At 58.3% G+C, this 48,809-nt stretch carries 48 protein-coding genes, 2 pseudogenes and 1 riboswitch; of the genes and pseudogenes, 24 read left to right on the top strand and 26 right to left on the bottom strand.

Going from position 1 to position 48,809, the window contains the following annotated elements:
* Both IQ254_RS10175 and IQ254_RS10170 read right to left on the bottom strand, forming a co-directional pair.
* The coding region (locus IQ254_RS10175; protein ID WP_193966064.1) for a GumC family protein at positions 1 to 1,447 on the bottom strand (1,447 nt) is incomplete at its 3' end.
* 2 nt (positions 1,448 to 1,449) lie between these two features.
* The gene (locus IQ254_RS10170) at positions 1,450 to 2,583 is read right to left on the bottom strand and encodes a glycosyltransferase (protein ID WP_193966063.1); all 1,134 of its coding nucleotides are present in this window, start codon (positions 2,581 to 2,583) and stop codon (positions 1,450 to 1,452) included.
* A gap of 905 nt (positions 2,584 to 3,488) precedes the next feature.
* Here IQ254_RS10170 and IQ254_RS10165 point away from each other — a divergent pair.
* A complete protein-coding gene (locus tag IQ254_RS10165) occupies positions 3,489 to 4,625 on the top strand; it encodes an SLBB domain-containing protein (RefSeq protein ID WP_193966062.1) in 1,137 nt (378 codons plus the stop codon).
* A gap of 55 nt (positions 4,626 to 4,680) precedes the next feature.
* Here IQ254_RS10165 and IQ254_RS10160 read toward each other — a convergent pair whose 3' ends face one another.
* Positions 4,681 to 6,591, bottom strand: a complete 1,911-nt coding sequence (locus tag IQ254_RS10160) for a GTPase family protein (RefSeq protein ID WP_193966061.1) — start codon at positions 6,589 to 6,591, stop codon at positions 4,681 to 4,683.
* A gap of 49 nt (positions 6,592 to 6,640) precedes the next feature.
* On the bottom strand, positions 6,641 to 7,513 hold the full coding sequence (locus IQ254_RS10155; RefSeq protein WP_193966060.1) for a class I SAM-dependent methyltransferase: 873 nt from the start codon (positions 7,511 to 7,513) through the stop codon (positions 6,641 to 6,643).
* 172 nt (positions 7,514 to 7,685) lie between these two features.
* Between IQ254_RS10155 and IQ254_RS10150 the strand changes: the two genes are divergently transcribed.
* The 5 genes from IQ254_RS10150 to IQ254_RS10130 all read left to right on the top strand — a co-directional run bounded on the left by IQ254_RS10150 (position 7,686) and on the right by IQ254_RS10130 (position 11,666).
* On the top strand, positions 7,686 to 8,279 hold the full coding sequence (locus IQ254_RS10150; protein WP_193966059.1) for a Uma2 family endonuclease: 594 nt from the start codon (positions 7,686 to 7,688) through the stop codon (positions 8,277 to 8,279).
* A 22-nt stretch (positions 8,280 to 8,301) separates the two neighbouring features.
* On the top strand, positions 8,302 to 8,775 hold the full coding sequence (locus tag IQ254_RS10145) for a GNAT family N-acetyltransferase (RefSeq protein WP_193966058.1): 474 nt from the start codon (positions 8,302 to 8,304) through the stop codon (positions 8,773 to 8,775).
* Between the two features lie 237 nt (positions 8,776 to 9,012).
* Positions 9,013 to 9,669: a Uma2 family endonuclease gene (locus tag IQ254_RS10140; protein WP_193966057.1), complete on the top strand. Its 657-nt coding sequence runs from the start codon at positions 9,013 to 9,015 to the stop codon at positions 9,667 to 9,669.
* Between the two features lie 356 nt (positions 9,670 to 10,025).
* Positions 10,026 to 10,739 (top strand): PspA/IM30 family protein, encoded by a 714-nt coding sequence (locus tag IQ254_RS10135; protein ID WP_193966056.1) that lies wholly within the window; start codon positions 10,026 to 10,028, stop codon positions 10,737 to 10,739.
* 3 nt (positions 10,740 to 10,742) lie between these two features.
* Positions 10,743 to 11,666 (top strand): phosphate ABC transporter substrate-binding protein, encoded by a 924-nt coding sequence (locus IQ254_RS10130; RefSeq protein WP_193966055.1) that lies wholly within the window; start codon positions 10,743 to 10,745, stop codon positions 11,664 to 11,666.
* Positions 11,667 to 11,696: 30 nt separating this feature from the next.
* On the opposite strand, the gene ruvC is transcribed toward IQ254_RS10130, so the two are convergent.
* The 4 genes from ruvC to IQ254_RS10110 all read right to left on the bottom strand — a co-directional run bounded on the left by ruvC (position 11,697) and on the right by IQ254_RS10110 (position 14,899).
* Complete coding sequence (ruvC, locus tag IQ254_RS10125; protein WP_193966054.1) at positions 11,697 to 12,197, bottom strand: crossover junction endodeoxyribonuclease RuvC; 501 nt, start codon at positions 12,195 to 12,197, stop codon at positions 11,697 to 11,699.
* Between the two features lie 8 nt (positions 12,198 to 12,205).
* On the bottom strand, positions 12,206 to 13,312 hold the full coding sequence (gene bchI / locus IQ254_RS10120; protein WP_193966053.1) for a magnesium chelatase ATPase subunit I: 1,107 nt from the start codon (positions 13,310 to 13,312) through the stop codon (positions 12,206 to 12,208).
* A 247-nt stretch (positions 13,313 to 13,559) separates the two neighbouring features.
* Positions 13,560 to 13,865 (bottom strand): hypothetical protein, encoded by a 306-nt coding sequence (locus IQ254_RS10115; RefSeq protein WP_193966068.1) that lies wholly within the window; start codon positions 13,863 to 13,865, stop codon positions 13,560 to 13,562.
* Positions 13,847 to 14,899, bottom strand: a complete 1,053-nt coding sequence (locus IQ254_RS10110) for a ParM/StbA family protein (protein ID WP_193966052.1) — start codon at positions 14,897 to 14,899, stop codon at positions 13,847 to 13,849. Before IQ254_RS10110 ends, IQ254_RS10115 begins: the two co-directional genes overlap by 19 nt.
* A gap of 489 nt (positions 14,900 to 15,388) precedes the next feature.
* On the opposite strand from IQ254_RS10110, the gene IQ254_RS10105 reads away from it, so the two are divergent.
* Both IQ254_RS10105 and IQ254_RS10100 read left to right on the top strand, forming a co-directional pair.
* Positions 15,389 to 16,678 (top strand): glucose-1-phosphate adenylyltransferase, encoded by a 1,290-nt coding sequence (locus IQ254_RS10105; protein WP_193966051.1) that lies wholly within the window; start codon positions 15,389 to 15,391, stop codon positions 16,676 to 16,678.
* Between the two features lie 22 nt (positions 16,679 to 16,700).
* Positions 16,701 to 17,207, top strand: a complete 507-nt coding sequence (locus IQ254_RS10100; RefSeq protein WP_193966050.1) for an AAA family ATPase — start codon at positions 16,701 to 16,703, stop codon at positions 17,205 to 17,207.
* Positions 17,208 to 17,226: 19 nt separating this feature from the next.
* Here the strand turns inward: IQ254_RS10100 and IQ254_RS10095 are convergent, their stop codons facing one another.
* Positions 17,227 to 18,048: a mannosyl-3-phosphoglycerate phosphatase gene (locus tag IQ254_RS10095; RefSeq protein ID WP_193966049.1), complete on the bottom strand. Its 822-nt coding sequence runs from the start codon at positions 18,046 to 18,048 to the stop codon at positions 17,227 to 17,229.
* A 196-nt stretch (positions 18,049 to 18,244) separates the two neighbouring features.
* On the opposite strand from IQ254_RS10095, the gene IQ254_RS10090 reads away from it, so the two are divergent.
* Together IQ254_RS10090 and IQ254_RS10085 are read left to right on the top strand one after the other, a co-directional pair.
* Entirely contained in the window at positions 18,245 to 18,691 is a 447-nt protein-coding gene (locus IQ254_RS10090) for a YbjN domain-containing protein (protein ID WP_193966067.1), read from the top strand.
* 83 nt (positions 18,692 to 18,774) lie between these two features.
* On the top strand, positions 18,775 to 19,590 hold the full coding sequence (locus IQ254_RS10085; protein WP_228040457.1) for a peptidoglycan recognition family protein: 816 nt from the start codon (positions 18,775 to 18,777) through the stop codon (positions 19,588 to 19,590).
* Here the strand turns inward: IQ254_RS10085 and IQ254_RS10080 are convergent.
* The 4 genes from IQ254_RS10080 to IQ254_RS10065 all read right to left on the bottom strand — a co-directional run bounded on the left by IQ254_RS10080 (position 19,587) and on the right by IQ254_RS10065 (position 23,517).
* A complete protein-coding gene (locus IQ254_RS10080) occupies positions 19,587 to 20,258 on the bottom strand; it encodes a hypothetical protein (protein WP_193966048.1) in 672 nt (223 codons plus the stop codon). The genes IQ254_RS10085 and IQ254_RS10080 overlap by 4 nt on opposite strands.
* Positions 20,259 to 20,380: 122 nt before the next feature.
* Positions 20,381 to 21,079, bottom strand: a complete 699-nt coding sequence (locus tag IQ254_RS10075; RefSeq protein WP_193966047.1) for a response regulator transcription factor — start codon at positions 21,077 to 21,079, stop codon at positions 20,381 to 20,383.
* Between the two features lie 218 nt (positions 21,080 to 21,297).
* Positions 21,298 to 22,059: a response regulator transcription factor gene (locus IQ254_RS10070; protein WP_193966046.1), complete on the bottom strand. Its 762-nt coding sequence runs from the start codon at positions 22,057 to 22,059 to the stop codon at positions 21,298 to 21,300.
* A gap of 117 nt (positions 22,060 to 22,176) precedes the next feature.
* The gene (locus tag IQ254_RS10065) at positions 22,177 to 23,517 is read right to left on the bottom strand and encodes an aminopeptidase P N-terminal domain-containing protein (protein WP_193966045.1); all 1,341 of its coding nucleotides are present in this window, start codon (positions 23,515 to 23,517) and stop codon (positions 22,177 to 22,179) included.
* Between the two features lie 243 nt (positions 23,518 to 23,760).
* Here IQ254_RS10065 and IQ254_RS10060 point away from each other — a divergent pair, with 243 nt between their 5' ends.
* The 3 genes from IQ254_RS10060 to IQ254_RS10050 all read left to right on the top strand — a co-directional run bounded on the left by IQ254_RS10060 (position 23,761) and on the right by IQ254_RS10050 (position 25,376).
* The gene (locus IQ254_RS10060) at positions 23,761 to 24,078 is read left to right on the top strand and encodes a hypothetical protein (RefSeq protein ID WP_193966044.1); all 318 of its coding nucleotides are present in this window, start codon (positions 23,761 to 23,763) and stop codon (positions 24,076 to 24,078) included.
* 75 nt (positions 24,079 to 24,153) lie between these two features.
* Positions 24,154 to 24,351, top strand: a riboswitch (cobalamin riboswitch).
* A gap of 115 nt (positions 24,352 to 24,466) precedes the next feature.
* Entirely contained in the window at positions 24,467 to 24,904 is a 438-nt protein-coding gene (locus tag IQ254_RS10055; protein ID WP_193966043.1) for a hypothetical protein, read from the top strand.
* Positions 24,905 to 24,977: 73 nt separating this feature from the next.
* Entirely contained in the window at positions 24,978 to 25,376 is a 399-nt protein-coding gene (locus IQ254_RS10050; RefSeq protein ID WP_193966042.1) for a DUF1636 domain-containing protein, read from the top strand.
* 62 nt (positions 25,377 to 25,438) lie between these two features.
* On the opposite strand, the gene IQ254_RS10045 is transcribed toward IQ254_RS10050, so the two are convergent.
* A complete protein-coding gene (locus IQ254_RS10045; protein ID WP_193966041.1) occupies positions 25,439 to 25,939 on the bottom strand; it encodes an ureidoglycolate lyase in 501 nt (166 codons plus the stop codon).
* A 572-nt stretch (positions 25,940 to 26,511) separates the two neighbouring features.
* Here IQ254_RS10045 and IQ254_RS10040 point away from each other — a divergent pair.
* A complete protein-coding gene (locus tag IQ254_RS10040; RefSeq protein ID WP_193966040.1) occupies positions 26,512 to 27,012 on the top strand; it encodes an NADPH-dependent FMN reductase in 501 nt (166 codons plus the stop codon).
* A gap of 59 nt (positions 27,013 to 27,071) precedes the next feature.
* Here IQ254_RS10040 and IQ254_RS10035 read toward each other — a convergent pair whose 3' ends face one another.
* From IQ254_RS10035 to IQ254_RS10025, 3 genes are all read right to left on the bottom strand, one after another.
* A complete protein-coding gene (locus tag IQ254_RS10035) occupies positions 27,072 to 28,316 on the bottom strand; it encodes a DUF445 domain-containing protein (protein WP_193966039.1) in 1,245 nt (414 codons plus the stop codon).
* Positions 28,313 to 29,035 (bottom strand): bifunctional demethylmenaquinone methyltransferase/2-methoxy-6-polyprenyl-1,4-benzoquinol methylase UbiE, encoded by a 723-nt coding sequence (gene ubiE / locus IQ254_RS10030; RefSeq protein WP_193966038.1) that lies wholly within the window; start codon positions 29,033 to 29,035, stop codon positions 28,313 to 28,315. The genes IQ254_RS10035 and ubiE overlap by 4 nt, the downstream gene beginning before the upstream one ends.
* 94 nt (positions 29,036 to 29,129) lie before the next feature.
* A complete protein-coding gene (locus tag IQ254_RS10025) occupies positions 29,130 to 29,660 on the bottom strand; it encodes a type IV pilin protein (protein WP_193966037.1) in 531 nt (176 codons plus the stop codon).
* Positions 29,661 to 29,957: 297 nt separating this feature from the next.
* Here IQ254_RS10025 and IQ254_RS10020 point away from each other — a divergent pair, with 297 nt between their 5' ends.
* Positions 29,958 to 30,893, top strand: coding sequence for an NAD(P)-dependent oxidoreductase (locus tag IQ254_RS10020; protein WP_193966036.1), 936 nt, complete (start codon positions 29,958 to 29,960; stop codon positions 30,891 to 30,893).
* 22 nt (positions 30,894 to 30,915) lie between these two features.
* Here the strand turns inward: IQ254_RS10020 and sppA are convergent, their stop codons facing one another.
* The 5 genes from sppA to IQ254_RS09995 all read right to left on the bottom strand — a co-directional run bounded on the left by sppA (position 30,916) and on the right by IQ254_RS09995 (position 35,972).
* Entirely contained in the window at positions 30,916 to 32,751 is a 1,836-nt protein-coding gene (gene sppA, locus IQ254_RS10015) for a signal peptide peptidase SppA (protein ID WP_193966035.1), read from the bottom strand.
* 33 nt (positions 32,752 to 32,784) lie between these two features.
* On the bottom strand, positions 32,785 to 32,982 hold the full coding sequence (locus tag IQ254_RS10010) for a twin-arginine translocase TatA/TatE family subunit (protein ID WP_193966034.1): 198 nt from the start codon (positions 32,980 to 32,982) through the stop codon (positions 32,785 to 32,787).
* Positions 32,983 to 33,036: 54 nt separating this feature from the next.
* Complete coding sequence (locus tag IQ254_RS10005; RefSeq protein WP_193966033.1) at positions 33,037 to 34,239, bottom strand: aspartate aminotransferase; 1,203 nt, start codon at positions 34,237 to 34,239, stop codon at positions 33,037 to 33,039.
* Positions 34,236 to 35,399 (bottom strand): iron-containing alcohol dehydrogenase family protein, encoded by a 1,164-nt coding sequence (locus IQ254_RS10000; protein WP_193966032.1) that lies wholly within the window; start codon positions 35,397 to 35,399, stop codon positions 34,236 to 34,238. Before IQ254_RS10000 ends, IQ254_RS10005 begins: the two co-directional genes overlap by 4 nt.
* Positions 35,400 to 35,462: 63 nt before the next feature.
* The gene (locus IQ254_RS09995; RefSeq protein WP_193966031.1) at positions 35,463 to 35,972 is read right to left on the bottom strand and encodes a Ycf51 family protein; all 510 of its coding nucleotides are present in this window, start codon (positions 35,970 to 35,972) and stop codon (positions 35,463 to 35,465) included.
* 395 nt (positions 35,973 to 36,367) lie between these two features.
* Here IQ254_RS09995 and IQ254_RS09990 point away from each other — a divergent pair, with 395 nt between their 5' ends.
* From IQ254_RS09990 to IQ254_RS09970, 5 genes are all read left to right on the top strand, one after another.
* Positions 36,368 to 36,931, top strand: coding sequence for a hypothetical protein (locus tag IQ254_RS09990; protein WP_193966030.1), 564 nt, complete (start codon positions 36,368 to 36,370; stop codon positions 36,929 to 36,931).
* Positions 36,932 to 37,337: 406 nt separating this feature from the next.
* On the top strand, positions 37,338 to 38,267 hold the full coding sequence (gene hetR, locus IQ254_RS09985) for a heterocyst differentiation control protein (protein ID WP_193966029.1): 930 nt from the start codon (positions 37,338 to 37,340) through the stop codon (positions 38,265 to 38,267).
* A 135-nt stretch (positions 38,268 to 38,402) separates the two neighbouring features.
* Positions 38,403 to 39,920, top strand: a complete 1,518-nt coding sequence (gene crtD / locus IQ254_RS09980; RefSeq protein WP_193966028.1) for a C-3',4' desaturase CrtD — start codon at positions 38,403 to 38,405, stop codon at positions 39,918 to 39,920.
* Between the two features lie 240 nt (positions 39,921 to 40,160).
* The gene (locus tag IQ254_RS09975) at positions 40,161 to 41,423 is read left to right on the top strand and encodes a hypothetical protein (protein WP_228040456.1); all 1,263 of its coding nucleotides are present in this window, start codon (positions 40,161 to 40,163) and stop codon (positions 41,421 to 41,423) included.
* 79 nt (positions 41,424 to 41,502) lie between these two features.
* On the top strand, positions 41,503 to 43,029 hold the full coding sequence (locus IQ254_RS09970; RefSeq protein ID WP_313887413.1) for a glycosyltransferase family 39 protein: 1,527 nt from the start codon (positions 41,503 to 41,505) through the stop codon (positions 43,027 to 43,029).
* Between the two features lie 8 nt (positions 43,030 to 43,037).
* Here IQ254_RS09970 and IQ254_RS09965 read toward each other — a convergent pair whose 3' ends face one another.
* Entirely contained in the window at positions 43,038 to 44,045 is a 1,008-nt protein-coding gene (locus IQ254_RS09965; protein ID WP_278000312.1) for an LD-carboxypeptidase, read from the bottom strand.
* Here IQ254_RS09965 and IQ254_RS09960 point away from each other — a divergent pair.
* Both IQ254_RS09960 and IQ254_RS09955 read left to right on the top strand, forming a co-directional pair.
* Positions 44,044 to 44,739: a methyltransferase domain-containing protein gene (locus IQ254_RS09960; RefSeq protein WP_193966025.1), complete on the top strand. Its 696-nt coding sequence runs from the start codon at positions 44,044 to 44,046 to the stop codon at positions 44,737 to 44,739. The two genes, IQ254_RS09965 and IQ254_RS09960, sit on opposite strands and share 2 nt — an antisense overlap.
* Positions 44,740 to 44,870: 131 nt before the next feature.
* Positions 44,871 to 45,545 (top strand): HEAT repeat domain-containing protein, encoded by a 675-nt coding sequence (locus tag IQ254_RS09955; protein ID WP_193966024.1) that lies wholly within the window; start codon positions 44,871 to 44,873, stop codon positions 45,543 to 45,545.
* 143 nt (positions 45,546 to 45,688) lie between these two features.
* Here the strand turns inward: IQ254_RS09955 and IQ254_RS09950 are convergent, their stop codons facing one another.
* Together IQ254_RS09950 and IQ254_RS09945 are read right to left on the bottom strand one after the other, a co-directional pair.
* Positions 45,689 to 46,531, bottom strand: coding sequence for a Uma2 family endonuclease (locus tag IQ254_RS09950; protein ID WP_193966023.1), 843 nt, complete (start codon positions 46,529 to 46,531; stop codon positions 45,689 to 45,691).
* Positions 46,532 to 46,561: 30 nt separating this feature from the next.
* Positions 46,562 to 47,596 carry a Rieske 2Fe-2S domain-containing protein gene (locus IQ254_RS09945; RefSeq protein WP_193966022.1) on the bottom strand — a complete coding sequence of 345 codons (1,035 nt, stop codon included), beginning with the start codon at positions 47,594 to 47,596 and terminating at the stop codon, positions 46,562 to 46,564.
* Here IQ254_RS09945 and IQ254_RS09940 point away from each other — a divergent pair.
* Positions 47,538 to 48,251 (top strand): annotated as a pseudogene (locus IQ254_RS09940) (TetR/AcrR family transcriptional regulator); the annotation flags it as partial. The gene IQ254_RS09945 and the pseudogene IQ254_RS09940 sit on opposite strands and share 59 nt — an antisense overlap.
* Before the next feature lie 57 nt (positions 48,252 to 48,308).
* Positions 48,309 to 48,413 (top strand): annotated as a pseudogene (locus IQ254_RS31405) (TetR/AcrR family transcriptional regulator); the annotation flags it as partial.
* Positions 48,414 to 48,424: 11 nt separating this feature from the next.
* On the opposite strand, the gene IQ254_RS09935 reads toward IQ254_RS31405, so the two are convergent.
* Positions 48,425 to 48,709, bottom strand: a complete 285-nt coding sequence (locus IQ254_RS09935; protein ID WP_193966020.1) for a hypothetical protein — start codon at positions 48,707 to 48,709, stop codon at positions 48,425 to 48,427.
* Positions 48,710 to 48,809 lie beyond the last annotated feature (100 nt).

Genomic DNA, 48,809 nt, shown 5'->3' with positions numbered 1-48,809 from the left:
GCAGCATGCCCAGCAGGGGGAGGGGCACCTGCTTGGTGAGTTCATCGGAGGTGCGCACTCGTTTGTCGATGCTTTCGGCCAAAAAGGCCAGCCCGCCGCCAGCAAACAGGCCCACCGCCAGCGCCAGCGCCAGGGGGCGGATCGGGTCTGGGCCAATGCGCTGCCCCGGCAGGGGCGGTTCTACCACCTCCCAGGAAAAGCCACCTCGGGCTAGCTCAGCGCTCAGCTGCTCACGCTGAATCAGCAGCTCTTGTAGGGTGCTGCGCTCGGTTTCTACGGCGGGTTGCAGGCGATCGTATTCCGCCATCAGGCTGGGGTAGCGGTTGATTTCTTCCCGCAGTACGCTTTCTAACTCATTCAGGGTTTGAGTGCGGGCCCCCAGACTCTGGAGCGCTACATCGGCCTCTAAAATCTGATTTACCAGGCTAAAGTCAATGGAACCCAGCTGGAGATAGGACAGTACTGTCGGGTCGAGCTCGGTCACGTTTTGACGGCTCACGCTGCTGACTTGAGTTTGCAGCTCCGCCAGCTGATTTTGGCGCTGCTGCATCAGAGCCTGCACTTCAGGATCCTGGTCGGTAAATACAATTTGGCGATTGGCCAGGGCCAGATCGGTTTCTTGCAGAGCGGTTAGTAGCGCTTGAATGCGCGGCGACTGGCTCAGGCGAGAGGCCATTAACCCCGTTTGGGGCGAGAGGGCAATTTGCTGCTCCAGGGTGGCGTACTGCTGCTCTAGGCCGCTCAGTTCAACCAAGAGTTGCTGCTGCTGGGTTTGCACCTGGGCCAACGATTCGACGACCGATAGCGCCTGGGAGTTGGGGTCAATCAGGTTTTGGCGAATGCGAAATTGCTCGAGGGCGGCCTGGGAGTCTTGGAGATTTTGCCGCGTGTTGGCCAGGCGATTATTGACGTTATCGAGGCCACGGCTGAGCCGCTCAGATTGTTGTTCCTGGTTGTAGTCCAGGTAAATCTTTTGTAGAGCCGTCAGCACCTTTTGTGGCTTGACCGGGTCGTCAGAAGTATAGCTGGCTTGGAAAATACGCGTGCCGGTTTTACCTTCTGATAGCCGACCCAGGGTAAACTCCGACCTCAGGTCATCGACCGTTAGCTCAGGGTAGTCGGCCTGGAGCGCATCGACAGCGGCTTGCAAAAACTGCCCGCTGCGCATCAGGGCCAGTTGGGTGGCATAGTCGGCATCTCTGGGGTCTTGGTCATCAAAGCTGGAGAGATCTGAGGATTCCAGTTCTTGCTGGTAGTTGGGTTCGATCAGCAGCTGCATATTGCTGCGGTAAATAGGCTCTTGCCGCAGTGAAAACAAGACCGCCCCGGCGGTCGCCAGGCCCAGGGTGGCCACAATCCAGGGCCAGCGGCGCAGCAAAATCTGCATGAGCTGGCCGTAGCCAAACTCTTGGTCAGTAGAGGGTTGGAGGGTAGACGTAGAGACCATGATTATCTGTGGGGTAGAGCTTCTAGATTCAAACCGAGGACTTCGGCCATAGGGGCCGAGACAGTGTCTTTCAGGAAGTTATCTAGCTTTTGGAAAAAAGCCGCTTCAGTAAAGTTGGCGATCGCATGGCGATGAATGCGGGGGTAGTCCCACTGCTGGGCCTGGGCCTCTAGCATGGCGGCCTGCACCGCATCGGGGGTCTGGCGGTTAAAAAATACGCCGGTGACGCCGGGCACCTGGGTGTCGAGTACACCCCCGGCTCCGTAGGCCACCACCGGAGTGCCGCTAAAGTTGGCCTCAATGGGCACCAAACCGTAGTCTTCGAGGGCAGCCACAATCACCATCTGAGCTTTGGCAAATAGGCGAGTGCGCTCTTCGTCGCTGACGTGGCCAATGAAGGTGATGTTATCCAGCGCCAGTTCCTCCAGGCGTTCGCGTTCGGGGCCGTCGCCCATGATCACCAGGGGCCAGCCCAGCCAGTTAAAGGCTTCGACGATTATGTCTACGCGCTTGTAGCTAAGTAACCGGCAAGAAACGAGGTAGAAGTCGTCTTTTTTGTCAGAGAATTTAAATTGACTGCCGTCGATGGGGTAGTTGATAAATGAGGCTGGACGGCTGTAGATGTGCTCAATGCGCTTGGCAACCGTGCTGGAATTGGCTACATAGATATTGGGTTCGCTGGCGTAGTGCAGGTCGAGCCGCCGCATTTGGTGAAAAATCGGCTCGAGCAGGGGCGAGAGCATCTGGTACTCTTTGAAGCCCCGCAGGTAGGTTTTGGTATCCCACAAAAAGCGGGTGATGTTGTGGCAAAAGCAGATGTGCAGGGCGTCATCGCGGGTGCGCACGGCCTTGGCAAAGCTGGTGGTGCTGCTCAACACCAGGTCATAGTCGTCGAGTTCTAGCAGCCTAAAGGCCGGGAAGTAGAGCGGCGCAAACATACGGAAGTGCTGCGCGGCACCGGGAATAGACTGTAAGGCAGTGGTCTTAACAATGCGATCGCGCAGGTCGATCGTATGCTCGGGGTCGTAGAGCGACGTAAAAATATCGGCATCGGGAAACCGTTTGCATAACAACTCAAACACTCGTTCGGCCCCACCCCGTTGGGTGAGGTAGTCGTGGACTAGCGCAATTTTCATTGCAGCGCTTTCTCCTTTGCAGGCGTTGGGGCTTAAGACGCGAGTAGGTAGAGCACCAATTTGCCTGGAGGGGCACCGCAGTACGAAAGCCAGGGGCGATCGCAACGGTTTGCTAGTTTATTCGTGGGGTAAAAACACTAGGGTCTAACGCGGATCTATGAGATGGATTTGTAATAGGCGTGTGACCTGAACCCCTAAGACCAGGGCAGCCAGAGAAAGGTTCCCAGTGGCTGCAGTGGCTGCTGGTTGATATAGACGGTAGACAACCTAAATACAAACTAGCCTGAAGCGTCAAACGACCTTTCGTACCTTAGGTAGAGCAGTCGATGCACGGTAACTAGAGATTGGCAGATGCGATCGGTAGATGCTCGTACATGTACCCATAAGCAAACTTAGGGCATGTTCATAATCTCTTAGAAAGAGATACTAGGGTTAGTCCCCTCGTCAGGACAATCTGTGCGAGAAAATAAGGACAAAATTCATAAATAGTTAATCTTTTGATGCTCAATCCCTCAATCACCCTGGGGAACTTACTGAGATTTGATCGATTCTTGAGGATAGAACACCTCCCCTGACCTGTCTGAGAGTGTTCCAACTAAATGCCTATCCGGTGTCTCTCCGCGACCGGCCCATTGGGCGAGTTCGCGTTCCTGATCGGGATGTTCTTTTAGGTGGAATACTCTTATACGAAATCCGATTTGAGAAACCTCGATTCAAACCGGGAATCTCGTAGGGGCATTGCACTGCAATGCCCCTGCAAACCGGGTGTATCTAAATAGGATTTGGTCTTATACGCTGTCTCAGCTGACTAAAAACCTTCCGGGCGCTGCGCCTCAGTAGGTGTTAATAGCTGATGAAGCCCAGGGAGAGTCAACCATCAATCGCGCTTAGTTATGGTTTGTGCTATGGCCTTAAAGAATTATGGTTTAGGGAAAATTAGTCTGGGTTTGGCCGTAGGTCTGGGGATAATGGCGGCGGCACCGCCCGTCCTGGGTCAGTCGATGCGCCAGGTCACCGAGCCTTCATCTCCGGCACCGCCCCCTTCCTTGGATGGCAGTGGGTCAATGCCCCTACAGTCGGATCTCACCGCCGAACTAGATGCCGCCTACCGCCTGGGCATTGGCGACGTGGTTGCCGTCAGCCTGTTTGGCATTGAGGGCTATGGCGGGCAGATCATTGTGCTGCAAGATGGCACCATTAACCTACCTCAAATTGGCCAAGTTTTTGTGGCTGGGTTGACCTTTGCCGAGGCCGAGGCCGCCCTGACCACCTACTACAGCCGCTATGTTCAGCAGCCTCGGGTAACCGTCAGCCCCGTTACCCTTCGCCCGGTGCGGGTGGCCATTTCTGGAGAAGTTCGCCGCCCCGGCTCTTATACTGTGCAACGCCCCCAGGAAGACGTGCGCAGCAACAATTCTTTTGATGCTCGATTTCCCACCCTAACCGAGGCCATTGCCCAGGCGGGGGGCATTACCGCCGATGCCAACATCAGCGAGGTGGTACTGCGACGCACCACCGGCTACAACCAAAAACAGACCAGCACCTACGATCTGTGGGAGCTGATTCAGTCGGGGGACTTGAGCAAAGACGTGGTGCTCCAGGGGGGCGACGAAATTTTTATCCCCACGGCGGTGGCCACGACGCCCCAGCAAGCCAGCGACTTGGCTGACGCCAACTTTGCCCCCGATACCATTAATGTCTATGTGGCGGGTGAGGTTGATAACCCTGGGCAGATTCAGGTACCGCTGAACACATCGCTGAATGAAGTACTGCTCAATGCGGGCGGCTTTAACAACCGGGCCAATAACCAAACGGTGGATCTGATTCGTCTCGACGCCAACGGTACGGCCCAGAAGATTCAGATTGCCGTAGATTTCACCCGAAATGTGAACGATGCCAATAACCCGATTCTGCGCGATCGCGATGTGATCGTGGTCGATCGCTCGGGTCTGACGGTCTTTGGCGACACCACCAATACGTTGCTGAGCCCGTTTACCAACATTATCAACAGCATCTTTGGCTTCCGGCGGCTATTTAACTAGTCAAAAATCCTGGTGGTTGGCCCTCGGTTGGTAGGGGCACTTAGTAGGAACGCCCCTAGACGTTAATGGAATGGCCATCGGGGAGATTCAACCCAGAATCCTCCAGATAATCTTCTACCCGCTGGCGGGTAGCCGCTATCGATAGCCCCTGGCTCCAGTATTCCACCAGGGCGTGGCCCAGGGCCCAGGCGGCGCGCTCGGGCTGGTTGTTGTGCTCCAAGAGCAGGGGCCAGAGAGCTAGCAGATCGAGGCGGGCGGTGTCGGTGCCCACCACCTTAAACAGGTCGTAGGCGAGCTGGAGTTTGCCAATCACCACGGGCAGCTGCTCCACCGGAATTTGCTCAGCCAGCAGGTAGGCCAGGCTGGGGCTGCCGGTGGTGAGGGTGGCCAAAAATTGCAGCACCGGGCTCTTGAGAAAGGCGGCGATGCCCTGGGTGGTGCTCATCTGCAAGCGATAGCGGTCGATCAGGCGGGCGGCGGCGGTGACTTTGCTGTCGCGATCGCGCAAAAACCGCGCCAATCGCAGCTCCTTGGCGGGGTCAATCAGCTCCACCAGGGCCGTTCCCAGAGCCTCGGCATTCCACCCAGGGCGCTGGGCATCGCGGGTGACTAGCGGCAGGATGCGGCTACACCATGCCCCCAGCTGCTCCTGGCGGTAGCGGGTGGCCTCTCGAATGGCAATTTCTTTGGGGCGATCGCCCCACTGCCAGTCGTAGGGAGGCTGCCACTCCCGCAGGGGCCGCAGCCGATCGACCTGGGTGAGGGCGGTAATGGTAGGCAGATTCGGTACCTCCTTGTGCATATCCCGCAAAAAATCGGCATCCATTTGCAGGGCCGGGTCGAGGGCCGGGGTCACCAGCAACAGCAGATCGGCCTGGTGGGCGCAGGCCAAAAGCTGGTCGCGATAGTCGCTGCGGTCCACCTGTTCGTAACCGGGTGAATCCCACAGGGTGAGGGTTTCGCCGCCGTCGCCCTGCCAGCGGTAGGTGCTGAGGGTATCGGTGCTGGGCAGCACATCCACCGCCGCCCGCTCCGCGTCGAACAGGGTGTTGATTACGCTGCTTTTGCCTGCCCCGGTGCGCCCCACCAGCAAAATATTGACCGGCTGAGTCGCCACCTCATCCACCGGCTCCGCCTGATCCAGAATGTCTCGCAGGGTCTGGGTTTGGGCGGTGGGCAGGGGTTGAGCGGGGCGGGGCATACCGGGCAGTTCGCCACTGTACAGCGCCACCGCCTGGCGGTACAAGTTTCTCAGGGTGGCCTCCCGCAGCAGGGCATTTAAGTTGCCCAACAGCTGCTGGTTGGCCTGGGTACTGGTGGGCTGGCTCAGGGTGCGGGCCGCCGCCGCCGCCGGGTTGAGCAACCACTGGGCCCAGGTCCAGGCCTGCCAGAGCTTGCGGGCCGAGGGCTCGACCTGGCGGTAGACCTCGTAGCCCTGCACCGCCTGGCCCACAGTCACCTGGCCCAGCACCGGCGACAGGGTGTCTATCCAGCGATCGACATCATCGACGGTGCCCCGCAGCAAACCGTAGGCGTCGGGCAGGTAGATATTGAGCAGCGGGTACTTGACATCGGGGTGGTAGGCCTGAGCAACGACAGCAATCACTTCGCGGCAGCGGCCCAGCAGCGGGTTCCAGTCTTCCCACAGGGGTGGGTCTTGCTGGGCGGCGGTGAGAATCTCTTCGAGGGCCACAGCGGCTGAACTGGGCCCAGCCCCCTCCCCATCTACGGCCACATCTAGCTCCTGCTGGGCCTGATCCAGAGCGGCTTCCATTTGTTTTAGAGCAGGGCGAGTCCAGTAAACCAGCAGCCAACGCCACAGCACCAGCATCAGCACAATTACAGCCCACACCCAGCTCAAACCCCAGGCGTGAATTTGAACCCCCGCCGCCGCCATCAAAAATCCAACTATGGACACCAGCGGCAGCGCCAGCACCACCCACTGCCAGGGTTTAAGTCGCACCATGTCCACTCATCCACTCATCCACCCATCTACCCACCAACTCATCCACCCCTCAAGCAGGCTGCGCCAATGGCAGCGTCTCAGCACCGCGATCGCCCTCCCCCTGCGCTGCTTCCCGATCTACCACTGGCAGCGGCTTGCGGGCATAGCTCAGCTGATTCAGCCAAAACACCTCGTCGGTGCGCACCGCCTCAAACCCGGCATAGCCCAGCCAGGCATCCACATTGCCCTGGCTGTAGTCGCGAATGAAGGGTTCTTCAAAGATGTTGCTGAGCCAGTCGGTGGCCCGCAGGGTGCGCTGGTTGCCGTCGAGCACCAGCACTTGCCCCCCGGGGGTCAGCAGTCGCAGCGCCTCAGCGAGAATGGTTTTGGCCACCGCCGGAGGCGTTTCGTGGAACAGTAGCGTGGCGCACACCACATCAAACGAGGCTGCCGGTAGCCCCGTGGCCATGGCATTGCCGTGGCGAAAGGTGACAGCTACATCGGCTGCTCGGGCTTTGTAGTCGGCCATGGCCAACATTTGGGGCGACAGGTCAAGGCCGATTACCTCGGCGTTGGCAAACCGGCGCTTTAGCATCCGCGTGGTAGTGCCAGTGCCGCAGCCTAGGTCTAAAATTCGCCGGGGCTCTCCTTTGATCGCTTTCACTAGACTCTCGCGCACCCAGGTTTCACCCGGCGGCAGCACGTACTGGGTGATAGGGTCGTAGGTAAGGGCAGCATCTACGCTGAGATAGCCATTCTCAACGCCGTGGAAGTTGCTGGTTTTGTAGTAGTTGGGGTAGACCACCTGGGGATTGGTGAACTCGGCCACCGCCGATTCCCAGTCGATCTGGTCACGCAGCCGCACCAGGGCGTCGCGATCGATCAGGTGCGAAAATAGCGGGGCCAAAAATTGCTCAAACAGGGTTTTAGACTGGGATGCCATAGAGTAGATAGGCGATGGCGATGCCAACGCTGAGCAAACTCACCTCAGCCTAGCAATTTCGTTTCTCTCTGGCCAGGAAAAAACCAGTCGCCGATCCTCTCCCACAACCGCGTCAGATGCTGCCAGCCTATTGGGGATGTCATAATTGGAGCACCAGCGGTACACCTATGCCATGGCCATTACTACCCAGCGCCTGACCCTAGACGAATATTTAGCCTACTCCGACGGTAGCGATCATCCCTGTGAGCTAGTTAATGGAGAACTGCTACCGATCAGCCTGGGTACGGGCAAGCATGGCGCTATCATCAAGCGCCTAGAACAACTCTTTGACGCAGAGGCCGAGCGCAGTCAGCAACCCTGGATTGCCCTCAGCGGCACAGTGGGGTTACAAAGCCCCCGTAGTGACCGCTGGGACACCGTCAGAATTCCTGATGTATCGGTACTGACTCTAGAGCAATGGGAAACACTCCAAGAGCGTGAAGCCGTCATTCGACTCAATGAGTCACCACCCCTGTTGGTCGTAGAAGTGGTCAGCGAATCTACCAAAAGCACCGACTATCGGGCAAAGCGGGCAGAATCTAGTGTTCTAGATATTCCCGAGTATTGGCCCGAGTATTGGATTGTAGACCCGCTAGTAGGCAAAGTAACGATCGGCATACTGCTGGAGGGATGGTACGAGGCCACTGAATACCAGGGCCAGAGTTTAGTGCAGTCGTCTATTTTTCCAGACTTGTCTGTGGCGGCTGAGACCATCCTGCAGGGCTAGATCATCATCCGGTTGGAGGGGCATGGAACCTGAGCAATCTTTTGCGGTACCGGGCTACAATCTGCGGTCTGGGTCAACCCGCGATCGCGCCACCATAGTCAAGTTTATGGAGCGCACCTACGCCGAGCTGGATCCTCACCAGCCCATGGGCCACCTGGCCGCTACGGTCGATCGCTACCTCAGTCGCGATACACCCCTCTGGTGGGTCACCCCAACCCATGATGCCGCCCCCATCGCGGGCCTCTGGCTGGGGCAGGCCACCGACCAGCGCAGCGGGGTTTTGCACCCCTACGTGCTGCTGCTGTATGTCACCCCCAACCACCGCCGGTGCGGTATCGCCACCGCTCTGCTGACAGTGGCCGAAGCCTGGGCCCAGCACCAGGGGCACGGTCAGATTAGCCTTCAGGTCTTTAGCCACAACCCGGCGGCCCAGGCCCTTTATGCCCACTTGGGCTACCAACCCGAGGCCATCCTGATGAAAAAAGAACTGGCCTAGCGCGACGGTAGCAAGCCAGTGGATGAGCCTGAGATATTTTGTGTGCGGCTGCAAGGCTAAGGCATACAGCCGCATTCCTAGACGCTGATCTGGGAATGCCACCCCAAGGCTCTTGACAGCCCCATGGGGCTGAAATACCCAGCCTGAGCCGGCACCAACTGGGCACCAGCAAGAGGCTTACAAGCTAGAATCTGAGAAAATCTCGGGCAAACAGGCCCTTTCCCCTGGGGAACCGTCATGACTGCAACCCTGATCCAGAGCCCAGATCGGGTCATTCTCAGAAACATTAGCTGGCAAAGCTATCAATCTCTTGTTTCAGACTTTGAATCTGAACCCGCGATGCGGTTGACCTACGATCGCGGCACCCTAGAAATCCGCATGCCCCTCGACCCCCATGAAACCTATAAAAAACTTCTGGGTCGCCTGATTGAGGCCGCTACCGAAGAACTCGGTTTAGAAATTCGCAGTTTGGGGTCACGCACCTGCGATCGCGAGGACTTGCAGCGCGGGTTGGAGCCTGACCAGTGCTACTACATTCAAAATGAAGCCATGGTGCGCGACGTTGAGCAAAGCGACCTGGCTCAGTTTCCACCCCCAGACTTGGCCGTCGAGGTCGATATCACCAGCAGTTCGCTGGATCGATTTTCAATCTATGCCGATCTCAGAGTCCCCGAAGTCTGGCATTACAACGGGCAGACCCTAACCCTCTACCAGCTAGCCGAAGGGGCCTACAGAGTCTGCGATCGCAGCCTTGCCCTGCCCAGGCTCAAGGCCAGCGATATGGTTCAGTTGCTTGAGCTGCGCTTTCCCAAACAGCCGTCACTCCCGGCGGCGGGCGAAAACAGCGTCGTCAGACAGTTTCGGCAATGGCTCAGAAGCCAACTAGAGCATTAGTTAGCACGGCCCTATGGTAGCGAACCCCGATTTCAAGACAGCAAACCGCCCTGCTATGCCGCTTTCTTGAGTCACCGCAGCAGCAGCTACCTGAGCCTGGGACTGGCATGACTCATTCTCGGAGCAGATTGACTGAGGCAAACAAACGCCGCCCAGGGCGTGTAACGGTCAGTTAAGCCATGGGTACGATGTTAATCTTTCAGAGCCACCATGGACATAGTGCCATGCTCCCTGCGAACACCCACCGGATGACCCGCTTCCATCGCCTTGACCATGTAAAGGTTCCGGAAAATGGGGGGCACAATGGGTAGGGTAGAACTAGAACTGCACCATCTCTCGATAGGTTGGAGAGCCTTATGAAGAACGTCGTCTACTGGTTGATGGGTGAAAAGGCCGGACGCACCATTGTCGGCACCTGGAACTGGCTCTGGGGCATCCCCGTCGAGTCGGGTGGTAAGGTGGCCGTATCGGTAGCCGAAGAATCGCTCCAGTCGATGCAGGAGTCAGTGCAAAAGCTGGCCCAGGCCGTCGCTATGCAGGTGGGGGCCTACGAGCGGGCCAAGAAAAAGTACGAAGAAAAAGCCCAAGAGCTGAGAAAGTACGAACAGCAGGCCGCCCTGGCTCAAAAATCGGGCAATGAAGATGCTGCCCGTCTGGCCATGACCCGAGCGATTCAGGTCGAGCAGCTCTTGCCCCAGCTCGAAGGCCAGGTGCAGCAGGCCGAAAAGTTTGTCACCGCGTCTAAAGACAAGCTCAACCGCGAGCGGCTCAAACTCGAGCAGTACAAGACCGACATGCAAAACATGAAGGATCTAGCTGAGATCAACAGCGCGTTAGAGTCGATCGCCAAGGTCAACAACGAGTTTGACATCGGCTCGGCCCGATCCTCCTTTGAGTCGGCCAAGAGCGCGGTAGAGGGCCGCCACCTGCGCAGCAACGCCATGGCCGAGCTGTCAGAAAACCCCAACGAAAAACTGGCTGCCGACCTAGAGCAGATGACCATCGACGACGAAGTCTCTCGCCGCCTGCAAATGCTAGAAGGCACCACCCCCAAGGAGCTGGCTGAGTAGCGTATGGCAAACGACAATTCTTCGGTAAAACGCAGCGGCCCACCGCCCATTGTGTTTATTCTGCTGCTGTTGGGTCTGCTGGGCGGAGCCTACTGGTTCTTCTTGCGCAAGCCCAAGCCCGCTTCGGTCGCCACCCCACCTGCGATAGAGGCTCCCCAGGCCGATACGACAGCGCCTGCTAGCTTTGCCCTCCAGCCCAGCGTGGTCGCCGGTACTGCGGTCAACATCGACGGCTCCACCAGCATGGTGCAGATCAATGCCGCTCTTGAGGCCGCGTTTGAGCAGCAGTACCCCGGCACGGTGGTCAATATCGCCGCTGCGGGTTCCTCCAACGGCATCAATGCGCTACTCGAAGGGGCAATCGATGTAGCCGCTTCATCGCGCCCACTCACCGCCGACGAACAGGCTAAGGGACTGGTGGCGGTGCCGGTTACTAGCGATCGCATGGCCCTGGTCGTCGGCAACGACAACCCCTACAAACGCGGGCTATCTAAGGACCAGGCGGCCCAAATCTTTCAGGGCCAACTCGACAACTGGGCCACCCTGGGCGGGCCAAATGCCACCATTCGCGTGATCAACCGCCCTTCAGTCAGTGGCACCCACGTCGCCTTCAAAGAATTGGTACTCAATGGCGGTGAGTTTGGCACCACCCCCAACATCACCACCCTGGCCCGCGATGCCACCACGCCCATGCTGAGAGAGCTGGGTGCCGATGGCATTGGCTATGCCACCTACAGCCAGGTGGCCGATCAGCAGACCGTGCGGGTACTGGCGATCGACGGGGTGACGCCAGAGTCGTCTGGCTATCCCTTTCAGCGAGAGCTGTACTATGTGTACAGAGATGCCAATAGCCCAGCGGTGCAGGCATTTTTGGGCTATGCTCTGTCTTCCCAGGGGCAGCAGGCGATCGCCACCGCTGGCAACTGATGGTCAATTAATTTTAGAATCGCCCTGGCCCTAGCGCTGGTACCAGGCCGCTAGGGCCAGGGCCAGGGCATCGGCGGCATCGTTCGGGCGGGGTATGCGCTCTAGGCCCAGTTCGCGGGCCACCGCCTCCTGCACCTCGACCTTTTCAGCGTTGCCGTAGCCAGTCAGGGCCTGTTTCACCTGGGCCGGGGTAAACTCGACGTAGGGCAGGCGGTGCTGGGCCAGCACTAGCATCACGACTCCCCGCGCCTGGGCCACCAAAATGGTATTGGCCATGCGGTAGAAGAAAAATTTTTCGATGGCTACTAGGTCGGGCTTGTACTGCTCTAGTAGGCTGTTCAGATCGGTGTAGATGGTGCAGAGGCGATCGCCCACGGGGGTCTTGGCCGGGGTTTCAATCACGCCAAAATCGACCACTGATATACCTTCCTGACTGCCCAGGGCGGGCGCTGCATCGGGCGATAACCCTTCGATGATGCCGAATCCCAGAATGGCTAACCCTGGGTCGAGGCCAAAAATGCGGTGGCCCATAGGTGGCGTCAGCGCGCCCCCACGGGCTGGCGACCGTTGACGGCCGCCTCATCGGGATCGGCCAGGCCAAACACTTTGCAAAACACTTTCTCGACCTTGTAGCCTGAGTCGATGGTTTCCAAAGGGTCTTTGCGCAGACGGTGTCGCAGGCAGAGCACAATCACCCGCTTGATGTCATTGAGGGTGACTTCGGTGCGGCCCTCGTAAGCTGCGATCGCTTTAGCTGCCCGGTTGGTCACAATGTCGCCCCGCAGACCGTCCACATCCAGCTCAGAGCAGACCTCAGAAATACGCACCCGGTCGTCATAGTCGAGGGTGACGGCAGGCAGTCGTTTTTGGGCATCAACCAGGCGGGCCTGCAAAGCCACCTGGTCTTCTTCATGCTTGGTCAGGTAGGCCTCCGGGTCTTGGTCAAACTCAGAGCGCTGCTCCACAATTTGCACCCGCAACTCGGGGTCACGCACGGTGCGAATCTCGGCGTGCATACCAAAGCGATCGAGCAGCTGGGGTCGCAGTTCCCCTTCTTCGGGGTTGCCGGAGCCCACCAGCACAAACTGGGCCGGGTGGCGGATGGAGATGCCCTCGCGCTCTACGGTATTCCAGCCGGAGGCAGCCGAGTCGAGCAGCACATCTACCAGGTGGTCGTCGAGCAGGTTGACCTCGTCAACGTAGAGAATGCCGCGATTGGCCTTGGCCAATAGCCCTGGCTCAAAAGCCTTAACCCCTTCGGCGAGAGCTTTTTCAATATCGATGGTGCCGCACACCCGATCTTCGGTGGCCCCCAGGGGGAGGTCAACCATCGGTACTTTCTTTAACGCTATGGGCAAGTCGTCGGTGCCCCGCTCCGCCTGGACGTCTTGATCCTGAGGCGCACGGCTAAAGGGGTCGTCGGCCACCACCTCGATCTCGGGTAGCAGATCGGCCAGGGCACGAATGGTAGTGGATTTGCCGGTGCCGCGATCGCCCATGATCATCACCCCGCCAATCTTAGGGTCAATGACGTTTAGCAGCAGCGCCAGCTTCATATCGTCTTGGCCAATCACGGCGGTGAAGGGAAATACCGCGCGCCGGGCGGGGGCGAAGGGGACAGGCGAAGTCGCAACAGTAGAATTCACAGGCGTTTCAAAGATGACGTCAAAATTTTAGAATGACTTCCATTGTGCCACAGTACCTGCGCCCCTTCGGCTGGGACTGGGACAAAACGGTGATTTTCAAACGGGCCTGAGCCAGCTGCGATCGCTCACGTCCCCCTCGGGGTGCCTAGCCACTCCCATCCAACCCATCTCAGTCAATCATCACCCCGCAGCTAGGATGCGCCATCACCAACCATGATGCCCCCTAACCGGGGGTGGTCGGATGGGCTCAAAGAGCCAGCAGCTGGTCGAGGGCATCCAGCGCTTCGCACTGGGAAGCAGGCCTAGATACGCTGCCTTCTCGCACTGTCTGGGGCCTACCGTAGCCGCCAGCAGACTGCTCCGACGCCAATACCCCAGGGCCGACCGCAGGCGGGCAACCACAGAGGTACTCATCGCAGTAGCGGCGAAAAACGGCTTCTACGGCGGCGCGGGCGTTTTTGAGCCCCCACTCGGCAGCAATGCGATCGGCCTTGTCGAGCACATCTGGGCTGAGGCGCACTTTATTGTCTTGTCTCACTTTGTGGTCATGCATAACTGAGTATCACCCGTCATCAAAAATAAGCCGCGAACGTTGGCAAACTGAGGATCGCCCATGACGGCAAACAAGCCATGCCCCTGGAGGCGATCGGCAATCAGGTGAGAGCCGCCGCCGGTGACCAAAAAGCGAGTCACCCGAGGCATGTAGGGCGTGTACTGGGCTTTGACGGTTTGAAAAATGCCCTTAAACCAGGGGTCGAGGTACTCGTCCAGCCAGTCGGCCCAGGCTAAACCGGTGTCGGCATAGACATGATCGATGCGAAAGCCATCCATGACGATGCAGGGGTCGGCGCTGCTGCCCAGGTGGTCGGTAAGGCGGTGGTCGAAGCTGATAGCGGTAGCCAATTCGTAGGTGCCGCCCCGATCCATGATGTTTTCGTCGATCACTTCACCATCGGCATCTACCAGGCGGGTAAGCCAGGTGCCGCCGCCAATGTCAATGACGATGGTATAGCCCTGGGCCGGCACCGTGCCCTGGGCCTTGGCGTAGTGATAGGCACCCATGCCTTCGCGATCGACCGTTACAGATTCAACATTGACGCAAAAGGCCACCTCGTTGCGGGTGAACTCGTGGGCGCCGAGCAGCTGGGCGCGAATGTCTTCACCATTGCGAGCCGGGTCTGGGGTAGAGACATGGAGGTTAAGGCGATAGTCTGCTACGTCGCCCGCTAGGGGTTCTAGACAGGCGTAGAGGTGCAGTTTGGCTAGCTCTACCTTATTTTCGATGACGGTTTGCTGCTGCCGACGGTATTTATAGGCTTGGGCACCGAAGTGGTAACGACGCCCATCGGGCAGTTCAATCAGAGGCGATGCCTCTGAGAAACTGACGGCATCACGCCCTTGGGGAAGTTGGTAACGCACTGAGCGGATGGCCTTGGGATGGCCACTGCCGGTAAAAAACTTGAGGTCGTAGTTGCCAGCATCTAGGGCCAGCACAGGGATTGTTGCGCTGGTAGCCTGAGTGCCGCGAGCCTTGGCCGAAGACCGAGACGCGCCAGAGCGGCTGCGGGAGGCGGTAGTCGTGGTCATAGGAAATTCTTGTGGGGATGACAGATCAGCGATGCCAGGGCGGCTGTCCCAAGATAGCTGGGAACGCTTGTACCCATAAGTACGCCTGAACCAATAGTAATGCATCTGTACTGTTCTGGCAAGGGGAACCCTAGGGCTGGTGTAACCTGCTCCTGATCGCTAGGGATGCTCTAGTGCGTTGTCAAACCTAAGGATTGGGGGTATCTGTCGGTTGGGTAAAATGAAGTGCAACCCAACAGTGACGGGCTAGGTTGGGCTCTGCTAGCGCTCCACCCACCCGACAACTTTGATTGCCCGATTACAGATAACTGATCCCAGGGTTACGTTAAGGGCTACGGGGATCATTAAAAACTGCTACCGTGTCGCAGGTCACATTCTGTCAGGAACTTCAGCAAGACCCCTTGTCAAGCGGTACCCACAGCCCCACACTGTAAAGGTGAAACAGAATGATACATAAGTGCAGTTTGTGGGGCTTAACGAGGGAATCTTGTGAAATCAGTCTTGGCCATTATCCTGGGCGGCGGTGCTGGCACTCGTCTCTATCCTTTAACTAAGTTTCGGGCTAAGCCAGCGGTTCCTTTAGCTGGTAAGTATCGCCTGATCGATATTCCTGTCAGTAATTGCATCAATTCTGATATCAACAAAATTTATGTGCTGACCCAGTTCAACTCCGCATCGTTGAATCGGCACATTAGTCGCGCCTATCAGTTTTCGCAGTTCACCGAGGGATTTGTAGAGGTGCTGGCTGCTCAGCAGACCCCCGATAGCCCGAGTTGGTTTCAGGGTACTGCCGATGCGGTTCGCAAGTACCTGTGGATGTTTGATGCCTGGGATGTGGAGGACTTTGTAATTCTCTCCGGGGATCACCTCTACCGGATGGATTACAGTCTGTTTGTAGAGCGTCACCGGGCGACTAACGCCGACATTACCTTGTCGGTAGTGCCGATTGGCTATAAGCAGGCTTCGGACTTTGGTCTGATGAAGGTTGACGGCAGTGGCCGCGTCGTAGACTTTAGCGAAAAGCCCAAGGGCGACGCCCTTGAGCAAATGAAAGTCGATACTACCACTCTGGGGCTGACGCCAGAGCAGGCTAAAGATCAGCCGTTTATTGCCTCCATGGGCATTTACGTATTTAAGAAGCAGGTGTTGATTGACCTGCTACGTAAGAATCGTGACCAGACCGATTTCGGTAAAGAGATTATTCCGTCGTCGGCCCTGGATTACAATGTGCAGGCCTATCTCTTTGACGGCTATTGGGAAGATATTGGCACCATCGAAGCGTTTTACGATGCCAACCTGGCACTGACCCAGCAGCCCCACCCCGATTTCAGCTTTTACCAGGAAGACGCGCCCATCTATACCCGGGCACGCTACCTGCCGCCCAACAAGCTGCAAAATTGTCAGGTGACTGAGTCGAGTATTACCGAGGGCTGCCTTCTCAAAAACTGCCGCATTCACCATTCGGTGATTGGCCTGCGCCAACGCATCAATGCCGACTGCGTGATTGAAGACTCGTTGCTGATGGGGGCCGACTATTACGAACCTCTATCGGAGAGCAGTCAGCACCTGACCCAAGGCAAGATTCCCCTGGGCATTGGGCAAGGTTCGGTGATTCGCCGTGCCATTATCGACAAAAATGCCCGCGTTGGCCGCAACGTACAGATCGTCAATAAGGAGAATGTACAGGAGGCTGAGCGTGAAGACTTGGGCTTTTATATCCGCAGCGGTATTGTCGTTGTGCTCAAGAATGCGGTGATTCCCGACGACATGATCATCTAGCGGCTGATGGCAGGTTCACGATATGGCTGTACCCCTGCTGCTGCTGGTGGGTATACCCGGCAGCGGTAAGTCAACGTGGGCCCGGGCAGTGGCGGTCTCTGGTCGCCATCAGATCGTTTCTACCGATGCGATTCGCGCCGACCTTTACGGTAGCGAAGCCTGCCAGGGCGAATGGCGGCAGATCTGGCAGCGGGTACTTGATCAGTGGCATCAGGGGGTGGCGGCGATTCATCGGGGTGGTCTAGAGGCTGTCATTTATGACGCGACTAATGCCCGGCGGTGCCATCGCCAAGAGGCGATCGCCGCCGCCCGGACGACAGGCTTTGACGCGATTACGCTGGTTTGGTTTGATGTCTCCCTGAGCCTGGCGCTAGCCCGCAATCGATCGCGATCGCGACCGGTACCCGAGGCCATTATTGCTACCATGCACCGCCAACTCCAGGGCGCACCCCCCAGTCTGCTAGAGGGGGTGGAAGACGTGATTCGCCTCAGACCTGGACAGGGCGAATCTACTAGCCCGGGCATCTAGCCAGGTTTATGATCAGGCCTTAGAGATTGACCTGGGCTAGGGCCGCTTGCAGGGCGATCGCCCAGCCTTCCGGCGCTGGCACAGGGGCGATGGTCCAGCCGCGATCGGCCAGGCGAGGATGGGGGCCGTGGGCCCCGGGCAGCACAATGGGGTAGTCGACGTTTTCCAGCATGTCGAGGTCGTTGGGGCTATTGCCCAACCCAATGGTCGTGATCGGCTCAGCGGCGGGATTATTCATCCGGTAGAGGCTTACCAGCTGGTGTACGGCATGGCCCTTACCGGCCTCTGCCCCAATCAAGTGGGAAAACCGATCGCCCACCACCACCCGAAACCCCATGGTCTCCACCGCCGCCTTGAGCTGGTCGGTAGGGATATTCTTGGGAGTCATAAAGGGCTCAGAAAATTCTCTTGCCTTGGCCTGTTTAGCCTCACTGGGCGAGAGCCCGGTGAGCTGCACCACCTGGTCGATGCTCCAGTCGCCAAACCCCTTTAAGGGACGTCCTAGTTCCTGGGCGATCGCCTTCAGCCCGGCTCGGGCGGTGACGTAGTTGCAGCCTAGCTGTAGCACCCGATAGCCCTCTACATCGTCGCTAGGGGGGAGGGCAAAGCGAGTCTGTTCGGTCGGGATGTAGACAGCGCTGCCGTTTTCGACCACAAAGGGATCGTGCAACCCCACGTCTTGGCGCAGTTGGGCCACTTCCTGGCGAGTCTTGCTGGTGACCGGCACCACAGGAATGCCTCGGTGGGTGAGGTCAGCCAGCATCGGTAGAGCCGCCTGGTAGGCGTAGGTCTCGCCATTGAGCAGGGTGCCGTCGAGATCGGTAAATACTAGGCAGGGCATGGGCTCACAGCAGCGCAAAAGAGAGTTAACCCCTTTAGACTACTCCTAAATTTGCATCGACCACGGCTCGACCAGCAGGAAGGGTCGGTAAGAATGAGACAATAATCGGATAAGGCTTTTGCCTGCGGTCAGGGCTTATCTATCGATAGGCTGAGCTGGGGGAAAGGCTGGTTAGAGGATCCATTCTATGAGTGCTATGGAGTTTAAGACCCCCGGCCAGAAGGCTGTCTACCACCGTATTTTGCCCTGGATGCATGAGTTGTTTGGCGAATCCCTGGTGGTGTTTGAGGATGAGCCATTATTCATTGTCAACCTGGGGTCGGCCGTGGCCTCTACCCGAGTGCTGCCCTGGCACAAAGATGAAACCCTGATTACCAGCCGATCCTACGTGGTCACCGATATTGACCTCACCCCCGAGCTCAGCTACTACCTGCTGAGAGAAAATAATGGTATCTACTTTGGCCGTTTTGCCTACGACGCCGAAGACGACATTGTGTTTGAGCACAGCCTCGTGGGTGAAACCTGCGATCGCCTGGAGTTAAACCATTCAGTCAATACCGTGATTCGCATCGCCGACAGCTACGACGACGAAATTGTGGCTCGCTGGGGCGGCAAACGTGCCGTCGATCGATGGGCGTCTTAGAAATTGATAGATTTTCCCGAGTTTGATCTACCATTCTATCCATTTCGCGCTACAAAATAGGCTAACAATGCATCGAGGAAGATATGGTCGGAGCACGTCGCTGGATCTGGATGGGATTGGGTGGGTTGCTAGTCGTGCTGTTAGGGCTGGGTCTGGGGTCAGCTGAGGCATCTGGGCCGCTGCAGCCAATGGTGACGGTGACTGGTCTACCGCCGATGCACGATACCGCAACGACAGCTCTGCAACCGCTCAAAGCGATGCCGCCTGGGCCGACCGATTTTGCTGCGCCTGCGCTCACCCTAGCCCAGGCGGCCCCTCCCCGCCAGGTGACGGCCTTAGCCGACCCTAGCAATTACGGCGATCGCTACCTGACCGATATCAATGGCCGACCCCTGCAAAACGACTTCATCGCCGTACTGCACGAAACCGTGGGCTCGGCCCAAAGCGCCCTCAACCTGTTTCGGACCCATCACCCCCGCGACCAAGACCAGGTTAGCTACCACTCGCTGATTGGCCGCGACGGCACCATCTACTATATTGTCCCCCCCGAAAAGCGGGCCTTTGGGGCCGGCAACTCGGTGTTTAATGGCACCAATGGCCTCGAAACCGCCCGTACAAACCCGGCTTTTCCGCCTTCGGTCAATAATTTTGCCTACCATGTGTCACTGGAGACCCCGGGCGACGGCTTTAACAACCGCCGCAGCCACAGCGGCTATACCCAGGCTCAGTACAACTCTTTGGCTTGGCTGCTGGCGCAGACCACGATTCCCGACAACCGCATTACCACCCATCAGTCGGTCGATCGCTCTGGTAGCCGCATGGATCCGCGCAGCTTTAACTCCCAAACCTTCTTTACTCAGCTGCGTCGCTACCCCACTCGTAGCGGTCTGTCGGGCTAGGGTACTGCGTCCAAAGAGACCACCATATCGATCACCTCCAGGTTGAGCAGTTCTAGGTTGGGGTTGCCGCTGGCAAAGACCTGATCGCCAAGTAGCGCCTCGTAGGCCGCCGAATGTTCAGCTATGGCGGCTTCTGCAGGGGCCATACGCAACCACAGTAAATCTTGATATTGGGCGAGCTGGCTGTCTGCCAGCACCACGGTACCGCCGTAGTCCCATTCAAAGCCGTAGATGCCAAAATTTCCCAGGGCCGCCTTGAGCGTTGAGTAGGGCACCCCCACGCCCAGGCCCTCTGGGGTTTGCCAGGCCGGGCCAAAGTCTCTGACCAACTGAGGCCGGGTTTGAGCAGTGTCGGCCCACACCACCGTAAACCGATGGCTGGGGTCGGGGCTAACCACCGTGCCAGGTTCGGTAAAGCCTTCACCAACAGGGATGGGGCCGTCAGTCAGGGCGGCTTCACCATAGATGGCTGCCAAGTCGGCGCGGGTAGTTTGAGCGGTAATGGGGCCGACCCGCTGCCCCGGCACGACCAGCCAATCCGTTGCTTCAGCAGGTAAATCGGGTGACGAGGTGCCAACGGCAGAAAAATCTAGGGGCGATCGCAGGTCACAGTTGCTTACCCCCGCAAGGACTAATCCCAGCAACACTAGGGTAAAAAAACGCATCATGGCAAGTCATCTCAATTGCAAATTTAGCCCTCGACCCACCTACCGTAGGCCTTAGCTGTATAAGCACCCCAGCCCCTCAGCTCCCTGGCGCGCATACCCCAAACCTACGCCCAAGCGATTGCCTAAGGCACCAGATGATGACTGATGGCAAACCGCAGCAGTTCTGACCGATTGCTGGTCTCAGTTTTGCGCAGCAGACTGCTGACGTACTTTTCGACGGTGCGAGGGCTCAAATACAGGCGATCGCCAATCTGAGCATTAGACAACCCGTCCGACAGCAGGGCCAGCACATCCTGCTCTCGTGAGGTAAAATCGGCCACCAGATCGGCGGGGTCGGGAGTCCACGGCGTGATCTCGATTGCCTCGTGGGCGGTATCGCTACTGGTCTGCATAGCCCGCTGCTGAGCGGTAGAGAGGGCTACCTGCTGAATCCACGCCGACTGGATGAGCTGCGATCGCTCCAGCAAATTTCGCACAATTGCGCCCAGTTCAGTGAGCTCAAAGGGCTTAGCCAGGTATAGATCGCAACCCAGTTGATAGCCCCTGATGCGATCTTGGGTTTGGTTGTGGGCGGTCAGAAAGATCACCGGCAGCAGCCGAAAGGCGGGCAACTGACGCACCTTTTGCACCAGGGAATAGCCGTCTAGCCCGGGCATGCCCACATCGGTAATGATCAGCTGAGGCTGATGGCTAAACACCTGTTGTAAAGCCACTTCACCGTGACTGGCTGTTAAAACAGAGTAGCCCTCTAGCTCCAGGTAGTCACACAGAGATAGACGAGTGCCCTCATCGTCTTCGGCTATTAGAATGGTGAGCGGCATAGCGTTCGACCAGATTTAGGGCTGTTGACAGATCAAGCCAAGGGTGGCGCACCTTGACTAACTAAAGAGATTACACATCCTTACTCCACTAGCCTAAACGAGAAATCAAGGGTCAGGTTTTATTTGTTGCCGAAATTAAACCTATGTGGGGTGTTTACTCCACATAGGTTAATAAATATATTGTTTTGCCTATCGTTAGCGGGCGATCGCAGTCTGCGCTAACCCAGTCGATAGCCAAAGCCCCGCACAGTTTTGAGGTAGTGGGGATGGCTGGGGTCAACTTCCAACTTTTCGCGAATCCAGCGAATGTGCACATCGACGGTTTTGTTGTCGCCCATGAAGTCGTGCCCCCATACCTGATCAATGATCTGATCGCGCGACCACACCCGCCGGGGCTGGCTCAAAAACATTTCTAAAATGCGAAATTCTTTCGGCGATAGGTTGATCTCGTCGCCCTTGAGAAAGACTCGGCACTCTTGCGGGTGCAGGGCAATGTCTTCAAACTGCAGCACGTCGCTCTTGTCGGGCTTAGCTTTGCCGCGCTGACGACGCAGCAAAGCTCGACAGCGAGCGATCAGCTCCCGCATGCCAAAGGGCTTAGTCAAATAGTCGTCGGCCCCGATTTCTAACCCCACCACCCGGTCGGTTTCGGTGCCCTTGGCACTCAAGACCAAAATGGGCACATCAATGCCCTGGTGCCGCAGCAGCCGACAGAGATCCAGACCGTTCATCCCCGGCAGCATGAGATCGAGCACGACCAGGTCAATCTCGGGGCGGTTGGCGCGACTAGAGACAGACGTGCCGCCCAGCATATCCAGGGCGGCCAAACCATCTTCAGCAATGAGAATGTCAAATCCTTCCTCTGCCAGCCCCAGGGCTACGGTCTCTCGAATCAGTTCTTCATCTTCGACCACTAACACTCGGCCAAGGCCAACGCGCAGGTTGGGCTGCATCTGGGCCGCGAGATCTAGAGCATCCATAGGAATGAGTTAGAGACTGTTTAACGCCATCATATCAGCCCGACCGAGAGCTGAATAGGGAGCTCAATTTGCATCCTCGGTGAATACACTGCAAACCAGGGCTCTAGCGATCGCCCGTCATGGGCCTGTGACCAATGCCTCCAGGGCTTCTGGGGCGGTGGGCAGGGCCTCGGTGAGCACCGTGCAGCCAGTCGCGGTGATCTGCACATCGTCTTCAATGCGAATGCCGCGCACCGCTCGAAAGTCTTCTAGACGCTCCCAGTTGACGGCGTCATCGACTTGACCCGACTGCCGGGCCGGGTCGAGAATGGCAGGCACCTGGTAAAACCCCGGCTCGATGGTAACCACCATATTGGCCGCCAGGGGGCGATCGAGGCGCAAGAATTTGAGCCCAAAGCGATCGCTGCGCTGTCGTCCAGGCCCATAGCCGGCGGCATCGCCGAGATCTTCCATATCGTGTACGTCTAGGCCCAGCAGGTGCCCCACCCCGTGGGGAAAAAATAACGCGTGAATATCGCGCTCTACCAGAGACTCTGGACGGCCCTTGAGCAGACCTAAATCCACCCAACCCGTCGCCAGGGTATGGCAGGCCAGCAGGTGCAGATCGCGGTACTCAACGCCGGGCTTGGCCGCCGCAATGCAGGCGTCGTGGGCGGCTAGCACGACGTCATAGATATCTCGCTGGGCGGAGGTAAACCGTCCCGACACCGGCCAGGTGCGGGTAATATCAGAGGCCCAGCCGCTGGGTGCCTCAGCTCCAACATCGGCCAGCAGCAAATCGCCCGGGGTCAGCCTGTGGTGGTACTGCTCGTTGTGGAGCACTTCGCCATGGACGGTGACAATGCTGTTGTAGGCGCAGGTCATGTTTTGCGCCATGATCACCTGCTCCATCGCCGCCCGTACCTGGGCTTCGGTCTCAGCCCCAGCGGTAGCTGCCATACCGGCCCGGTGGGCCGCCACCGAAACCGCCGCCGCGCGCTTGATTTCGGCCAGGGCAACGTCGTCGTGGTGCAGCCGCAGGGTGACGAGGGCCTCGACCAGACCTGGGCCAGGGTGGGGCTCTAGGCCCAGCCCGGAGGCCAGCCCGGCCTGGGCGGGTAGGGTCGTCGCATCTGGCAGATAGGCTGTCAGATGTTGGTAGGGATAGGCAGCCGTGGCCCCGATTGCAGCGGCAATCTGGTCTCGAGCAGGGGTGGGGCCATGCCAAAGGGCCGCGTCAGGGGAGGTGTCATCCATAAACAGCGTCAGCTTTCCCCCATCTAGGCGAATGGCCGCTCGGGCTAGGGGCAGACCGGCAAAATACAAAAAGTGGCTGTTGGCTCTAAATGGGTAAACATTGGCCGGAAAGTTGCGCGATACCGCCTGCCCCGACCACAGCACTACGGGCTCTGGGTAGAGCTGGGCCAGGCGATCGCGGCGATGGTGCAGCGCCTGTAAAGCAGAAGTCTGAAGCGACATAGGTGATCCACGGCGACATTTCCCTAGTCTGCCACAGGCCCATGGTGGCGGGGGCTGGGCCGGGCTGAGAGAACGGGCCTAAACATATTGTTAACCGTGCTACCCCACCGGTTAACCCCAAATGCTCAGGCCATCTCTTAAAATAGAATCAATAATTATTTTTTATATACCCACGGCTCAAAAAATAGTTCAAATGCACTATTCTTGGATCTGTAACGGCTAGCCTTATCCAGGTGCAGCGCTATGGCTTCCTTAACAATTCGACCAGGGTCACGGGTTCGCCTCAAGGGCCAAGACGACCATGTTCCCGACTTTTTGGTGGTGCGGTGCGATCGCGATCGCTGTTGGATTCGTCAGGAGCATTGGGCTCCTGATGCCGAGCTCAACATCAGTTTTAAGCAACTCTGGGTACCGCCCGAGGCAGGTGCTACCCTGCCCCTAGCCTTAGCTGAGCAGGTGAAAGCTGCCGGGCTACTGGCCACCCATGGCGACTATCGCGCTGGCGACAATGTGGTCTACATGGCGGCTTTTCGCCGTCGTCACGCTCCCCAGAGTCAGTAGTGCGGCATTTGCAGGGGCGGGTTGCGATCGCTCAAAAAACTACGGTTGACGGCGCATCGTCTCGCTCTTGAGGTGCTACTATGCAACTCTGTCGGTTTTAGCGGGGGTCAGCCGCTAAAGGAAACGGGGAAAGCGCAGTGAAAATCTGCCACTGTCCCGCAGCTGTGAAGCGATTTGAGATGGCCAATTTTAGATGTTGGGTTGATCCACCGCTAAAATCTAAAATCCAAAATTGCCTGAGTCAGAATGCCCGCCGATGGAGTCTCACTTCATAGTCCATCTGCGAGGTACAGATGACCAATCACGGTCTTTGGGTTGACCTGGGGAGTTTGCTCCCTGGGCATTGTTTTTGTGCTGCCTTGCCTTTCCATAGGGAGAGGTCGTAACTATGCGCACTCAAGATGCGGTGTGGCAGGGCTGTTTTGGCCATTGGCAGCCGTTGTTTATTCGTGAATATTGGCTGCCTTTGGGCCATGGGGCCTGGCAGGGGTTTTTGACCCAGGGGCGGGGTGCTGTAGTCTGCAAGGTGTCGGGGGTGACGTCGGCTGTGGACTGGGGTTTTGACCTGGTGCCCTACACCACCCACTTTGTGGCCCAGGCGGTGTTGTTGAATTTTTGTCACACCCTGGGGCTCGACCCCGATCACTGGGCTGCCCTGGAGGCCGCCGTGGCCAATTACGACCCGGCTCAAGACGTGATTTTGCTGCTGCTAGGTGACGCCACGCCCTATATCACCCATTTGCAGGGGTGGGCGGTGCCGCCGCCGGAGTGCTCGCGCCAGTTGGGCGATCGCCAGGTCGAGTTCGATCTCACGCCCAAGCCCTAACGCTATCGCTACCGGTCGGTCTGGGTCTCCCGATCGCAGACCATGCTGAATACCCTTCATTCTTCTCGGCCCTATGACTCAAATGCCCACTCTATTTGTCTGTGCCCTGTGTAAATTTCCTGCCGCCGCCGCCGATGTGGGCGATACGACCGGAGGGCAGCGCCTCATCGATCAGTTGATGGAGCACCTTCCCCCCGACGCTGGTATTTCCCTCCAGCCGGTGCGCTGCATGGCGGCCTGCGATCGCGCCTGCAATGCCGCCCTCAGTGCCCCCGGCAAGCTCACCTTTATCTTTAACGACCTGTCGCCCCACCAGTCGGCCCCCGACCTGGCCACCTTTTGTCGCCAATACGCTGAGGCGGTGGGGGGAAAAGTGCCCTACAGTCTGCGATCGCCTGCGATCAAACAGGCCACGGCCTACGTTCTACCGCCCCCGGCCAATGAGGCAGTGGAGGCTGCGATCGCTCCATAGGTGCGATCCATAGGTGCGACCCATAGGTGCGATCGGGCGATTCCCGTTTGGCTAGAGTGGGTTTACTGCCCAGCGACAATTTCAAACTCCAGCCCAAAGGTCTGGGCCAGGTTGCAGGTGTGGTGGTCGGTGATATTGGTATCGCTCAGCTCCAGGTTATAAAAGCTGACGCTGGGATGGCTAAAGTACGGCCCCGCGTGCCAGGTGCCCACCGCCAGCTTGATAAAGCAATGGCCAGGGATGTGAAAGGCCTGAATGCTCTGGGGGTCGGGCCGATCCGCTGCCCCCGGTGGGGCCACCCCCATGACCCAGTCTTTGCCTTCCAGCGCGCCCAGGCACTGGGTGCAGCGCTGGTGGCGGGTAATGGTGCGAAACCGGGTGCCCCGATCCACCAGGGTCATGATGTAAAAGCGCGGAATGCCCTCATCGAGCTTAAGCTGTGCGTCCCCTGGGCCAAAGTCAGCGCCATCGGCAGTGGGAAAAATCACCTGGCCAAAGGGGGCAAAAGCCTCGGCGGTAATGGGCTGAGCCGGGAGTCGGTGAAGGGTAAGGGGTGGGGTCATCGGCTACATATAACGAGCTGAGTTATTGTGACAGCGATGCAGCGGTAATTGCCTGGGCAGCGGCTAAAGGCTTGAACTCATTGCTAACAACCTGAATTCGGGTTAAGCCTCCCTCGTTTAGAACCAGGCTAGCCTTCCCCTCCTGGAAGGGGTTAGGGTTGGTCTGAGCCATTGCCCGGCTTATCCGTAGAACGCAGCCGCCTTGATGTCAGCATTTTGACTCACCCCGCCCTCCGGGCACCCCTCCCAGGAGGGGAAAGTGTGATCCCGAACTGAGCTTAACAGTGTATCGGCTGTTTCCGGTAGCCGTGCAAAACCTTAAAGAGTTCCGCGCCAGCACCAATGGCGAGAACACTTCGTCTGGGGCGAGGGCTCGATCCTCATGTTAGGTATCACACCCATCGGCCGCGCAACAGTGGATAGGCTGGCGCTGAATCGAGATGGTGTTGTCAATTTGCGTCGAGTTTTGGTGGCCGTGGGCAACCATCCGCCCTAAGAAGTCGTTAGAGCAGTATCGATGGTAGATTGAAGGCGCGCGCCATTTGTGAACTATTGTTACTTCCCGACCTCCAATGCTGATTCTCTCTGCCACTAAGGGCTCTAACCTCAGCCTGGCCCAATCTTTTGCCGCCGAAGCCAAATCTAAAAACCTATCCGTAGAGACCATTAGCCTACCCGAACTACAACTGCCCCTCTACGACTCGCTCAACCAGGCGGGTGGCACTAGCGAGGGGCTACTCAAGCTGGCCCAGGCCCTACGAGACCACAAAAGCCTGGTGATTTGCGCGCCCGAATACAACGGCTCCATTCCGCCGGTGGTGAGCAATGCGATCGCCTGGCTGTCGGTCAGCACCGAAGACTTTCGCGCCCTGTTCAACGGTCGCCCCGTGGCTTTGGCCAGCCACAGCGGCGGCGGCGGTCAGAAGGTATTGCTGGCTATGCGGCAGCAGCTCTCCCACCTGGGCTGCACCGTGCTGGGGCGGGAGGTGCTAGCGACGTCGCAAAAGGCGGCTAACCCCGAGGCGATTTCTGCCCTAGTCAGCCAGCTCAGCGCGCTCGAATCCCTGCCATAGCTCGCTGGCTTAGGGAGGGGAGATTGACATCTCAAGGTCGGCGATAAAGTAGGCGATCGCTACAGCCCGCCCGATCGCTGAAAGTAGAAAAATGCTGCCTGTAGCACCCCAATGGCAAAACCTAAAATGCCCCCCAGGTTGACGATCGCCTGCAATTCATTGCGCACAATGCCCTGAATCGCCAGCTCCAGCTCCTTGGGCGACGTGCCCCGTACTCGGTCAATAATCACCTGGTCAATATTCAAAATCGGGATAATTTGGGCCACCAACGACTCCAGATCGCGCTCCAGGTAGCGCTCTAAGATCAGCGCCAGCTCTTCGCTGACTGGGTCAAGCGACTGGGTGATCACCGCCGAATTTTGCAGGCGGTTGAGTAGCTGAGTGGCCAGCATTTCCCAGTTGACCGAGGCCCCCAGACCGCGCACAAACTCCGGCCCCAGGGTTTGAATGTAGCCCTGCACCGACTCGCGCAGGTTGCGCCGCACCTGGCGCACGGTCGAGACCGGCAGGTTTTGCAGCGACACCCGCTGTAGCGAGTCGCGTAGGCGGGTTTTGACCTGGAGGGCTACCACCAGTTCGGCAATGCGGGCGTTGCTGACTTCGCGCTCGTCGAGGCAAAAGGCCCGCAGCCGGCTGAGGGCATTGCGCACCCCAAACAAGTTAGCTACGACCCAGTAGGTGCCGCTGGTGCGCTCGCGAAAGATCGTGTCGATGACTTGAATGTTGCGATCGGTGAGAAAATCGACCGCCAACTGGCGCAGTTTGTCGGGGGGAAAAACGCCGCTGAGCAACCAGGTGACAATCTGGTCAGCCTGCTCGGCGGTCAACCGAAAATCTATCAGCACCTGGTCAAACAGCTGGTTGAGCTGGGGTTCGAGAAAGTTGTCGCGCCGTGCCCACACGCGAATGAGTCGGGGTAGCGATTTGCCAAACAGGTCTTGCAAAATGGCACCAGCAATTTTGGCGGTGCGCTCTTGGGCGCGGCTCTGCACCTGGTCGAGGGCCAGTTGCAAGAGCCACTTGATCGCCGCCTGGGTGCGTTCGGTTTGCAGCAGCCGCCGAGCCAGATTTTGCAGCTCTTCGGGGGTCAGCAATGACCCCATAATGGTGTCAGAAATGCGCTTGGCCAGCCGCTCTTGGTTGCTAGGAATCAGCCCCGGGGTAAAGGGCAGGCGGCGCTTGCCCAGGTACAGCGGGCGATAGGGGCGAAACAACATTTTGATGGCGATGTCGTTGGTGAAATAGCCAATGACGCCGCCAATAATGGGCGGTGCTAAGAGTAGCCATAGATCAGACCCGGTCATCGGTAGCTCACCACGAGCACCCCCATCAGTCCCCCGGCAATCGGGTAGTGCACCGCCCGGTCAAACCCGGCCTGGTGGGCCAGCATCACCTGCTCAGGCCCCAGGGGGAAGCGATCGAGGCTGGGGCCAATGTAGGCATATTCATCGGTCAGCCCCATTTGCTGAGCCGTGGGCACCACCAGGGTGTCGAGGTACCAGCGCTGAAACTGCTCAGCTAGCCCGCCCCGGGGCCGGTGAAAGTCGAGAATGGCGGCGCTGGCCTGGGGCTTGAGCACCCGCCGCAGCTCCGCTAGCCCCTGGGGAATATCGGTGAGGTTGCGCAGGCCATAGCCCATGGTGGCGGCATCGATGCTGGCGGTGGCGAGGGGGAGAGCAAGTGCATCGCCCTGAAGCCAATGGATCGGGGCCTGGGGTAGTGCGGTTTTGGCCTCTCTGGTGGCCGCCACTGCCAGCAGCTCTGCCGAGAAGTCTAGGCCGTAAACGGTGCCAGTGGCCCCCACCGCCTGGGAGAGCATCAGCGCCAGATCGCCGCTGCCGCAGCACACATCGAGGGCGGTGTGGCCTGGGGCGGCACCACTCCAGCGCACGGCCATGCGTTTCCAAACTCGGTGCAGCCCAAAGCTGAGGCGTTCATTGAGGCGGTCGTAAACGGGGGCAATCCGGTCGAACAGACCCTGAATATCGCTGGCGGTTGGTGATGATGGCTGGGCAAGTCCCACGGCGGTGCAGCGCGATAGATCACCCTTTACTGTAGCGCTGCCCCCGACACTCAGCCACGGTGTGCCGTTGGGTTTGTTACAACTGCGATCGCCCCTAGAGGTAATCGCAGTTGGTAATCTGCATCTCGCTACCGACCATTACTGGCGTTGGCGTCGGGGCTGTCGCGGCAACACCTTGGCAAATTACCGTGGCGAGCTTGGGGCCACCGCCAGAGTCTAAGGTGGCAAACACCACCCCGGCGTAGCCCCGCAGAACCGGGTCGGTTGGAATTGCCTGGGCGCTGGCTACGGTTAGGCCCCCTATCCCCGACGTCAAGGTGTAGCTGTAATCGTCAGGGGCCTGGGCAGCGAGAAAGCCTAACTCATTGATAGAAGTAGCAAAGCGAGAGTTTTCTAGAAAAAAGATCTGCTGGCCCCGATTGACAGCACCAATGTATTTTAAAGCACCAGCTTGCTTCGCCCTAGCCGCCTGATTTAAGAAGCTGGGGAGAGCGATCGCCGCCAGAATGCTGGTAGTGATGATGACAACGAGCAGCTCAACCAGGGTAAATCCCTTCTCCTGACTGCCCTTGGCACTACTACAGAGCTTGACATGAAAGCGGCGCAGGTAGTTGGCCATAGCCATAAAAATTCTTGTCAACGATCACGTTATTCCCCCCTAATCTACGTAGTTACTCTGAGTAGTTCGGGGCTTTTTGCAGGCTTTTATCTAGCCTTTATCAAACTTGTCAAGAATGGTGAGGGTTTTCTGGCAATGATATGGAGCAGTAAGATGATGCTCTGTTAGGGTTCCCAGACCCATGTGGAACGTTGAGCCTTTGCCAAAACGGTCTAAACTGTCTGACTATACCCGTTTAGCTGAAAGACTAATTTGGATACTGTGCCTTCTATCCCCTTCAGCCCTAAAACTCTGCGTGTGTTTATGACGGGGGCGAGCGGATGTATTGGCCATTACATTCTCGAACTGCTCCTGGAAAGCGATCGCTACGAGTTGTTTTTGCTGTTGCGCCATCCCGAAAAACTGCGACTGGCGGTACGTGACCGCCCCAATGTCCATATTCTCCACGGTGGTCTAGAGGATATTGCTCCCTATGCCGACCTGCTCGGCACCATAGACATTGCAATTCTCACCGCTGCGGCCTGGGGGGGTGCCCCCGGTTACGTCGAGGCGATTAACATCGACGCCAATCTGCAACTCATGGCCCACCTCGACCCCCAGCGCTGTCAGCAGGTGGTCTACTTCTCGACCGCCAGTATCTTGAACCGACGCAGCGCTCCCCTGCTTGAGGCCGGGCAAATGGGTACTGATTACATTCGCACTAAGTACGAATGCCATCACCGTCTGCCCGACCTGCCGGTGTATGACAAAATTACGACGGTGTTTCCGACGCTGGTGTTTGGGGGCGACAAAGACAAGCCTTACTCGTTTATTTCAGCCGGGCTGAAAGATGTTACCCGCTGGGTCGGGCTGGTGCGGTTTTTCCAGGCCGATGCTGGGTTTCACTTTGCCCATGCCCAAGACATTGCCACGGTGATTAACTACCTGATCGAGCATCCGTCGAGTACAGGCTACCGCGAGTATGTGCTGGGCAACCCACCCCTGACGGTGAACCAGGCGGTGGAACAAATCTGTGACTATTTTGGCCAACGCATCTGGTTTCGTCTGCCCCTATCGATGTGGCTGGCTGACGTACTGATTAGGGTATTTCGAGTACAAATGGCCCCCTGGGATTATTTCTGCCTGCGCTATCGCCACTTTGTCTATACCGGTGCGGTCAGCCCCGCCAGTTTTGGCATGGAGCCCTATTGCTCAACCCTGGCAGACCTGATGCGAGTGCACGGCCTGCCTGGGCGCTAGGCGGGCGGGGAGAAGCCTACGGCTACTTGACGACAAACCGATAGGGCATGAGCGAGTAAATGCCTCTGGGGTCGTTGAGGGTGCGCATCAGCTGAGTCTCGTCTAAGAACTCCAGTACCTGGGCTGTGAGGGGGTCAGGGGCCGTAGTGGCGACTTCGGCACCCAAAAAGCTTTGGACGAACTGCTGCCATGGGGTCGGTTCGGGATATTCATTGAGTTGCCAGTCGTCGCCCAGCTCGGCGAGTTCGGCCGCGGTGGCGATCGCCGCGTCTAAACCGCCCAGCTGATCGACTAGGCCTAACTCTAAAGCGGCTTTACCCGACCACACCCGCCCCTGGGCTAGCTCAGCGACGGTAGAACGAGGCAGGTCGCGCCCCTCGGCCACCCGGTCGAGAAAGCTGTCATAGATGGTATCGACCAGGCGCTGCAAAATGGTCAGTTCGGCTGCGGTCTTGGGCCGCGTGGTCGAAAAAATATCTGCCAGCTGGGCGGTTTTCACGCCGTCCCAGTTAACGCCGACCTTGGTGCCCAGCTGATCGAGGTTGAGAAAAACGCCGAAGACGCCAATGGAGCCGGTAATGGTGGTGGGCTGGGCCAAAATGGCATCGGCCTGGCAGGCAATCCAGTAGCCGCCGGAGGCCGCCACGTTGCCCATGGAGACCACTACGGGCTTGCCTGCCTCCTGCACCAGCTGCATCTCCCGCAGAATGATCTCCGAGGCGGTGGCACTGCCGCCGGGGCTGTTGACCCGCAGTACCACGGCTTTGACGTCATCGTCTTGGCGCAGCTGGCGCAGTTGCCGGGCCAGGGTATTGGCTGCAATGATGCCACTGGGGCCAAAGGTACCGTCGTCGTCACCATCAACAATGGGGCCTTCGGCGTAGATCAGGGCCACCTCCTGGTCAGAACGACGGCTGAGCAATGGGTCGTCAACGGTTTTGGCGTAGGCAGCCAGATCAATCTGGCGAAAATCTAGGGCATCGTCGCTGTCGGCCAGATCCTCTTCTCCGGTTATTTCGCGCAGGGCGACGATCACTTCGTCTTCGTAGGCGATGGTATCGACCAGCTTTTGGGTCTCCGCCTCTGCCCCAAACAGAAACCCCTGGGTGTTGGCAATGCCCTGGAGCTGCTCAGGTGACAGCGATCGCGGCTGGGTCGAGGCAGTCAACAGGTTCTGCCAGAGATCGCCCAGCAGACGCTGGGTTTGCTCCCGTTCTTCGGGGCTCATGGTGTCACGAATGAGCGGTTCTACCGCCGACTTATACTTGCCTACCCGGGTCACCTGCACCCCAATGCCCAGTTTTTCTAAGGCTTCGGCCTGGTACATGGTTTCGGCGTAGAGACCGTTCATCTCGATGTCGCCAAAGGGGTTGAGGTAGATGGTGTCGGCAATAGCGGCTAGGGCATATTCCCGCTCGCTCCACGATAGGTCGTAGGCCAAGATGGGCTTGCCAGCGGCGCGAAAGGTCTCCATCGCCTGCTGAATGTCTACCTGGCTGGCCAGCCCGGTTCCCACTCCTTCGCCACCCCGGATGTAGAGCGCCCCGATGCGATCGTCGGTGGCAGCCTCTTCTAAGGCCAATGCGGCCTGACGCAGCGTCAGAGAGCTGGGGCTAGACCCTCCCAGCAAGATCGCCCCAGGGTCTACAGCCTCAGGCGAATCGGGGATCACGGTTCCCAGGTCGTACACCAGCACCGTATCTTTGTCGATCCCGGGAGAGTCGTTCTCTTCGGCCAGGCTGGCCACTATCACCCCCACCAGGCCCACGGCGCCTAAGGTGAATAAGAAGCCCAGCAGCAAAAAAAATAAAATCGACCCAGTTAGACTGGCCAGAGTGTACTTGAGAAATTGCCGCATAGGGGAGACGAGGTAAGAGATTGGGTGGCCAGGCTACCGATAGACGTCGGCATCTTCAGCGTCTTCGTAGGTATCAAGGGCTGGTTCCTCAGGGGCCTCGCTGATCTCTTCTTTAAAGCCGCGCAGGGTTTTACCCAGGGCACTGCCCAGTTCAGGAATTTTCTTGGGGCCGAAGATGAGCACGGCTACCCCGAGCACAAGAGCGACTTCAGTCCAGCCGAGGTTAAACATGGCGTTAAAGGGTTGAGGTTTGTTTCACTATACAACCTGGAGCTCGGCGATCGCTCACACGACTGCAGTCTCAGGGGCAAAGCGAAAGCCCGCCTGGCGAATGCGATCCATGGCGACGGCGAGGCGATCGCAGTCAGCAATCAGACTAACGCGAATGTAGCCCTCACCGCCGGGGCCGAAGGCATTGCCGGGGGTCACCACCACGCCAGTTTCCTGTAGAACTTCCAGGGCAAAGTCGGTAGACGAGGTCTCGGGCGGGCAGGGTACCCACAGGTACATAGTGGCCTGGGGTTTTGCCACTGTCCAACCTAGGGAGGCAAACTCATCGATTAAAAAGTCACGCCGTAGGGAATAGCGCTGCTGCACCTCATCCAGGTAGGTGTCAGGCAGCGACAGGGCCGTCTCTGCCGCCCGCTGCAGGGCCGCAAAAATGCCGTAGTCGAGGTTGGTTTTAAGCGTACGCAACCCCTGGATAATGTGGGAATTGCCGACTACGAACCCTACCCGCCAGCCCGCCATGTTGTAGGTCTTGGACAGGGTGTGAAATTCAACCCCGACCTCTTTACCACCGGGGATTTCGAGCAGGCTAGTGGGTTGGTAGCCATCAAAGGCCAGCTCGGCATAGCAGAGATCGTGCACCAGCAAAATCTGGTAACGGTGGGCAAAGGCCACGGCCTGCTCAAAGAACTCTCGGGGGGCGGTGGCGGCAGTGGGGTTGTTGGGGTAGTTGAAAAATAGCGCCTTGGCCCGTTGGGCCACCTCCACTGGAATCGCATCGAAATCGATCAGCCAGTTGTTAGCGGCTGTCAGCGGCAGGTTATAGATTTCTGCCCCAGCAATGGCGGGGCCACGAAAGTGGGCCGGGTAGGCGGGGGTCGGCACCAGTACCAGGTCGCCGGGGTTAATGAACGCCATGGCCAAGTGGGTGATCCCCTCCTTAGAGCCCAGCAGCGGTAGCGCCTCGGCGGTGGGGTCGAGGCCGACCCCGTAGCGGCGTCCGTACCAGTCGGTGATGGCGGTGCGAAAGCTGGCGGTGCCCTCAAAGGGGGGGTAGCCGTGGGTGGTGGCGTCGCTGATGGCGGCGTGGGCGGCATCGACCACCGGGGTCGGCGTGGGGCCGTCGGGGTTGCCCATGCCCAGATCAATCAGGTCGAGACCCTGCTCGCGGGCCCGGGCTTTAAGCTCATCGAGGCGAGCAAACACGTAGGGGGGGAGGGCACTGAGACGATGGGCGGTGGGCATCCAGTCAAGGGTCATGGCTGCACCTCCGGGGCAACAGTAGAAGCAGGGCGAACAGGGGTGGCGGCGCTAGATTTTTGCCGCAGTTCGGGGCACAGGGGTGACACCATAGCCGCCATGACTGCCTCTGGGGTCACCGTAAACGGCAGGTGGTGAATGTCAGAACCGTCGCGACAGGCAAAGGCCGCAACCCTTTGCAGATCGACTAGAGTAATATTTTCCAGACCGAGGTCGGCCAACGTCTGGGGTAGCCCCGTCGCCCGGTAAAAGGGCAGCAATTGCTGCCGCGCTGCTCGGGCCAGGGCCGCGTTGCCGCCCATTTCTTCGAGTCGCAGTTGCACCAAAATACCGTAGGCCACCTTCTCCCCGTGGAGCAGGCCGTGGCTGGCTGGTAGCTGGGTGAGACCATTGTGGACGGCGTGGGCGGCGACCGTACGGCACTGGGCCCCACCGACCCCGCCGATCACCCCGGCCAGCAGCACAGTGGCATCGACCACTTCCTGCCACTCGGGGCCGCCCCACTGGTGCAGGGCCGCGGGGGTCTTTTGCAGCAAAATGTCGCGCAGCACCCGAGCCTGCTGTACTGCGGCCACCATGAGGGTCTGCTGACTGGCACCGCTGCTGACAGCGGCCTCATACCACTTGGCCAAGCCATCGCCAATGCCGGCCACCAGGGTGCGTCGAGGAGCGGTGCGAAGCAGGGCATAGTCGAGAATCAACAGACTGGGGCAGGTGGTCAGGGCCACGTCATAGCGAAAGGCCCCCCGATCGGAATAGACATTGGACAGGGCTGTCCAGGCGGCACAGGTAGCCCCGGAGGTGGGCACCGTAACTACCGGCTGCTGGAGCTGGTGGGCTAGCAGTTTGGCTGTATCCAGCGCTTTGCCGCCGCCCAGGCCAATTATCACATCGGCCCGGTGGGCCGCCACCGTGGCGCGTAGGCGGGTCAGGGCGGCTTCACTACAGTCGCTGCCATAGGCGGCAGTCTGGGTCGCTAGCCCCTGCTGTTCTAAGGCGCTGAGCAGCGGCGCCGCCAACGGCAGGCTGTGGTGCCCCCCCACGACCAACGGCCGCTGTCCCAGGCGGGCGATCGCACTACCCTGGGCAGCCAGAATACCGTCTCCCCGCACCACCTGGGCCGGAGCAATGGCAAGGGTTGGCAATTGAGAGGTGGTCATAGAAGCGTCGGTGGGTAAGTGATTAAAGGGCTGGAGTGAGACCGTGAGCGAGAAAAGCTTGCCCTAGCCAGCCGTGAGCTGGCCGAGCGCGTCGCCGTTAAGTTGCACCTGATAGCTATCCTCTGCGTCTTTAGGCGCAGGCTGTACCTGACCCAGGTAGAGCAGCCGAGACACCCCGTCGGCACCATGCACTATTGTGCGGGCGCGAATGGTAGCCGTCTGCCCGGGTAGCCCGAGTCTGTAGGGCTTAAAGAGATTGCTAGCCGCCTGGCGTAGAGTGGCATCTAGGGTGGTGGGGGTGACGTCGGCGGGCACCGTAATCACAATCTGGCTAGCCCCCGAGTCGTAGACCGTGGCGTAGGGAATGGCACCGGGCACCGCCGTGCGGGTAAAGGGTTCAAAACTCAGGCCCAGTAAGCCCACCGTAAGCACGGCCGTAAACCCTGTGGCCCCTACCAGACGAAACCGAATGCCCCAGCCCAGGGCAAAGGCTAGGGCCGTCAGAGCAGCTAGCGCTAGGGTGCCAATACCGGCCCACTGGGTGGCCACTAAAAATTTATCTGGGCTGAGCATAGGGCAGGGTAGGGTTGAGAATGAGATCGCTAAACGTAGGCACTACCTAGAGTATTCAAAGATATCGCAGATCAAGCGGTCAGCTTGTTCTGCACTGGCGGAGCAAAGATGTGGTTGATCAGGGCACTCTGGTATCTAGCAATACGATTTAGATGTCTCGATCCTATCAGCAGTTTTCCTGTCTGAGGGCGGTGGAGTAACAACATGGGCGCGATTACATCGGTCAGATCTCGTTCTATAGTGGCGATCGCGCTATCTATACCTAGCTATCACCTGGTCTACAGGCTGGCTAAAACTCAGTAAATTTAGGTTGTAAACCTAACCAAGACACGGTAAAACTTGAAGCCGTAGCAATAACGATGGCAGTAGTCATGACACAGGTAGCGGAGACAGGCATGGGTAGGTGGCAACTGCGACATGGTATTCGCGCAACAGGGCTTTTGCTGCCGCTGCTGCTGTTGGGTTGTGGTTCTTCTAAAGTGGCCCAGTGTAACCAGTTGGCCGAAGTGGTCAATCAGACCCAGGGCTTTATGCAAGACTTTGAGGCCGAGATTCAAACCTTCAGCGAAAGCGCGGCCCAAGTTAAAAACCTTGACGACATCAAACTTGCGGCCAGTCAGTACACCACCGCCGTTGATAAAGTTGTGACTAACCTCGATGGGCTCGTTGGTGATCTCGAGACCACTACCCTGCGCGACGAAGATCTAACTCAGTTTAGAGACAGCTATATTGGGGTAGTGCAGGGGTTTAGTAGTGCGCTCACCGAAGCTCGTGAAGCGATGGAGCTGGTCGTGACGGTTGAATCTGAGGCCGAACTCCCCGCTAAAATTGAAGAATCCCAACAGCAGACGATGGCAGCTGTGTCGGCCATTGAAGATCTGTCCCAAACCGAATCTCAGCTCATCTCCGATGTAAATGGCTATTGTGGGGCTGCACAACCCGCCGAACCGGGATCCTAAGCCTCTCCTTGAGGGGGCAGCAACTGAGCGGCGGCAGCTGAGCACTAGAGAAATCAGCTCTCAATGGCGCTAAGCCGGAGGATTTAGCCTAAGCATCTACAAAATGTGCTGCATTTTCTAGAACTAACCCTATACTTTGAATTTGAGCTGATCTTTGGGCATAGGAACCTGAGCAAACGCTGGCTTTAGGCTATCGTGTAGGTCATAGCTGCCTTGAGATCAGCGGGCTCGCCAATCGGTATCGCGGGTGTGCCGTGGATAGTCTCAGTGGCTTGGGCAGCCATGTTCTAGCTGCTGCCTAGATAGCTGTCTAGTTTCTAGTTAGCCCTAGTCCCTTTGATGTTCCCTGTGAGTTACTGAGGGTTAGATAGCCCGTAATTTACCTAGTCTGAGATCTCTCTACCCCGTGACCCACCAGTCCCAAGTTCCGCCTGATTTAAAGCAAGACCTACTGCGCGTTGTAGATAGTAGCCCTGCAGACTGGATTTTGTTGAATCTAGCCCTGAGCACCATGAAAATGGGAGGCCATCGCTATGGTGCTTTTTTAGATGCCGCTACCACTGCCGCCAAACTGGCCATCTACAGCACATTCGTAGAACAGGGTGAGAACATTCGCAAGACAGGTTTTTTGTACCATGTCGAACCCAAGCGGGTGAAGGCGATTGTGCATGAGATTCAGCAGGCTTTGGCAGAGGGGCAGAGTCTCAAGGTGCTCAATTCTAAGGAGCCTTACTACCTTATTGCGCTGCCCTTTCTCTGGCAAGAACATTTTCCCTGTAATTCCTCTACGGCCAGGGTCAGAATCCAGGGACTGACCCCTGGCGAGCGCAAAACCATTGAAGAGAGCCTCCCCGCTACGGCACCCCTAGCCCGCATCTTAGACCAGGTGGAGTTTAACGAGCTGATCGAGATTCTGCATCAGATGTCCCAGGAAGAGCTCCCCCAAAGTCACCGCATGCCCTTCAGCGATGCCCTGATGTCGCATATTAAATTTCGTCTGCTGCACTCGGGTACCGTCCTGCAGATTGATTCACCGCTGGTGGATATTCCGCTATACGCCCTGACCAGCGCGTCGTACTCGCCGAAGGGAGAGCAGGAGCGAGTGTTTGCCATGATTGACGATGTCGCTCGCTACTTTAGCCTGCTACAGGCCTGGGTGAGTGAAGATGCCGGGGTCATGCGTGGTGTGGAGGTGTTTGACATTGCCCCTCAGCAGCGTCAGCAGGCGTTAGACGAGTTAGACGCCATGCTGCGGGCCTGGGCCGACAAATATCACCAGGATGGTGGACTGCCGATGGTGCTTCAGTTTGCGGCGGGTCGGCGCGAACACGATTAATTCTTTGAGCGCGCGATCGCCCTTCGGGAAGCCCGAGCCGACCCTTCCGAGCCGACCCTGTAGCCGAGTTGACCCGGGGCAAACCCGCCGAGGCAACTTGGGCTAAACTGAGCATATCGTAACGAAATGTAACGCATGGGTCATGCCACTCTATCGTCGGGCCGCTGCGTGGTGGTCATTGGTGCGGGCATGGGTGGGTTGACGGCGGCTGCTCTGCTCGCCCGTCGGGGCTACCGAGTGCGGGTGTTTGATCAGGCTCAGGTGGCGGGGGGGTGCGCTTCGACCTTTAAGCGCCGCGGGTTCACCTTTGACGTGGGAGCAACCCAGGTGGCGGGGCTAGAGCCGGGCGGGATTCACCGGCAGATTTTTGCTCAGCTCGATCTGCCCCTGCCTGCCGCTACTCCCTGCGACCCGGCCTGTGCCGTGTTTTTGCCCGGCGAGGCCGAACCCATTCGAGTATGGCGCGATCCGGCGGCCTGGCAGGCCGAGCGCCAGCGCCAGTTTCCTGGCAGTGAGCCGTTTTGGCAGCTGATGCAGCGCCTGTTTAAACCCAGCTGGCGGTTCCAGGCACGGGAGCCGGTGCTGCCTCCCCGCAGCCCCTGGGATCTGTGGCAACTGACCCAGGCGCTCCGCCCCGATACCCTGGTGACGGTGCCCTACACCTTTGCCACCGTCGGTCAGGTATTACAACAGCTGGGGTTGGCGGGCGATCGCCGCCTCAAGACCTTTCTCGACCTTCAGCTAAAGCTCTATTCTCAGGTCGGGGCCGACGATACGGCGGTGCTCTACGCAGCCACGGCCCTCAGTATGTCCCAAGCGCCCCAGGGGCTCTGGCATCTCCACGGCAGTATGCAGGTGCTGAGCGACGCTCTAGAAAAATCCCTGGGCCGCGACGGTGGCCTATTGCAGCTCAACCACGGCGTGCGGCAGATCCATACGGCCCGAGGTCGAGTCACCGGGGTAACGGTAGAAAATCAAAAAACCAAGACCACCTGGGTCGAACCCGCCGACCATGTGGTGGCCAACGTGACGGTGCAAAATTTGGTGCAGCTCTTGGCAGATGACGCCCCCCAGGGCTATCGTCGTCGGGTCGAGGGGCTACCCCAGGGCAGCGGTGCCTTTGTACTCTATCTGGGGGTCGAGGCGGCGGCAATTCCGGCTGATTGCCCGCCCCACCTGCAATTTTTCTATCACTACGATGGCCCGATTGCCGAAAATAACACCCTGTTTGTGTCGGTCAGTCGCCCCGGCGATGGCCGGGCACCCGAGGGCCGGGCTACGATTGTGGCGTCGTCGTTTACCGACATAGCGCCCTGGTGGCAGACCACCCACTACGACGGGATGAAACAGGCCTACACCGACGGGGCTATCCGACGGCTGTCAAGCTACTTTGACCTGCGCGGCGACCATCTGATTCACGTGGAGGCGGCTACCCCCCGCACCTTTGCCCGCTTCACTGCCCGCGATCGCGGCACCGTCGGTGGCTTAGGCATGCGCGTCAGCACCTTTGGCCCCTTTGGCTTTGCTAACCGCACCCCCATTCCTGGACTCTGGCTAGTGGGCGACTGTACCCATCCCGGCGAAGGTACTGCGGGAGTGAGCTACTCAGCGCAGACCGTTGTGCAGCAGATCGAAGCTGCTGAAGGGAAATAAAAAGAAGTAAGACTGGGAAAATTTAAAAATTTTTGAAAAATGAATCCCACATAGCTGAGCAAATAGCCCCTGACGTGAGTATTATTGAGTCAACTATGACCGTACTACGGATGAGCTCTTGGTAAATTTCGTTACCAATTTGTCTTGCCGCTAGTAAGTACCCTCCAGTACTATGCCTGTCGTAGTTGCTTTGCCCCGGTTCCTTTGGTTGCCTCGCCCCTACACAATCAGGTCAGCAGTATGAGTCCCTGGGATTCTCTAGATTCGTGGTCAAACTACTCCAGTCGTCCTCCGGCTAGCCTGGAAGAGCGACTTTATCAGCATTGGCAGTATTGGCGGAAGCAAGAGTCTCCCGAGGAGCTGATTGGGCGGTTTCGGCGGCTGTTTTTAGATGTCGCCAACTACTCCGACCTGGCGGCAGCGGGTGCGTTGCTCAAGCTGGCTGAGCAAGACACCGCCGATCGAGAATTTAAGTACGTCCTCAATCGCTGCTGCTACACCCTGATCAACCTCTGGTATACCCAGCCCCGTGAGCACTGGGCCATTCCGGCTCTGGTGCAGGTGTTTGAAGACTTGCCCCCGTCCCAGGTGCCAAATTCGGCGGCTCAAAAGGTTTACACGCTGGTTAGAGAGTTTGTCAAAACCGAGCAGTATGCGTCGCTGGTGCGGTTGCGAGAAGTGATGACGCCCCAGCGGGAGACAGAACTGGCGATTTCTGCCAGGGCAGATGATCAGCTGCTGGCCCGACGTATTCGCCACTATCCCTTCTTGTACGACCATAGTTTGCTGACTAAAGACAGTGGCCAAGAGCAAAAGCAAAATATCAACGATTTGCGCTACCGGGCTGAAACTGATCTGGGCATCCGTTTGGCTCGCTACCATGCCCAACAGCAGATTTCTGGCCGTTCAGCACAGTTGGTTAACCCGACCCTCCTCGATGTCGCGGGGCTAGATGAGGCGCTGAGCTTTTATACGGGCAAGGCGAATGGTCGCACCCATCGCGATCAGGCTCGGTGGTTTGCCACCTACAGCAAGACCGTGCGATCGTTCCGTGACTTTAAAGATGAGTTTATCGACTATCTCATTCACCCAATTGTGGCGGCGGAGCCCAAGTACAGCGGCAATCACTTTACCCGCAATCTGCGTCAGTACCTGCGTGAAACCCTGGCCGAGTTTGACGATCAGCCACTGAACAGCTTTATTTTGGTGGAGACCTGCCGTCGTCTGCTCAATTTCTTGGTGGTCGATAGCCCCAACCGCCCGGTGTTTCGGAACTTTCGCCACCTGGTCAATGATGTCGGCTACACCCTGACGATGGGGTTGCTGCTGCGGCTGGTGCTGTTTTGCTCGGCGGCAAAGCCCTGGCTAGAGCGCTGCTTCTCGGTGCTGTTTAACGTCCATGAACGGCGCACCTGTAAGGAAGTACCCTGGCTGGTGACCAGTCTAGAGCATGCCAATGTAGCCCTGATTACTAACTTTGGCGATGTGGGCTACCAGTTCTAGGCTAAGGGGTTTTGTTGGCTAAAGAGGTCGTCGGTTGCTACAGGGCTGGATTAAACGGCTGACCCTCATTGTTGTGGCTGTGGGTTTAGTGTTGCGCTTTGCCAATTTAGACCGCAAGGTCTATTGGCATGATGAGGTGTATACCAGCCTGCGAACAGCGGGTTATCAAGGGCCAGTGGTTGAGCAAGCGGTGGCCGATCGCCCTGATCTAACCGCCGCCGATTTGATGCGTTACCAACAGCTGCCGCCTACACCATCGTTGGCTGACTGCTGGCAGGCGCTATCGGCCAACCCTGAACACCCGCCCTTATACTATCTGTTGGCCCATGCCTGGGGGCGGTTGTTTGGGGCATCGGTGGGCGGCTATCGGGCGATCGCCGCGATCTTTGGGGCGATCGCACTGCCGTTGATATTTTGGCTGACGCGGCAGCTATTTCCCCAGCAACCTGTGACGGCCTGGCTGGCGATGGCGCTGCTGGCGGTGTCGCCGGTTCACTTGGTCTATAGCCAGGAGGCCCGCGAGTACACCCTGTGGATAGTTGGGCTGCTGTTGGCCAATGGCACCCTGGTGCGAGCCCTGCGGCAAAAGTCGCCGGTGGATTGGGCTATTTATGGCCTGGCCCTGGGGCTGACCTGGTATGGTTCGTTGATGACGGTGCTGCTGGGGTTGAGCCATCTGGGGTTTATGGTACTGAGTGAACGCCGTCTCAGGGCCTGGCTGGGGTTTGGGTTGGCCCAGGGCCTAGGGTTGGGGCTGTTTCTACCCTGGATTGGGACGATCGTGAGTCGGTGGCAACGCCTGCAAGCCGTAACGGCCTGGACCCGTGCCCCCGCACCGCTGGAATATTTGGCCCAGCGTTGGGGGATGCACTACAGCGTCTTAGCAATCGACTTTAACCTACCCTATGACCACCTCTGGACGGTGCTGGGGGCCGCCTTGGTCTTGGGCCTGGGGACGATCGCCCTAGTTTGTCTGTGGCGTAGCTACCCGCGATCGACCGCTCTATTTTTGGGCTGCGGACTGCTGATTCCTCCCCTGGTGCTGATTGGTCATGACGTGATTGAGGCCGCGCAGCTGTCGCGCAATACCCGATATTTCTTTCCGTCCCTGGTGCTAATGCCGGTTGCGATCGCGGCGCTCATTACCCACTGGCTGACCTTTTCGCAACGGTGGGTGCGGCGGGGCGGGGCGGGGCTACTCATCCTGCTGTTGGCGCTGGGGTTGGCCTCAGGGGTGAGCTATGGGCGTGCCGATACCTGGTCGAACAAGGGCTTTAGTGCCACTAATCGGTGGATTGCTAACGATATCAACCAGCGGCCCAACCCCATGGTGATCGTGAACCCGAGCCATATTTCCTTAGGGGAGGCGATTTCCCTCAGCTACTACCTCAAGCCAGAGACGCCGATGTGGCTGTTATCCGAGCCCGTGTTACCCTCCCCCGATGCGCTCCAAACCGCCCATCCCCAGGGTGCCCTGTTGGTTTATAAGCCTGACTCTGCCCTGCTGAAAACCCTGTCGCCGGATTGGCAAGCAATCGATGCTGACCCCTCGGTTCAGTTTTTTCCCCACGATCTGGTGACGCTGATGCCACCCCCAGGGCCTTAGATTTGCCGTCAGACTACGGCGGGAGACTGCATTTGCAGGGTACCGGCGATCGCATCCATCGTCAGGGTGCCACCGATGGGAAGCGTCCACAGGGGTTCGACGTGGCCAATCCAGGCACCGCCGTAGGCCGGTATGCCTAAGGGCTGAATGTGGTCGCGGAGAATTTCTTCTAGCGTTAGCGAGCCATAGCTTTGTCCAGGCCCGCAGGCCTGGCATTGGCCAAACACAAACCCGGCCAGCCCGTTGAGCACCCCGGCCAGCTTGAGCTGGGTCAGCATGCGATCGATGCGGTAGGGCGATTCACCCACATCCTCTAAAAATAAGATAGCCCCGGTGGTGTCGGGCAGGTAGGGCGACCCGACAATGCCAGCAATCACCGACAGGTTACCGCCGAGCAGTGGCCCAGTGGCCTGCCCCGGTGTGATGGTTTGAAGGCGACCCTGGTCGCGCATGAGGCGATCTTGATCGGCCCCCAGCAGCGGGTTGCGGTAGGTCAGCGCCTCGCCATTGATCAGAATGCGGCGCAGGGGCTCCACCTGCTCGGGTCGCCAGGAGGTAATGCCGTGGGGACCGTGGAATGTGACCAGCCCGGTCTGGGCGTAGATGCCCAATAGCAACGCCGAGATATCGCTAAACCCGATCAACACCTTGGGGTTGGCACGAATGGTGTCGTAGTCGAGGTAGGGCAAAATGCGGGCGCTGCCCCAGTCGCCGCGAATGGGTAGCAGCGCCTTTACCGCCGAGTCGGCGAACATCGCGTTTAGATCTGCCGCCCGCTCGGTATCGGTACCGGCCAGATAGCCGTAGCGGGCCAGGGCGTGGGGCGCTACCTCAGGCACAAAGCCCAGAGCTTTGACCGCGTCAATCACCAGATCCAGGCGATCGCGCTCAAAGGTCGCCCCTGCTGGGCTGACGATGCCGACTACATCGCCCTCGCGTAGGCGCGGCGGCTTCAAGATTGGATGCCCCTGGGCGGGAACGGCCCGTTGCCCTAACGCCACTCCCGCCGTCGCCATGCCCAATCCGCCCAATAGCTGCCGCCGTCGCATACGCGATACCCTAAAAGACACCAATGCCGAGCATACACCGGAGCTATCTGTGACTGCACAAACCCCGTCGCCTCTCAGCCCCGCTGCCTGGGAACAGCGCTACCAAGCGGGTACCCCCCGCTGGGATTTAGGCCAGCCAGCCCCCGCTTTCCAGACATTGTTGGCATCTGCTTATGCCCCCAGGGTCGGCTCAGCGCTAGTGCTTGGGGCTGGGCGCGGCCACGATGCCATTTTTTTCGCCCAGCGGGGGTTCGAGGTGACCGCCGTTGACTTTGCCCCCTCAGCAATTCAGGCCCTAGAGGCCCAGACTCAGGCCCAAAACCTTAACCTGCGGCTACTAGAGCGAGATATTTTTGACCTAGTGCCCGAGTTTGCGGGCCAGTTTGCCTATGCGATCGAGCACACCTGCTTCTGTGCGATCGCCCCCTCCCTCCGCCCCGCCTACGTCGATCTGGTGGCCAATCTTTTGACCCCTGGGGGAGAATTGTTGGCAGTATTCTTCACCCACCGACGCTCCGGTGGGCCACCCTTTGGCACCACCCCGGCCGAAGTGCATCAATTATTTGAACCTCACTTTGAAATCCTTAGCCTAGACCCGATCGCCAACTCAGTACCCTCGCGCCAGGGAGAGGAGCATTTTGGGCGGTTGCGGCGACGGTAGGAGAGGGGGTGAATTAGTGAGGGATAGGCCAACTTTGAACTTTGAACTGAGCCTCCTCCCCTTCCCCATCCTCACCCCCTCACTGTCCATCTCTTTATACTGAAGGAGACCGTTCACAGTGCACCTTTCCCATGGATTTAGAGCAAATTGCTGCCCAGCTCAAAAGCGAAGACTCCAAAGACCGCATGCTGGCGCTAGCTTCGCTACGGGATGTGCCGGCAGCCCAGGCGGCACCGCTGATTCGACAAGCCCTCGACGATAAAAATCTGCAAATTCGCTCGATGGCGGTGTTTGCCCTGGGTATTAAACCCGACGCAGAGTCCTTTGACATTTTGATCAATCTGCTCAAGTCTGACCCCGACTATGGCATTCGGGCTGATGCTGCCGGGGCGCTGGGCTACCTAGAAGACCCCCGCGCCTTTGAGACTCTAGTGCGGGCTTTTTACGAAGACACCGACTGGCTGGTGCGCTTTAGCGCGGCGGTTTCGCTGGGCAACCTCAAAGACCCCCGCGCCCACGATGTGCTGATGCAGGCCCTGCAAAGCGACGAAACAGTGATGCAGCAGGCGGCGATCGCTGCTGTCGGCGAGATTGGTGACCTGGAGGCGGTGGATGAGATCCTCAAATTTGCCCAGTCAGACGACTGGCTAGTACGCCAGCGGTTGGCCGAAGCCCTCGGCAATTTGCCCACCCCAAAAACCGAACCTGCCCTGCGCTATCTAGAAAAAGACTCCCACTTTCAGGTCTCTGAGTCCGCTAGAATCGCGCTGACCCGGCTCCATCATCGGCAGGGCACGAGTCACTAGTACTCTGAGGCGGCAATAACCCAGCTGTTTACTCACGCGGAAACCCTTATGAGGCCTGGGGTTCTCGTTCTGCCTTCTGCCTTCTTACTTCTGCCTTTCGGTACTAGAGCCCAGGTAAAATTCCCTTAGCGCACAATCACAAGTCAACTATCTGAGTATCTGAGCCGCTCTTCCACAGTACCCAGCGATAACCCTAGGGCCACGGCAATTTGGGGCGCGGTTAAACCCATCTGGTGCAGTTGAGCGATCGCATCCAGGCGGGCCTGTCGTTCCTGCTGAGCTTCAACCTGGGCCTGCTGTATCTCGACTTGGGCCTGCTGTATCTCGACTTGGGCCTGCTGTACCTGAAGCAGGTATTGCTGAGCCTGCTCTTCAGCAGAGGGGTAGCGATGTCCGCTTTGGTCAAACCAGGAGAGCACCTCGCGTTCCATGCCGCCCAGCAGCCCCTGGGCACGACCGATCGCCAGGCCCGCCTCTGGCATCCAGTAGGGCTCACCGATTTGCAGCTGGTACCGGCCCTCGATTAGTTTGTACAGCTCAAAGGGCTGGTGTCGGTCGCGCTGCCAGTACTCGGGGTTGTAGATCACGTAGTAGAGGACGCCGAGGTTTTGGTAGATAGCGAATTTGTCGTCATACTCGCCGCCGGGGCTCCAGGAGACCATCTCCAGCACCAGGGTGGGGACGGTGCCCGCTTCTTCCCACATCACGTAGCTCTTGCGGGATTTGTTGCCGGGTTTGCGACGCGGCACCCCCAGGCTCAAAAAACCATCGGGCACCACGGGCACGCGTGGGTTTACCCCACTGAGGTGGTAGACCCCCATATCGACGCCAAAGTACCAGTCATCGCGATTGGCCCAGAGCAGCTGTAGTAAAAACAGCAGGTAGTTGGGCAGCAGATTCTGATCTTCATTATCCACGGGCGTATCGTCAGAGCAGGGGAGCTCGTCGCTAGTGGGTAAGTTTTGGTAGAGGTCGGCTTTTACCATGGCCTTAGCCCGATCGACGGTGTGCTTCAATCATAAGCGCTGGGCTGAAAGTTCTGGTTTAGGTAAATCGTTCTCTCTGCCTAGATCAGGTGCCGTTACCTCTGGAAAGCTGGCAAAATTTCGCCGCACCCAATCCATGCCGACTTCATTATTGAGCTTAATGGTTTGCGGTGAATCGGGGTAAAGCTTGCCTAAGATATCGGCATCTTGCTCCACAACCACCTGAGCAAAGTTTAGATAGGTGCGCCCCACCAGATTAAATACCGGGTGCTTGGCCTGACTAAACATCAACACATAGGTACGGGTACGATTTTCGGCCTCGGGCACAAACAGATGACACTGGGCAAGGGTACCCAGCGCTGATCTGCCGTGAAAAATTACCAGGGAGGGGAAGTGGTTCTCTAGATGTGCCTTGAGGGTCTCGGGCAGCAGAAACAAGTCAGGACGGCGCAGTTTTTCAGCGAGAGAGTAAGGGGCCGTGGGCATGTCGTAGTAGGCATGGGACTCGTGGCCCTGGTCAATAAATTTGTGAAACTGCACCTCATTAATGCGAAACAAGTCGCGGTGAGTGCCGTTTTGGTGGTTGTAGTCGTGCATGTTGAGCAACATGCTGAGCAAGTCTGTCTCCACCGTAATATCGGCAGCGTGGCCTATAAAGGAATATTTCGCCGCTATGTCTTTAAGGGCAATCGGAATCGGTATCTTGGGCTCGTAGCCGCCGTAGGTCCAGACAAAATCGCCCTGGATAATTAGCTCTAGCGGCTCAAGCTGGGGCAAGGTTTGCTTGGCCGAACCGGGTAGAACCGTGTGTCCCTTGGCATCAAAGGCGAGGGCGTGAAACGGACAGGTGACTCGACTGCTGCCGTCGTTGCCGGCTTCGCACCAGCCCTCTGACAGCATGGCCCCCATGTGTGGGCAGGCATTGGGCAGAGCATGGATATCGCCGTTGACAGCTTTCCACATTACATAGTCATTACCGTAGAGGGAAATTTTGCGCGGCTGGTTAATGGGCAGCATCGATTTATGCGCCACGAGCCAGGGCGCACCAGGAAGCATAGACGGCATAAAAGCCTCCCAAGACTATAAAATTGTGAGAAATTCGTCGTGTTTTAAAAATATGACAAAAAACTCGCATTCGTCAAGCCCTTTGCGTCGCCAGCCCAAGCAGCGGCGGGGGCAGCAGCGAGTCGAAAAAATTTTGGCGGCGGCAGCGGCGGTGTTCGACGAGGTGGGCTATGAAGCGGCGACCACTCACCAGATTGCAGAACGGGCGGGTACGGCAGTCGGTTCCTTGTACCAGTTCTTCCCAGACAAGGCGGCAATTTTTAACGCCATGGAACGGCAGCACATTGAGCGGGTAGCGGCTCTGTGGGCAAAGATTAGCGCCGAAGAGTACTGGCGACTGCCGCTGCAAGAGATGCTGAAAAGGCTTGTCGTGGCTGTAGGTCAGCTGTTTGAGCACCCAGTATCACGGGTAATGTTTATTGAGTTCTACACGGCGCGCGATCGCTTCCAGACCATCGACGACAGCATGACCCAGGGAGCGATCGATTTTCTCTCGGCCATCCTGCACCAGCGTAATCCTGATCTGCCAAACGCTCAGCGAGATCTGCTGGCGGAGGTCTGTGTTCACAGCAGCAACGCGCTTATTTTGTCCGCTCTGCGACAGCGGGATGAAGAGAAGCGCGATCGCCTTGTGCAGCAAATTCCAGCGCTAATGGCCGCTTACCTGACCCCCTATGTAGGCGATCAGATCCACGGCCATGTAATGAGTGTAATGATTTGCCCCCACTGTACTTCCCCAAAGCTAGGTAAAAATGGCCATCGTCGGGGCAAGCAGTGCTACCTGTGCAAAGCCTGCGGCAAGCAGTTTGTGAATCCGATTGTTTCGCCTCAAGTTCTATGACTCGCTGGCATCTCGACTCCGGTCGCTGAGCGGAGCCGAAGCGACCGGGCTGTGTCACCCACGGGTGCGCTGGACGGCATGGGGATGGGATCGCTCCAATCGTTGGGGTCGGTGTAGCCGAGGGCGTGGAGGATTTTGATGGTGCGATCTATGGCGGCGAGGCTGCCGTAGAGCATGTGGCGCACCCGCTCTGGACGGGCTTGAGGGGTGCTGCGCGAAGACGGCGGCAGATTAGATGCCCCGCTGGCATCGGGTTCGAGATATTCAAACATCGGTTCTGTTTCCTTTTGCGTTTGCAGTAAGCAAGCCCTGCCTGCAAATCCTCCTGGGAGGGGGAGGGGTGTTCCCTTCCTGGGCTGTCTCTTATACAGA

This window comes from Nodosilinea sp. LEGE 07088, assembly GCF_015207395.1.
In the GTDB taxonomy this organism is placed as follows: domain Bacteria; phylum Cyanobacteriota; class Cyanobacteriia; order Phormidesmidales; family Phormidesmidaceae; genus Nodosilinea.
The sequence above is the reverse complement of the archived record's forward strand: the minus strand, read 5'-3'. Positions and strand labels throughout refer to the sequence as shown.

What these genes read in the sequence shown, in the direction of transcription:
- IQ254_RS10170 (WP_193966063.1), bottom strand. Translation starts at nt 2,583, where the DNA reads ATGAAAATTGCGCTAGTCCACGACTACCTCACCCAACGGGGTGGGGCC.
- IQ254_RS10165 (WP_193966062.1), top strand. Translation starts at nt 3,489, where the DNA reads ATGGCCTTAAAGAATTATGGTTTAGGGAAAATTAGTCTGGGTTTGGCC.
- IQ254_RS10160 (WP_193966061.1), bottom strand. Translation starts at nt 6,591, where the DNA reads ATGGTGCGACTTAAACCCTGGCAGTGGGTGGTGCTGGCGCTGCCGCTG.
- IQ254_RS10155 (WP_193966060.1), bottom strand. Translation starts at nt 7,513, where the DNA reads ATGGCATCCCAGTCTAAAACCCTGTTTGAGCAATTTTTGGCCCCGCTA.
- IQ254_RS10150 (WP_193966059.1), top strand. Translation starts at nt 7,686, where the DNA reads ATGGCCATTACTACCCAGCGCCTGACCCTAGACGAATATTTAGCCTAC.
- IQ254_RS10145 (WP_193966058.1), top strand. Translation starts at nt 8,302, where the DNA reads ATGGAACCTGAGCAATCTTTTGCGGTACCGGGCTACAATCTGCGGTCT.
- IQ254_RS10140 (WP_193966057.1), top strand. Translation starts at nt 9,013, where the DNA reads ATGACTGCAACCCTGATCCAGAGCCCAGATCGGGTCATTCTCAGAAAC.
- IQ254_RS10135 (WP_193966056.1), top strand. Translation starts at nt 10,026, where the DNA reads ATGAAGAACGTCGTCTACTGGTTGATGGGTGAAAAGGCCGGACGCACC.
- IQ254_RS10130 (WP_193966055.1), top strand. Translation starts at nt 10,743, where the DNA reads ATGGCAAACGACAATTCTTCGGTAAAACGCAGCGGCCCACCGCCCATT.
- ruvC (WP_193966054.1), bottom strand. Translation starts at nt 12,197, where the DNA reads ATGGGCCACCGCATTTTTGGCCTCGACCCAGGGTTAGCCATTCTGGGA.
- IQ254_RS10115 (WP_193966068.1), bottom strand. Translation starts at nt 13,865, where the DNA reads ATGCATGACCACAAAGTGAGACAAGACAATAAAGTGCGCCTCAGCCCA.
- IQ254_RS10110 (WP_193966052.1), bottom strand. Translation starts at nt 14,899, where the DNA reads ATGACCACGACTACCGCCTCCCGCAGCCGCTCTGGCGCGTCTCGGTCT.
- IQ254_RS10100 (WP_193966050.1), top strand. Translation starts at nt 16,701, where the DNA reads ATGGCTGTACCCCTGCTGCTGCTGGTGGGTATACCCGGCAGCGGTAAG.
- IQ254_RS10095 (WP_193966049.1), bottom strand. Translation starts at nt 18,048, where the DNA reads ATGCCCTGCCTAGTATTTACCGATCTCGACGGCACCCTGCTCAATGGC.
- IQ254_RS10090 (WP_193966067.1), top strand. Translation starts at nt 18,245, where the DNA reads ATGGAGTTTAAGACCCCCGGCCAGAAGGCTGTCTACCACCGTATTTTG.
- IQ254_RS10085 (WP_228040457.1), top strand. Translation starts at nt 18,775, where the DNA reads ATGGTCGGAGCACGTCGCTGGATCTGGATGGGATTGGGTGGGTTGCTA.
- IQ254_RS10080 (WP_193966048.1), bottom strand. Translation starts at nt 20,258, where the DNA reads ATGATGCGTTTTTTTACCCTAGTGTTGCTGGGATTAGTCCTTGCGGGG.
- IQ254_RS10075 (WP_193966047.1), bottom strand. Translation starts at nt 21,079, where the DNA reads ATGCCGCTCACCATTCTAATAGCCGAAGACGATGAGGGCACTCGTCTA.
- IQ254_RS10070 (WP_193966046.1), bottom strand. Translation starts at nt 22,059, where the DNA reads ATGGATGCTCTAGATCTCGCGGCCCAGATGCAGCCCAACCTGCGCGTT.
- IQ254_RS10065 (WP_193966045.1), bottom strand. Translation starts at nt 23,517, where the DNA reads ATGTCGCTTCAGACTTCTGCTTTACAGGCGCTGCACCATCGCCGCGAT.
- IQ254_RS10060 (WP_193966044.1), top strand. Translation starts at nt 23,761, where the DNA reads ATGGCTTCCTTAACAATTCGACCAGGGTCACGGGTTCGCCTCAAGGGC.
- IQ254_RS10055 (WP_193966043.1), top strand. Translation starts at nt 24,467, where the DNA reads ATGCGCACTCAAGATGCGGTGTGGCAGGGCTGTTTTGGCCATTGGCAG.
- IQ254_RS10050 (WP_193966042.1), top strand. Translation starts at nt 24,978, where the DNA reads ATGACTCAAATGCCCACTCTATTTGTCTGTGCCCTGTGTAAATTTCCT.
- IQ254_RS10045 (WP_193966041.1), bottom strand. Translation starts at nt 25,939, where the DNA reads ATGACCCCACCCCTTACCCTTCACCGACTCCCGGCTCAGCCCATTACC.
- IQ254_RS10040 (WP_193966040.1), top strand. Translation starts at nt 26,512, where the DNA reads ATGCTGATTCTCTCTGCCACTAAGGGCTCTAACCTCAGCCTGGCCCAA.
- IQ254_RS10035 (WP_193966039.1), bottom strand. Translation starts at nt 28,316, where the DNA reads ATGACCGGGTCTGATCTATGGCTACTCTTAGCACCGCCCATTATTGGC.
- IQ254_RS10025 (WP_193966037.1), bottom strand. Translation starts at nt 29,660, where the DNA reads ATGGCTATGGCCAACTACCTGCGCCGCTTTCATGTCAAGCTCTGTAGT.
- IQ254_RS10020 (WP_193966036.1), top strand. Translation starts at nt 29,958, where the DNA reads ATGACGGGGGCGAGCGGATGTATTGGCCATTACATTCTCGAACTGCTC.
- sppA (WP_193966035.1), bottom strand. Translation starts at nt 32,751, where the DNA reads ATGCGGCAATTTCTCAAGTACACTCTGGCCAGTCTAACTGGGTCGATT.
- IQ254_RS10010 (WP_193966034.1), bottom strand. Translation starts at nt 32,982, where the DNA reads ATGTTTAACCTCGGCTGGACTGAAGTCGCTCTTGTGCTCGGGGTAGCC.
- IQ254_RS10005 (WP_193966033.1), bottom strand. Translation starts at nt 34,239, where the DNA reads ATGACCCTTGACTGGATGCCCACCGCCCATCGTCTCAGTGCCCTCCCC.
- IQ254_RS10000 (WP_193966032.1), bottom strand. Translation starts at nt 35,399, where the DNA reads ATGACCACCTCTCAATTGCCAACCCTTGCCATTGCTCCGGCCCAGGTG.
- IQ254_RS09995 (WP_193966031.1), bottom strand. Translation starts at nt 35,972, where the DNA reads ATGCTCAGCCCAGATAAATTTTTAGTGGCCACCCAGTGGGCCGGTATT.
- IQ254_RS09990 (WP_193966030.1), top strand. Translation starts at nt 36,368, where the DNA reads ATGGGTAGGTGGCAACTGCGACATGGTATTCGCGCAACAGGGCTTTTG.
- crtD (WP_193966028.1), top strand. Translation starts at nt 38,403, where the DNA reads ATGGGTCATGCCACTCTATCGTCGGGCCGCTGCGTGGTGGTCATTGGT.
- IQ254_RS09975 (WP_228040456.1), top strand. Translation starts at nt 40,161, where the DNA reads ATGAGTCCCTGGGATTCTCTAGATTCGTGGTCAAACTACTCCAGTCGT.
- IQ254_RS09960 (WP_193966025.1), top strand. Translation starts at nt 44,044, where the DNA reads ATGCCCAATCCGCCCAATAGCTGCCGCCGTCGCATACGCGATACCCTA.
- IQ254_RS09965 (WP_278000312.1), bottom strand. Translation starts at nt 44,045, where the DNA reads ATGGCGACGGCGGGAGTGGCGTTAGGGCAACGGGCCGTTCCCGCCCAG.
- IQ254_RS09955 (WP_193966024.1), top strand. Translation starts at nt 44,871, where the DNA reads ATGGATTTAGAGCAAATTGCTGCCCAGCTCAAAAGCGAAGACTCCAAA.
- IQ254_RS09950 (WP_193966023.1), bottom strand. Translation starts at nt 46,531, where the DNA reads ATGGTAAAAGCCGACCTCTACCAAAACTTACCCACTAGCGACGAGCTC.
- IQ254_RS09945 (WP_193966022.1), bottom strand. Translation starts at nt 47,596, where the DNA reads ATGCCGTCTATGCTTCCTGGTGCGCCCTGGCTCGTGGCGCATAAATCG.
- IQ254_RS09935 (WP_193966020.1), bottom strand. Translation starts at nt 48,709, where the DNA reads ATGTTTGAATATCTCGAACCCGATGCCAGCGGGGCATCTAATCTGCCG.